This is a genomic window from Rhizobacter sp. SG703 (genome assembly GCF_012275445.1).
GTDB lineage: Bacteria > Pseudomonadota > Gammaproteobacteria > Burkholderiales > Burkholderiaceae_C > Rhizobacter.
The window spans coordinates 56,936-114,194 of record NZ_JAAZQK010000001.1 but is presented as its reverse complement, the minus strand read 5'-3'; the positions used below and the strand labels follow the sequence as shown (position 1 = coordinate 114,194).

At 70.2% G+C, this 57,259-nt stretch carries 48 protein-coding genes and 2 tRNA genes (2 of these 50 cut by a window edge); 24 read left to right on the top strand and 26 right to left on the bottom strand.

The window, feature by feature from the left end; translation table 11 throughout:
* The 17 genes from FHT26_RS00485 to FHT26_RS00405 form a co-directional block, all read right to left on the bottom strand.
* Window positions 1-683, bottom strand: partial view of a putative baseplate assembly protein gene (locus FHT26_RS00485; protein ID WP_168558251.1) — the 5' portion only. Its footprint begins 1,891 nt before the window's first position; 683 of the gene's 2,574 nt are visible here — the first part of the coding sequence; its start codon is at window positions 681-683; its stop codon lies beyond the left edge, outside the window.
* Entirely contained in the window at window positions 683-1,069 is a 387-nt protein-coding gene (locus FHT26_RS00480; RefSeq protein ID WP_168558250.1) for a GPW/gp25 family protein, read from the bottom strand. Before FHT26_RS00480 ends, FHT26_RS00485 begins: the two co-directional genes overlap by 1 nt.
* Window positions 1,066-1,362, bottom strand: coding sequence for a hypothetical protein (locus FHT26_RS00475; protein ID WP_168558249.1), 297 nt, complete (start codon window positions 1,360-1,362; stop codon window positions 1,066-1,068). The genes FHT26_RS00480 and FHT26_RS00475 overlap by 4 nt, the downstream gene beginning before the upstream one ends.
* Window positions 1,363-1,369: 7 nt before the next feature.
* Window positions 1,370-2,089, bottom strand: a complete 720-nt coding sequence (locus tag FHT26_RS00470) for a phage baseplate assembly protein V (RefSeq protein WP_168558248.1) — start codon at window positions 2,087-2,089, stop codon at window positions 1,370-1,372.
* Complete coding sequence (locus tag FHT26_RS00465; RefSeq protein WP_168558247.1) at window positions 2,089-3,192, bottom strand: hypothetical protein; 1,104 nt, start codon at window positions 3,190-3,192, stop codon at window positions 2,089-2,091. Before FHT26_RS00465 ends, FHT26_RS00470 begins: the two co-directional genes overlap by 1 nt.
* A gap of 5 nt (window positions 3,193-3,197) precedes the next feature.
* Entirely contained in the window at window positions 3,198-3,470 is a 273-nt protein-coding gene (locus FHT26_RS00460; RefSeq protein ID WP_168558246.1) for a LysM domain-containing protein, read from the bottom strand.
* A 10-nt stretch (window positions 3,471-3,480) separates the two neighbouring features.
* Window positions 3,481-4,170 carry a hypothetical protein gene (locus FHT26_RS00455; RefSeq protein WP_168558245.1) on the bottom strand — a complete coding sequence of 230 codons (690 nt, stop codon included), beginning with the start codon at window positions 4,168-4,170 and terminating at the stop codon, window positions 3,481-3,483.
* Window positions 4,171-4,425, bottom strand: coding sequence for a hypothetical protein (locus FHT26_RS00450; protein ID WP_168558244.1), 255 nt, complete (start codon window positions 4,423-4,425; stop codon window positions 4,171-4,173).
* Window positions 4,422-6,539, bottom strand: coding sequence for an AAA family ATPase (locus FHT26_RS00445; protein WP_168558243.1), 2,118 nt, complete (start codon window positions 6,537-6,539; stop codon window positions 4,422-4,424). The genes FHT26_RS00450 and FHT26_RS00445 overlap by 4 nt, the downstream gene beginning before the upstream one ends.
* A 7-nt stretch (window positions 6,540-6,546) precedes the next feature.
* Window positions 6,547-7,710 carry a Pvc16 family protein gene (locus tag FHT26_RS00440; RefSeq protein ID WP_168558242.1) on the bottom strand — a complete coding sequence of 388 codons (1,164 nt, stop codon included), beginning with the start codon at window positions 7,708-7,710 and terminating at the stop codon, window positions 6,547-6,549.
* Between the two features lie 3 nt (window positions 7,711-7,713).
* A complete protein-coding gene (locus tag FHT26_RS00435; RefSeq protein ID WP_168558241.1) occupies window positions 7,714-8,577 on the bottom strand; it encodes a hypothetical protein in 864 nt (287 codons plus the stop codon).
* Entirely contained in the window at window positions 8,574-9,350 is a 777-nt protein-coding gene (locus FHT26_RS00430; RefSeq protein WP_168558240.1) for a hypothetical protein, read from the bottom strand. The genes FHT26_RS00435 and FHT26_RS00430 overlap by 4 nt, the downstream gene beginning before the upstream one ends.
* A 6-nt stretch (window positions 9,351-9,356) precedes the next feature.
* Window positions 9,357-9,866 (bottom strand): phage tail protein, encoded by a 510-nt coding sequence (locus FHT26_RS00425; protein ID WP_168558239.1) that lies wholly within the window; start codon window positions 9,864-9,866, stop codon window positions 9,357-9,359.
* Window positions 9,867-9,887: 21 nt separating this feature from the next.
* Window positions 9,888-11,846, bottom strand: coding sequence for a phage tail sheath C-terminal domain-containing protein (locus FHT26_RS00420; protein ID WP_168558238.1), 1,959 nt, complete (start codon window positions 11,844-11,846; stop codon window positions 9,888-9,890).
* Between the two features lie 8 nt (window positions 11,847-11,854).
* The gene (locus tag FHT26_RS00415) at window positions 11,855-12,220 is read right to left on the bottom strand and encodes a hypothetical protein (RefSeq protein ID WP_168558237.1); all 366 of its coding nucleotides are present in this window, start codon (window positions 12,218-12,220) and stop codon (window positions 11,855-11,857) included.
* Window positions 12,221-12,363: 143 nt separating this feature from the next.
* Window positions 12,364-13,725 carry a sigma-54 interaction domain-containing protein gene (locus FHT26_RS00410; RefSeq protein WP_246867653.1) on the bottom strand — a complete coding sequence of 454 codons (1,362 nt, stop codon included), beginning with the start codon at window positions 13,723-13,725 and terminating at the stop codon, window positions 12,364-12,366.
* Between the two features lie 268 nt (window positions 13,726-13,993).
* Window positions 13,994-15,145, bottom strand: a complete 1,152-nt coding sequence (locus FHT26_RS00405; protein WP_168558236.1) for an NAD(P)H-dependent flavin oxidoreductase — start codon at window positions 15,143-15,145, stop codon at window positions 13,994-13,996.
* 215 nt (window positions 15,146-15,360) lie between these two features.
* Here FHT26_RS00405 and FHT26_RS00400 point away from each other — a divergent pair, with 215 nt between their 5' ends.
* The 8 genes from FHT26_RS00400 (at window position 15,361) to FHT26_RS00365 (ending at window position 23,845) form a co-directional block, all read left to right on the top strand.
* Complete coding sequence (locus FHT26_RS00400; protein ID WP_168558235.1) at window positions 15,361-15,636, top strand: antitoxin; 276 nt, start codon at window positions 15,361-15,363, stop codon at window positions 15,634-15,636.
* Window positions 15,637-15,639: 3 nt separating this feature from the next.
* Window positions 15,640-16,035: a type II toxin-antitoxin system VapC family toxin gene (locus FHT26_RS00395; RefSeq protein ID WP_168558234.1), complete on the top strand. Its 396-nt coding sequence runs from the start codon at window positions 15,640-15,642 to the stop codon at window positions 16,033-16,035.
* Window positions 16,029-16,703, top strand: a complete 675-nt coding sequence (locus tag FHT26_RS00390; RefSeq protein ID WP_168558233.1) for a response regulator — start codon at window positions 16,029-16,031, stop codon at window positions 16,701-16,703. Before FHT26_RS00395 ends, FHT26_RS00390 begins: the two co-directional genes overlap by 7 nt.
* On the top strand, window positions 16,700-18,109 hold the full coding sequence (locus tag FHT26_RS00385) for a sensor histidine kinase N-terminal domain-containing protein (protein ID WP_168558232.1): 1,410 nt from the start codon (window positions 16,700-16,702) through the stop codon (window positions 18,107-18,109). Before FHT26_RS00390 ends, FHT26_RS00385 begins: the two co-directional genes overlap by 4 nt.
* Window positions 18,110-18,174: 65 nt before the next feature.
* Window positions 18,175-18,603, top strand: coding sequence for a tripartite tricarboxylate transporter TctB family protein (locus tag FHT26_RS00380; protein WP_168558231.1), 429 nt, complete (start codon window positions 18,175-18,177; stop codon window positions 18,601-18,603).
* A 12-nt stretch (window positions 18,604-18,615) separates the two neighbouring features.
* The gene (locus FHT26_RS00375; protein WP_168558230.1) at window positions 18,616-20,109 is read left to right on the top strand and encodes a tripartite tricarboxylate transporter permease; all 1,494 of its coding nucleotides are present in this window, start codon (window positions 18,616-18,618) and stop codon (window positions 20,107-20,109) included.
* A gap of 191 nt (window positions 20,110-20,300) precedes the next feature.
* On the top strand, window positions 20,301-23,138 hold the full coding sequence (locus FHT26_RS00370; RefSeq protein WP_168558229.1) for an RICIN domain-containing protein: 2,838 nt from the start codon (window positions 20,301-20,303) through the stop codon (window positions 23,136-23,138).
* 140 nt (window positions 23,139-23,278) lie between these two features.
* Window positions 23,279-23,845 carry a hypothetical protein gene (locus tag FHT26_RS00365; RefSeq protein WP_168558228.1) on the top strand — a complete coding sequence of 189 codons (567 nt, stop codon included), beginning with the start codon at window positions 23,279-23,281 and terminating at the stop codon, window positions 23,843-23,845.
* A 37-nt stretch (window positions 23,846-23,882) separates the two neighbouring features.
* Here the strand turns inward: FHT26_RS00365 and FHT26_RS00360 are convergent, their stop codons facing one another.
* Entirely contained in the window at window positions 23,883-24,269 is a 387-nt protein-coding gene (locus FHT26_RS00360; protein ID WP_168558227.1) for a DUF3597 domain-containing protein, read from the bottom strand.
* Between the two features lie 142 nt (window positions 24,270-24,411).
* Here FHT26_RS00360 and FHT26_RS00355 point away from each other — a divergent pair, with 142 nt between their 5' ends.
* Window positions 24,412-25,566 carry an Ig-like domain-containing protein gene (locus tag FHT26_RS00355; protein ID WP_168558226.1) on the top strand — a complete coding sequence of 385 codons (1,155 nt, stop codon included), beginning with the start codon at window positions 24,412-24,414 and terminating at the stop codon, window positions 25,564-25,566.
* Between the two features lie 12 nt (window positions 25,567-25,578).
* Here FHT26_RS00355 and FHT26_RS00350 read toward each other — a convergent pair whose 3' ends face one another.
* The 4 genes from FHT26_RS00350 to FHT26_RS00335 all read right to left on the bottom strand — a co-directional run bounded on the left by FHT26_RS00350 (window position 25,579) and on the right by FHT26_RS00335 (window position 33,905).
* Window positions 25,579-27,753, bottom strand: a complete 2,175-nt coding sequence (locus tag FHT26_RS00350) for a hypothetical protein (RefSeq protein WP_168558225.1) — start codon at window positions 27,751-27,753, stop codon at window positions 25,579-25,581.
* 165 nt (window positions 27,754-27,918) lie between these two features.
* Window positions 27,919-30,588, bottom strand: coding sequence for a glycoside hydrolase family 9 protein (locus FHT26_RS00345; RefSeq protein WP_168558224.1), 2,670 nt, complete (start codon window positions 30,586-30,588; stop codon window positions 27,919-27,921).
* 20 nt (window positions 30,589-30,608) lie between these two features.
* Window positions 30,609-31,199 carry a LemA family protein gene (locus tag FHT26_RS00340; protein WP_168558223.1) on the bottom strand — a complete coding sequence of 197 codons (591 nt, stop codon included), beginning with the start codon at window positions 31,197-31,199 and terminating at the stop codon, window positions 30,609-30,611.
* A gap of 15 nt (window positions 31,200-31,214) precedes the next feature.
* The gene (locus FHT26_RS00335) at window positions 31,215-33,905 is read right to left on the bottom strand and encodes a glycoside hydrolase family 48 protein (protein ID WP_168558222.1); all 2,691 of its coding nucleotides are present in this window, start codon (window positions 33,903-33,905) and stop codon (window positions 31,215-31,217) included.
* A gap of 473 nt (window positions 33,906-34,378) precedes the next feature.
* Between FHT26_RS00335 and FHT26_RS00330 the strand changes: the two genes are divergently transcribed.
* The 7 genes from FHT26_RS00330 to FHT26_RS00300 all read left to right on the top strand — a co-directional run bounded on the left by FHT26_RS00330 (window position 34,379) and on the right by FHT26_RS00300 (window position 42,568).
* Window positions 34,379-36,523: a phosphocholine-specific phospholipase C gene (locus FHT26_RS00330; RefSeq protein WP_168558221.1), complete on the top strand. Its 2,145-nt coding sequence runs from the start codon at window positions 34,379-34,381 to the stop codon at window positions 36,521-36,523.
* A 128-nt stretch (window positions 36,524-36,651) separates the two neighbouring features.
* Window positions 36,652-37,737, top strand: coding sequence for an ABC transporter substrate-binding protein (locus tag FHT26_RS00325; protein WP_168558220.1), 1,086 nt, complete (start codon window positions 36,652-36,654; stop codon window positions 37,735-37,737).
* A 5-nt stretch (window positions 37,738-37,742) separates the two neighbouring features.
* Entirely contained in the window at window positions 37,743-38,570 is an 828-nt protein-coding gene (locus FHT26_RS00320) for an ABC transporter permease (RefSeq protein WP_490362763.1), read from the top strand.
* Window positions 38,570-39,352 (top strand): ABC transporter permease, encoded by a 783-nt coding sequence (locus FHT26_RS00315; protein WP_168558218.1) that lies wholly within the window; start codon window positions 38,570-38,572, stop codon window positions 39,350-39,352. Before FHT26_RS00320 ends, FHT26_RS00315 begins: the two co-directional genes overlap by 1 nt.
* A gap of 30 nt (window positions 39,353-39,382) precedes the next feature.
* Complete coding sequence (locus FHT26_RS00310; RefSeq protein ID WP_168558217.1) at window positions 39,383-40,219, top strand: ABC transporter ATP-binding protein; 837 nt, start codon at window positions 39,383-39,385, stop codon at window positions 40,217-40,219.
* A gap of 31 nt (window positions 40,220-40,250) precedes the next feature.
* The gene (locus FHT26_RS00305) at window positions 40,251-41,606 is read left to right on the top strand and encodes an LLM class flavin-dependent oxidoreductase (protein WP_168558216.1); all 1,356 of its coding nucleotides are present in this window, start codon (window positions 40,251-40,253) and stop codon (window positions 41,604-41,606) included.
* A gap of 38 nt (window positions 41,607-41,644) precedes the next feature.
* Window positions 41,645-42,568 (top strand): TauD/TfdA dioxygenase family protein, encoded by a 924-nt coding sequence (locus FHT26_RS00300; protein WP_168558215.1) that lies wholly within the window; start codon window positions 41,645-41,647, stop codon window positions 42,566-42,568.
* Between the two features lie 12 nt (window positions 42,569-42,580).
* Here the strand turns inward: FHT26_RS00300 and FHT26_RS00295 are convergent, their stop codons facing one another.
* A complete protein-coding gene (locus tag FHT26_RS00295) occupies window positions 42,581-43,495 on the bottom strand; it encodes an amino acid ABC transporter substrate-binding protein (protein ID WP_246867652.1) in 915 nt (304 codons plus the stop codon).
* Window positions 43,496-43,737: 242 nt separating this feature from the next.
* Between FHT26_RS00295 and FHT26_RS00290 the strand changes: the two genes are divergently transcribed.
* The 4 genes from FHT26_RS00290 to FHT26_RS30225 all read left to right on the top strand — a co-directional run bounded on the left by FHT26_RS00290 (window position 43,738) and on the right by FHT26_RS30225 (window position 48,467).
* Entirely contained in the window at window positions 43,738-45,663 is a 1,926-nt protein-coding gene (locus tag FHT26_RS00290) for a B12-binding domain-containing radical SAM protein (protein WP_168558214.1), read from the top strand.
* A gap of 145 nt (window positions 45,664-45,808) precedes the next feature.
* Window positions 45,809-46,609, top strand: a complete 801-nt coding sequence (locus FHT26_RS00285) for a glycosyltransferase family 2 protein (protein ID WP_168558213.1) — start codon at window positions 45,809-45,811, stop codon at window positions 46,607-46,609.
* Between the two features lie 144 nt (window positions 46,610-46,753).
* A complete protein-coding gene (locus FHT26_RS00280) occupies window positions 46,754-48,157 on the top strand; it encodes a gamma-glutamyl-gamma-aminobutyrate hydrolase family protein (RefSeq protein ID WP_168558212.1) in 1,404 nt (467 codons plus the stop codon).
* 184 nt (window positions 48,158-48,341) lie between these two features.
* Window positions 48,342-48,467, top strand: coding sequence for a hypothetical protein (locus FHT26_RS30225; protein ID WP_282597127.1), 126 nt, complete (start codon window positions 48,342-48,344; stop codon window positions 48,465-48,467).
* Between the two features lie 55 nt (window positions 48,468-48,522).
* Here the strand turns inward: FHT26_RS30225 and FHT26_RS00275 are convergent.
* The 3 genes from FHT26_RS00275 to hrpA form a co-directional block, all read right to left on the bottom strand.
* A tRNA-Arg gene (locus tag FHT26_RS00275) sits at window positions 48,523-48,599 on the bottom strand.
* Between the two features lie 39 nt (window positions 48,600-48,638).
* Window positions 48,639-48,715: transfer RNA gene (locus FHT26_RS00270), tRNA-Pro, on the bottom strand.
* 96 nt (window positions 48,716-48,811) lie between these two features.
* Window positions 48,812-52,768: an ATP-dependent RNA helicase HrpA gene (gene hrpA / locus FHT26_RS00265; RefSeq protein ID WP_168558211.1), complete on the bottom strand. Its 3,957-nt coding sequence runs from the start codon at window positions 52,766-52,768 to the stop codon at window positions 48,812-48,814.
* Here hrpA and argA point away from each other — a divergent pair.
* From argA to FHT26_RS00245, 4 genes are all read left to right on the top strand, one after another.
* Window positions 52,767-54,107 carry an amino-acid N-acetyltransferase gene (gene argA / locus FHT26_RS00260; RefSeq protein ID WP_168558210.1) on the top strand — a complete coding sequence of 447 codons (1,341 nt, stop codon included), beginning with the start codon at window positions 52,767-52,769 and terminating at the stop codon, window positions 54,105-54,107. The two genes, hrpA and argA, sit on opposite strands and share 2 nt — an antisense overlap.
* A 51-nt stretch (window positions 54,108-54,158) precedes the next feature.
* Window positions 54,159-54,431, top strand: coding sequence for an oxidative damage protection protein (locus FHT26_RS00255; protein ID WP_056809621.1), 273 nt, complete (start codon window positions 54,159-54,161; stop codon window positions 54,429-54,431).
* A gap of 120 nt (window positions 54,432-54,551) precedes the next feature.
* Window positions 54,552-54,869 carry an H-NS histone family protein gene (locus FHT26_RS00250; RefSeq protein WP_168558209.1) on the top strand — a complete coding sequence of 106 codons (318 nt, stop codon included), beginning with the start codon at window positions 54,552-54,554 and terminating at the stop codon, window positions 54,867-54,869.
* Between the two features lie 159 nt (window positions 54,870-55,028).
* Window positions 55,029-57,259, top strand: the 5' portion of a protein-coding gene (locus tag FHT26_RS00245; RefSeq protein WP_168558208.1) for an EAL domain-containing protein. The gene runs 799 nt beyond the window's last position; the window shows 2,231 of its 3,030 coding nt (coding positions 1-2,231); the start codon lies at window positions 55,029-55,031; its stop codon lies off the right edge, out of view.

Here is a 57,259-nt window from a genome sequence, read left to right as displayed (position 1 = left end):
CGCTTGCGCGCGGTGCCGATCGCACGCTCGGCCAGCACCCGGTCGTGGTAGTCGGCCTGCTCGTCGGCGTCGGCGGCGACCAGGTCGATCAGCACCTGGTCCAGGTCGGCCTCGCTGGTGACCTGCCAGCCCGGCACGCGCCGCATCATCGCGGCGATCAGCACGTGGCGGAAGGAGTCGTAGTCGCGCGCCAGGTAGTCGATCGCCGGCTCGACCGGCGGCGGCTGGAAGGCGGCGTGCGGCGTGCAGCCGAGGTTGAAACAGCCGGGCCGGAACTTGAACGGCAGCGCGTTCAGCAGCGGGTCCATCGCGAGCGGCAGCGCATTCCCGGGCGCGGCCAGGCCGTCGGCGGTGGTCGACAGCAGGTAGGTCGAGTAGTCGCCGACGGGTGCGATCTTCAGGCGCAGCGCGGTCGCGTCGGGCCCGGCCTGCACCTCGGTGACCTCGACCGGCCGCGCCGGGTTGCCGCCGCGCGCCCGCTCGGCACCCCGCACCCGGAACGCGGCCTTCGGCGGCAGCGGGACCAGCGCGCCGTCATTCCAGAACTCGACATCGAGCCACGCGAAGCCCGGTTTCGCGACCGCCTCCAGCGTCACGTAGGCGAGCCGGAATCCGTTCAGCCCCCGGGTGTCGAGGTCGCGGGCACGGTCCTCGAGGCGTTCGTCGTCGTGCAGCACGGCCATCACATGGCTCCCTGGCGCTGGAAGCGCACCTGCTTGACCTCGCCGGTCGCGATCACCTGGTAGCGCAGGTCGACGTTCAGCGTCGCGTCGATCGCGCTGACGTCCAGCGCCTGCACGCTGATGCGCTGCCCGAGCCAGCGCGACAGGTTGCGGCTCAGCAGCGCCTTCGTGATGCCGGCGGTCGCGTCGTCGTTCTGGTGGAACACCAGCCGGCGCAGCCCCGCGCCGAAGCTCGGCAGGAAGGGTCGCTCGCCGGGCGCGGTCAGCAGCAGCTGGATCAGCTCGCCGCGCACGTGCTCCGTCAGGTCGGCCGGCGTCGCGCTGCGCCCGTCCGGCCCGATGTGGAACGGGAACGCCAGGTGGCGGCCGTGCGGTGCGCGGTTCATGGCAGCGGATCCCGGTAGGTGCCGACCGTGAAGGCCATCGCGTGGTGGTGCGTCGTCAGGCCGGAATCGCCGCTGTCATCGGTGGTGACCAGGTCGACCCGGTGGTCTTCGAGGAACTTCAGCATGCCTTGCGCGATGGCCGCGAACAGGATCTGCCGGTCCTGCGCGCCCTCGCCTTTGGGCAAGTCTTCGCCCTTGGTCTTCTTCCATTCGTTCTTCATCGCGGTGTCGATGTACTCCGCGAGGCTGCCGGCGATGTCGTCGGTCCGGCCGGCTTTCAGTTCGTTGGCCATGGCTGCCTCATCCGGTGGTGACGCGCGTCGACAGCAGCGAAGGCGTCGCGGGCGGAAACTGCATGACCGGCACCATCGGCGTGACCGGGATGCCCAGCACCGTCTCGCCGACGTGCAGGTGGGCGTTGAACACGCCGACCAGCTGGTTCAGGTACTGCAGCAGCGAATCGCCGAAGGCCAGCGGGTGGCTGGCGCCGTCGGTCAGCTCGATCAGCGGCGCCTCGACCACCACCTTGGCGGTCGACTTCACGGTGATCAGCCCGTCGTTGACGCTGACGGTCAGCAGGTTGCTGCCGTGGCCGTCGGACAAGGTCAGCGTGTTCGCGTCGTCGTCGAGCGCGACCAGCAGGCCCTGCTCGCTGCGCAGGATCTTCAGCGTCGGCTTGGCGGCCGTGCCCTTCTCGTCGGCCGGCATGTCGGCGGTGCCCCACCAGCCGCCGGACCAGATCGGCCGCGACGGGTCGCCGGCCTCGAACTCGATCCACACACCGGCGCCGACCGGCGGCACCGCATGCAGCCCGACGCCCGGGCCGGCGTACGGCGTGCACGGCGTGGCCCACGGCGTCACGACGTCGGGACCGAACACCTCGGGCACCTGGGCCTTCAGGCGGCCGATCGAGTCCGGGTCGGCGGTGTCGCTGACGATGCCGCGGTACTTGCCCCAGTGGCGTGCGCGCGATTGCGACGCGAGTTCGACCACCAGGCGTTCGAGGCTGCCGGTGTCCATCAGAAGATCCCTCCGGGCAGGCCGCCCGCGCCGCCGCCGCTGCCGGCCGAGCGCGCATTGCGGTGCAGCGAGAAGCGCTGCCGGTAGGCGCTGTCGCTGAGCACATGGGTGACGCGCCCGACCAGGTAGTCGCCCGACAGGAAGCCGCCGACGCCACGCACCCGGATCACCTCGTAGGGCTGCAGCACGCCGGCGTAGTCGTCGACGTCGAGCTCGCCGCTGGCGGCCCAGGCCCAGGACGACAGGTCGACCGCGGCGGCGGTGGCCGCGTCGAGATCGGCCTGCTCCTCGCGCATGCCGCTGAGCAGCGCGACGCCGGGCGTGGCCAGGTCGTGTGCCGCCAGATCGCCGAGCGGCAGCTGGCTGGAGGCATCGGCCTGGGCGGCGAGCACGCTGCGGTCGGCCAGCGTCACGCTGCCGGCCTGGCCGGCCAGCGGGCGCAGCGCGTCGTACTGCGCCGAGAACTTCGCGACGTTGCGCTTGTCCCCCACCAGCAGCAGCTCGGGCAGCGTGCCGGGCGCGAGCTGCAGGCGCTTGAACGCCCCGATGCTCGCCCCTGGCGCGTCGCCGGGCCTGACGTACGCGAACATGCCGAGCCGCCGCGCCAGGTCGCGCAGCAGCTGCATGCCGGTGCCGCGCTGCACCACCACGCGCTGCAGCGCCGCGCCGGCATCCGGGGTGGCGTCGACATCGGGCGTCAGCCCGGCCTCGGCGTACACGCTGCTGACGATGTCCTGCGCCGCCATGTCCTCGAACAGCTGCACCTTTTCGTCGCGGTTCAGCAGCACGCTGTCGTCCTGCACCACCAGCGTCGCGTGGCTCTGGTCGGGCTGCGCGCTCAGCTCGAAGCGGTTGCCGACCACCGGCCCGTCGATCAGCGGCACGAAATCGGCATCGGCCACCTTGACCTCGACGCGCACCCGCGCCCAGTCTTCCTCGGCGCCCTTCCAGACGCCCTGGTCGCTGGTGCCGACCGGCCAGTCGAGCTCGGCCTCGGCGGCCATGCCGATCGCCTGGTCGATGCGGATCTCGGTGAAGCGCGCCAGCTGCTCCACGCTGGCCGGCGCGTTGTCGAAGAAGACCCGGAACTCGGCGGTGGCCATGCTGCTCAGCCTCGCGGCAGGTTGATCGGCCGGCCGACCGGCTGCAGCAGCCTGCCGGCCTCGAGCTCGGTGTTGGCGTCAGCCACGTGCCAGTAGCGGGTGGCATCCGCATAGCGCTGCTCGCCGATCGCGTCGAGCTGGTCGTGCGCGCGCACGCTGGCCGGGTCGCCCGGCGTGTCCGGCAGCGGCCGCAGCGCGACGGCCGCCACCTCGACGCCGGCGCGGTCGGTCGCGGTCACGGTCGGCAGGCCGTGGTAGCGGGAGTTCGGCAGGAACATCGCGGCTCCTTCAGAAGGGAATGATGTCGAGCGCGAACTCGATCACCTTGGCCAGGGTCAGCGTGGCCTGGGTGTCCTTGACCATCTGCGAGTACTGCCAGGCGCCCTCGCCCACCGCGTCGTCGGCCGGCGCCTGGCTGGAAACCTGCATGCCGATCTTCACGTCGGCCTGGATCGGGTTCAGCAGCACGTCGTACTTCTGCTCGGTGATCGTCATCGACGTGATGCTGACCGGCAGCACCCGCGACGGCCCCCAGATGAACAGGATGCGCGGCAGCGGCACGCGCGGGACCGGCTGCGACGGCGGGTCCTTCTTCGGCCCCGACAGCGCCGAGCCGATCGCGTCGATCGCCGCCCCGAGCAGGCCGCCCGGCGTGGTCGGCGGGTAGACCATCTTCTCGAGCGCCGCGAGCTGCGGGCCGACGCCGAACACCCGCGGGATCGCCGACACCACGCCGCCGGCGCCGAGGTCGTCGGCGGCCGAGAACTGCGCGCTGACCTCGAAGCTTTCCGACGGCGGCGCGGCGGTCGAATGCGATTCGGTGCGCGGCTGCGCAGACGCGGTGGCCGGCGGCGGCGGGATCGCGATGGTGCGCGTCATCGACTCCGGGTTGAACTGGAACACGACGATGTTCGGGATCGGCCCGAGCAGGTTGATGCCGTACTCGACCAGCACGCCGCGCAACGGGAACAGTGCCATTCAGCGGCCCTCCCCGCCGAGCGCGAGCAGCCGCGCGGCGATCAGGTCGGCGATCCGGTGGGCGTCCGTCGCGGCACCGGCCGGCGCCTGCAGCACGCCGAGGTCCAGCTGCACCGCATCGGCCAGCCCGTGCAGGCCGGCGTGCCGCGCGAGTGCCTGCCGCAGCGCGCCTTCGATCGCGTCGGACAGGCCGTCGCCGAGCGTGCCCGAGCCACCGTGCAGCGTGATCGACAGCCGCCCGATCTCGAGGCTCATGGCAGGTTCTCCAGCAGCGCGGCGTAGCGGCCGAACTGCTCGCGCCCGGCGACCCGGTTCATCTTCTCCAGCTCGCGCCGCACCGCGCCCAGCACCTGCACCATCTCGACCCGCGCATCGGCCCGCGGCGCGCGCCCGGCGGCGATCAGGCAGGCGTTGAATGCGGCCGAGCGGATGTGCCCGCCGGCCAGCTCGAACTGCTGGCCGAGCCAGCGGCAGTCGAGCGCGCCGATGTCGACGCGCGCCGGGAAGGCCTGGCGCCACAGCCGCTCGCGTTCCGGCGCGCCGGGCATCGGGAACTCGACGATGTGGCGCAACCGCCGCGTGAAGGCTTCGTCCAGGTCCTTGCGCCGGTTGCTGGCCAGCACCGCGAGGCCCTTGAAGCGCTCCATGCGTTCCAGCAGGTAGCTGATCTCGATGTTGGCAAAGCGGTCGTGGGCGTCGCGCACCTCGGTGCGCTTGCCGAAGAGCGCATCGGCCTCGTCGAAGAACATCAGGCAGTCGCTGGTCTCGGCGGCGTCGAAGATGCGGCGCAGGTTCTTCTCGGTCTCGCCGATGTACTTGTTGACGACCTGCGACAGGTCGATGCGGACCATCGGCAGCGCAAGCGTCTGCGCCAGCGCCTCGGCCGCCATCGTCTTGCCGGTGCCCGGCGGGCCGCAGAACAGCACCGACAGCCCGCTCTCGTTCCACGCGCGCGCGGTGCCCCAGTCGTGGTGCACCCGGCCGAGCGCGCCCATCGCATCGACGATCTCGCGCAGCTGGCTGGCCTGGTTGGCGGGCAGCACCAGCTCGTCCAGGCCGAAGCGGGTCGCCACCGGGTTGGCCAGGCCGTCGAGCTCGAGCCGTGCCTCGGCCCGGCAGATGGCGAACAGCTCGCGCGCGCCGGCGTCCGGGCCCAGCCCGCAGGCGGCCGCGGCGACGCGCGCCAGCGGTCGCTCGGCGAGGCGGAAGCGGCGCGCGGCTTCGGGCCCGGCGTCGCGCACCGCCGGGGCTGCGCCGGCGAGACCCTGCACGAGCTGCGCAGTTCGCGCCGGCGTGTCGAGCGGCGCGATCGGCCAGGCCGGCAGCAGCAGGCCGGCCGGCACGCCGCGCAGGCCGGCGCTGCCGTCGCCGAGCGGCAGCATCCAGCGCAGCGGCAGTGCGGCGACCGGCACGGTCCAGGCGCCATCGGCCGCGCCGGCGCAGCAGCGCTCCTGCCAGTGCGCGGGCAGCAGCAGGTCGTGACCCTGCAGCCAGGCCAGCGTCGCGAGCCCGGCCAGGCCGCGTTCGAGCGACACGCCGTCGCCGGCCACCGTCAGCCCGCGGCCGCAGGCGCGGGCCAGCGTCTGCGCCCAGGCCGCGAAGTCGGTGCCGTGCGCGCCCTGCAGCGGCAGCACCTGCATCGCGGCCGGCGGGTCGCTGCGCAGCCGCGCGAGCAGCGGCTGCAGCGCCGGCGGGATCTCGCGCCGCGGTAGCGGGTCGTCGTCCGCGGCCAGCGGTTCGAGCAGCGCCTGCGCGACCCGCGACGGCATCTCCAGCGGCTGCTGCCAGTCGAGCGCGTCGCGCCCCGGCGGCAGGCTCAGCAGCCCGTGGCGGAACAGCGCATGGCCGGCATCGGCACAGGCGGCGATGGCCAGCGGTTCGTCCCACAGGCGCTGCGCCAGCGCGAGCGTCGGCCACGGCCGCGACGCATCGTTCAGGCAGGCGGCGCAGACCGGGCCGAGCGCGGCATCGGCCCGGCCGGCCAGTGCACAGGCCAGCACGAACTGCGCGGCCGGCGTCAACGCGCAGGCGCCGGCGATCCACGCCCAGTCGCCGCGCCGCGCGCTGCGCTGCGGCAGCGGTGCCAGCGCCGCGAGGCAGTCGTCGAGGTAGCGCGCGGTCGGGTCGGCATCGAAGAAGCGCTGCTTGTCGTCGCGAAAGCGAAGCAGGTCGAGGCTGTCCTGTGCCGGGTCGCCGGGGGCCGGCAGCGCGCCTGCCGGCGGCAGGCTGACGCCGCGCTGGTGCCAGCACCAGGCCACCTCGCGCCGCAGCCGCAGGCTGACCTGGGCCAGCCACAGCGCGCACAGCGGGTCGGCCGGGCCGAGCTCGGGGTGCAGGGACGGCGGCATCAGCAGCTGCGGCGCGTTCATCGCGGTCTCAGGTCCAGGCGAGCAGCGGCGTGTCCAGCGCCTGCTCGCCGTTGACGCGCAGGATCACGCGGTAGTTCGGGTCGGGCGGCAGCGCCTGCGCGTCGCCGACGGTGAAGCCCAGCGAGGTCGGCGTGCCGCCGGGCTGCGGCTCCAGCAGCAGCCGGGCCTGGCCGTTCAGGTACAGCGCGGCATAGGCGGCCGACAGCGGCCCGCCGAGCTGGCTGCCGCTGACCGTGAAGCTGCCCGACAGCTTGCCCATCTGCGGCACCAGCGGCCCGTCGAGCGCAACGCCGGTGATGCGCGGCAGCAGGTGGCCGGCCAGCGCGTTGCTGCTGAACAGGTGGCCGTCGGGCAAGGTGCGCGCCGCACACACCGGGTAGGTGCCGGCGGCGGCGGTGTCGGCCAGCGGGATCGTCGCGCTGAGCCCGCCGTCGGCGGTCGGCGTCGCCGGGTACGCGGCCGCGCCGACGAACACCTGGTCGCAGCCGGCGAGGTCGGCGCCGCGCAGCACGAACGGCTGCCCGGCGGCGAAACGCTCGGGTTCGATCGCGCCGAGGCGCGGGCCCATGCCGGGCAGCACGCTGACGCCGGTGTACCGCTGCGGCGGCGGCAGCGCCGGGCCGATCGTCAGCACCGGCAGCGCATAGGCCGGCGCGGCGTCGGTCGACGCCAGCATCACAGGGCGCACCTGGAACGCGGCCGACACGCGGTACTTCTCGTCGCTGCCCTGCATCACCTTCGACAGCATCTCGACATCGGCCTCGTCGAAGCTGATGCGCAGCGGATCGGGGTTGCTCGCGAGCACCGCGTTGGTCGCGGCAGGGCGCAGGATGCTCATCGCGTTCAGCGCGACCATGCCGCGGCTGAGCAGCCTGTGCGCCAGCGCCGAATCGCTGTCGGTGCCGTCGAACGCGGTCAGCAGGTAGTGCAGCACCAGCCACACCGGTGGCGACTGGCCGTCGTCGAGCGCGCGGTTGCGCAGGTTGCCGTCGATGCCGACGCGGTACAGGAACAGGTTGAAGCTGCTGCCGCCGGCGCCGGACGACGCCGCCTTGCTGGCCTCCTCGGGCCGGCCGACCGCCACCGCGTTGATGCCGGTGCGCACCGCGAGCTGCACCTTCAGCAGCTCGCTGACGGCACCGATGGCTTCCTGGCTCGCGGCGAGCGACATGGTTCAGCTCCAGCGCAGGTAGTGGCGCTGCGCGGAGAAGCGCGGCGCGGCGGGGGCCGGTGCCGGGGCCGCGGGTGCGAGGCGTGCAGCCGGTGCCGGGAGTGGCGGCAGGCGGACTTCGAGCGAGACGGTGCCGATGCGGACATCGGGCTGCGCGGATCGGTCGCCGCGGGACGGGGCGGAGGACGGGATCAGCGGCATCGCGGCGACGGCGGTGCGGATGGTGGGGGACGCGGCTGCGTCCACCGTGTCGAAGCCCGAACCGGCGATGGTGGCCGGCATCGCGAGTGTCTCGATGGGCGGCGTGGTGTGTGCAGCCGCCCGCATCGGAAGCACTGCCGGCGCGTCGGGCGACGCCATCGATCGCACGGTGGACGGCATCGACGGACCGGCCTGCGGCGCGCCGCGCGTCTCGGCGGGAATCGTCGGCTGTCCGGCGACCACCGGGTCGATGCCGGGCCGCGTCGACGTCAGCGGCTGCGCATGCGACGGCGTCTCGGGCGCGGGCTTCTCGCTGCGCGCCTGGGTCTCGATGCCGCGCATCGGCGTCGGCCCGTGCGCCTGCAGCGCGCCGCGCGCCGGTGTCGACGCCAACGACCGTGCGGACGGCACCGCCGGCACGGCCGCCGCCGGCGAGAGCGCTTCGCGCTGCACCGTCGGCGCCAGCGCGCTCGGCCGCGGCTGTTCCGCGCCACGCGGCGCCTGCGCCTGCGCCTGCGACAGCGCCGCGGCCGCCGGCTGCGCCACGCCGACCGGCACCGACTCGACCTCCACCACCTGCTCCAGCGGCGCCACCGCCGGCGCAGCACGCGGCACGGCACCGACCGGCGCCGCCTTCGCCACCAGCCGCGCGAAATACCCGCTCATGCCCAGCTCCCCGCCCCGTCGATGCGCCGCAGGTACAGCGTGCGCCGCCAATGCGGCAGCGCCAGGATCTCGGCCTCGCTCCAGTGAAAGGCGCCGGCCAGCCGCGCCACGTCGTCAAGCAGCGCGGCCTGGCGGACCGCGAAGCCAGCCAGCAAGGCGGCTTCCAGGTCGCAGGCCACGTCGTTGACCTGGCCGCAGGCCGGGCAACCGGCCTGCAGCCGCAACGCGGTCAGCGGGTCGTGCGCCTCGAAGGCATCGTCGAGCGCCGGCAACGCGTCGGCACTCCATGGCACGCCCTCCTCCACCGAGCGGTCGTCGATCGCTTCGACCAGCGTGCGCGCGAGCGCCATGGCCGACGGCGGAACCTGGTGCTGCCATTGCCGCAGGTCGCGCCCGCAGGGCAGCCGCAACCGGAACGCGACGCCCTGCGCATCGCGCCATGCAAAGCGCGGCGCGGCCGGCTCGCTGCCGAGGCTCGCGACATCGAGCGGCAGCGCCATCGGCTCGCCGCAGGCCCCGCACGGCGCCTGCAGTTCGAGCGGTTCGTCGCCGGCCGCCCGCCGCACCGCGATCAGCCCGTGCAGGCGCCGGTTCAGCGTCCAGTCCCAGGCCTCGTCGGCCGGCAGCGCACGGCCGTCGCGATCGCTCAGGCAGGCCGCGAGCAGCGCGGTGGTCGCGCCGCCCGCCTCGGCCGCGTCGAACGGGACCGCCACGTCGTCGGCGCCGCTGCCGAACGCGCGCGCCTGCCAGCCTGGGAATGCCGCAGCGTGCATGGCCGCTCAGCCCGCCTCGCTCGGCTCGGGCGTGTCGACATCGCGCACCCACCCTTCGAGCTCGATCTTCAGGTGCTCGATCGCGGTCGCGTTGGCGTTCGCGTCGAGGTCGGGCAGCGTCGTGAACTCGCTGACCCAGCAGCGGAACAGGAAGTAGCGGATCGCGACCTGGCTCTTCTCGTTCAGCACCTCCAGCGTCAGGTCCTTCTTGTAGCCGGCCAGGTCCATCGCCGAATCGCCGGCGTAGCTGGACACCGCATTGGCCCACTTCTCGAATTCGAGGTCGTGCGTGATGCCGCGCTCCAGCGTCACCGCGTCGTACGACGAGCGGCCGGGCGACTTGTGGTCGTAGCTGTTCTGGCCGCCGCTGCGGTGCTTGACGACCTCGGTGGTGCGCTTCAGCGAGCCGACCTTGGACACGCCGAGCACGGTCTTGCCGTCCCACAGCACCCGGAACTTGAAGTTCTTGTAAGGGTCGACGCGCGTGGCGTTGACGACGAAGCCTGTGTTTGCCATGGCCGGTTCTCCGCGCAGGGGTTAGAGATCGCCAGCGATCTGCTGGATGCTGATGACGACGAACTCAGCGGGCTTCAGCGGTGCGAAGCCGACCTGGATGTTCACGATGCCCTTGTTGCGGTCGTCCTCGGTGGTGGTCTCGGCGTCGCACTTGACGAAGAAGGCCTCCTTCGGCGTCGCGCCCTGGAAGGCGCCCTGGCGGAACAGCGAGTTCATGTAGGCGCCGACGTTGAGCCGCACCTTGGCCCACAGCGGTTCGTCGTTCGGCTCGAACACCACCCACTTGGTGCCGCGGAACAGCGACTCTTCCAGCATCAGCGCGAGCCGCCGGATCGGCACGTATTTCCATTCCGACGCCAGCTGGTCGGCGCCGACCAGCGTGCGCGCGCCCCAGGCCACGCCGCCATAGACCGGGAAGGTGCGCAGGCAGTTGATGGCCAGCGGGTTCAGCACGCCGTTCTCGGCATCGGTGAGGCGGATGTCGAGCTGCACCACGCCGTTGAGCACCGCCTCGACGCCGGCCGGCGCCTTCCAGACGCCGCGCTGGTTGTCGGTGCGCGCGAAGATGCCGGCCATCGTGCCGCTGGCGGCCACCGAGCGCAGCCGGAAGTCGTTCACCGGGTCGGGAACCTGCGTGCGCGGGAAGTACAGCGCGGCGTTGCGGTGGCGCAGCGTCGCGTGGGCGTCGAGCCAGTCCTTGGCCTCCTGCACGGTGTCGATCGTGGCCGGCACGTCGATCAGCAGGAACGCCCGCTTCAGCTCGCAGAAGGCAAGCGCGTCGCTGTAGACCTTGCTGGTCGCCGTGTCGTCCAGCGCGACCGCGTGCGGGATGCACAGGATGTTGAAGAGGTCGACGCGGTCGAGCGCGTACAGGCCGGTGAACAGCGCCGGGTTGCCGAGGATGTCGTTGCCGCCGATCAAGCCGCCGTCGGTGCCGGGCGGGCCGATGACCAGCGCGCCGGCACTCGCCGACGCGCCGGAGCCCAGCGGGTACTCCTGCACATTGACCGTGGCCGCCGCGTCGAAGCCGAGGGTGGCCGCCGTGGTGTCGCCGCCGCCGAAGTTGCTGAGGGTCACGCGCTCCATCGGCGAGTAGCCAGCCGCGCCGGTCAGCACGCGCAGGCGATTGCTACCGACGACTTCGACCACGGCGCCTTGCAGCGGCAGCGGCACGTCGAGGCCGGCACCGGAGCTTCGGATCGCCTGCTCGATGTAGCCGCGCAGCTTGACCAGCGTGTCGACGGTCTTGGCCGGCACCTCGGCGGCCCAGTCGGCGAGGATCGCGTCACGCGCCGGCAAGGCACCGAGCGCGACCTTGAACTTCTTGCCCGACAGGCCGTTCAGGAGCCCGAGGTTCGCCACGGTGATCGCGCCGCCGGAGGTGCCGTTGGCCGACGGCCGCTCGGTGGCGAGCACGCCGGCGCCCGGCGCGACGATGACCAGCCGGGAGCTGTCGTTGATCACCTTGACCGCATAGCGCGGGTCCGCCAGGTCCATCGTCAGGTTCAGGTAGCGCTCGGTGGCCAGCGGCTTGGCGGTGGCGGTGGTTCCGTCGTAGCGCGTGATCGACAGGTTGAAGCGGGTGTCGGGCGACGTGGTCGCATGGTCGACCTGCACCCGCAGGTTGTTGCCCCAGGCGCCCGCGCTCGCGGCGCGCACGACCAGCGCTTCGTTCGGCGTCGGCATCTGGTGCAGCACCGCGCTCGCGGCGACCGCGCCGCTGGCGACCCGGATCACGTAGGCCGAGCTGCCGCCGTTCAGGAAGTACTGCGCGATCGCGTAGCTCGCGTCGCTGCGGTCGTCCAGCCCACCGAAGATGCGCTGGAAATCGGCCATGCCGAAGATCTCGACCGCCTGGTCGGTCGGCCCCTCGCGGAAGAAGTCGATGAAGGCGGTGATGGAGGTGCCCACGCTGGTGATCGTGTGCACCCCGCTCGACACTTCCTGGATGTAGACGCCTGGATAAGTCACTTGCACCATGGGGCCTCCTAGGGAATACGCGGTCCGGCAATGAATCGGTCAAGCTGCGCGTCGACGCTCGCGTTCAGCGCGGAACGCCGATAGCGCACCTGGCCGTCGGCCGCCGGCACCGCGGCGACGACGCCGGCATCCACCAGCTGCTGCAGCGCCTGCTGCAACCGGGCTTCGGAGAAATCGTCGACGGTGAGCCACCATTGCGCGATGCCTTCCAGCGTGTCGGACGCGAGCGGGTTCAGGCGCAGGTACCGCGACAAGGCTCGGACAATCTCCTCGACCGGATCGTTGGCGTTCATGGCGGCTGCGGCCTGTTGGGGTGCTTCTTCGCAAGAGCGGTGCCATGCCGCATCGAGGCGCTTCTCCCAGGTGAAGCGCATCGATCGGGTCGCTCCACCGGGATGAATTTGTCCTGGCGGATGGCGGCGCGATCCGGGCGATGGCGCCTTCTGCGCTGCCGGGAACGGGGCGGACAAATTTGTCCGCGCCGACGGGCGCGAATGTCCTGCCCCGGCCCGCCCGTTCAGGCCCTGAAGCGCTCGGTGCAGATCTCGTGCTTCCGGATCAGCTCGAAGAACGCGCGCCGGTTCTTGTGCGCCATCTGCGCGGCCTGCGTGATGTTGCCGCCGCTCGCGGCGAGCAGGCGTTCGATGTAGCCGCGCTCGAACGCATCGACCATGCGCGACTTCGCGGCGCGGAAGGATTCCTCGGCGTCCAGCGGCGCGCCGCAGGCCGGCAGTTCGAGGTCGTCTTCCTGCAGCACGGCGCTGTCGGCGAGCAGCACCGCGCGCTCGATCACGTGCCGCAGCTCGCGCACGTTGCCCGGCCAGTCGTGCGCCAGCAGGCAGCGCGCGGCCTGCGGCGACAGGCTCGGCACCGGCCGGTGGTGCTGCGCCGCGCACTGCTGGATGAAGCGCAGCGCGAGCGTCAGGATGTCTTCGGCGCGCTCGCGCAGCGGCGGCAGCGTGACGCTGAGCACATGCAGCCGGAAGTAGAGGTCGCGCCGGAACAGCCCGCGCTCCACCAGGCCGTGCAGGTCCTGGTTGCTGGCCGCGATCACCCGCACGTCGGCGCTCTGCAGCGTGTCGCCGCCGACCGGGCGGAATTCCATCTCCTGCAGGAAGCGCAGCAGCTTCGACTGCGCCGGGGCGGGCAGCGAATCGACCTCGTCGAGGAACAGCGTGCCGCCCTGCGCTTCGCGCACGAGACCGGCACGTGCGCTGTGCGCATGCGTGAAGGCGCCGCGCACATGGCCGAACAGCTCGCTTTCGAGCAGCTCGGCCGGGATCGCGCCGCAGTTCACCGCCACCAGCGGCCGGGTCGCGCGTGCCGAGCTGTAGTGGATGGCGCGCGCGTAGATCTCCTTGCCGCTGCCGGTCTCGCCGAGGATCAGCACGCCCGCATCGCAACCGGCGATGCCGGGCAGCAGTGCGAGCTGCTTGACGAAGGCCGGGCTGCTGCCGACCAGCTCGCGCAACGCGGGCGACGACAGCAGTGGCGGCGGCACCGGCTGCGGCGCCGCGGGCAGCAGGCCGGCCGCGCGCTGCAGCCGCACCAGCAGCGCGGCGTCGTTGCCGGGCAGGCTGGTGAAGTCGAACGCACCGCTGGCCATCAGGCCGAGCAGCTGCGATTGCGACAGGTCGATGACGGCCGGCACCACGCTCGCATGCGGATGATGCCCGCGCCACAGCGCGATGTCGTCGGCCATGCGGACGGCGTTGCCGGCATCGACGATCGGCACCAGCAGGTCGCATTCGGCATCGCACAGCGGCAGCGCGTGCCGGTCGACGCTGAACAGGTCGGCCGCCGCGATCGCGCCGCTCAGCGACTGCGCGAGCGCGTCATGCGCGCAGCCGGCGGCAACGGTGCAACGCAGCGCAGACATGGAGGCACGGCGGCCGCAGCGGCACGCCAGCGTTTGCCAAGACCAGGACAGTCATGTGTCCTCCCTGAAGTCTCGTGGTGGTCGGGAACCGATTCTTCGGAAGATCTTCGCGCACGGACATCCCTAGCTCAAGCCGTCCGGGCGGCTTGTCCTTCATGTTGGGGATGTCTTGATCGACGCAGCAGACCAGCGAGCGCAACCGACGCACAGGCCTCGGCACAGGCGTTGCCGTCGGGCAGGTCGTCGTCCTGCCGGATTGCCGCTGCCGTCAAGACGAGCGGATGAGCGCTCGCGCTTCTTCCATCATTTCCCGCACGATCTCGCCCGCCGGCTGCACCCGCTTGATGAACTTCACGCTCTCCGAGCCGGCCGGCAACCCCATCTCCTCGAAGTCGCCGGTCGTCTCCGGTGTCGGCACGATCGCGCTGAACTTGGGCATGCTGTAGTTCTGCTTCAGCGTCAACGGGAACAGCAGCGTGCTGCCGATGACGGCGGGCGGCGGTGGCGGGTTCGGCACCTGCCCTTCCCTGCCGGCCCATTCGTCGACGACCCGGTTGCGCAGCACGCGGTACGGCCGCCCGGGGTACTCCGGCCCGAACAGCGTGGTCGTGACGGTGGCATGCCCGCGGGCTTCGACGATGCGGCGCTGGTACTCCGGATGCGCATGCGCCTCGCTCGACGCGACCAGGCGCGTGCCCACCCAGACGCCATCGGCGCCATGGGCCAACGCGTCGACCACGCCCTGTCCATCGGCAATGCCGCCCGAGGCCAGCACCATCAACGGCCGCACCGCCCGGACCACCTGCGGCAGCAGCTGGAGCGTGCGCGTGGTGCTCTTGTTGTGTCCGCCGGCCTGCGAGCCCTGGGCGATCACCGCATCCATGCCGGCGGCTGCCGCCTCCAGCGCCTGCGCCACCGAGGCCACCTGCATCCACACCCGCGCACCCGCCGCATGCAGCTGGTCGATCCAGGCCCGCGGCGGCACGTTCATGTGGAACACCACCAGGCGCACCCGCTCGGCGATGCAGACATCGATGTGCGCCTGCGTCACCAGCGGTCCGAACGCCGAGTCGTCGAAGATGAAATCCACGCCGAAGGGCCGCGCCGTCGTGGCCTTGATCGACTGGATCAGCGCCTGCGTGCCGGGCGGCGGCTCGATGCCGTTGCCCAGCACGCCGATGCCGCCGGCGTTCGACACCGCCGCCACCAGCGACGGCAGCGCGACGAAGCCCATGCCGGCGCCGACGAAGGGATGGCGCACGCCGTAGTGGCGCGTGAGCCGGGTCTCCAGGCTCGGCGGATGGCGGTCGCCGAAGGCCGGTGCCGGCTCGGCCCGGGCCGCCCCGGCCGCCAGCGCCGATCCGCCCAGACCGGACAACAGCAGCAGGCGCCTGCTCTGAGACGCGATGTCATGGCTCATGTGGAGGCTCTCCCTGCAAGCGCCCCATTCTGCTCACGCCTCGGGGCGACGCCATCCACACGAATGACGATGCGCGAACCGGCGTCGATCAGATCCGGATCAGCCACCGATCATGCATTTCGAGGCAGGCCCTGGAACGCCCGATCGCGCGCCTTGCCTGGCAGGACGGACGTCGCTAATATCTACATCTGTATATATTTCCGGGGAACGCTCCCATGAAAGGCGATGCAGCGAGAACGGCCAGGATCTTCATGAACGGCGGCAGCCAGGCCGTTCGATTGCCGGCGGAGTTCCGCTTCGACGTCCCGGAGGTCTACGTCCGGCGCGACCCCCGGACCGGTGATGTCGTCTTGTCCAGTCGACCGGCGAAGAGCTGGGCGAATTTCTTCGCACTGCGAGACAAGCAGGAAGGCGTCGTTCCCGACGATTTCCTCGCCGACCGGTCCGCCGCGCCGCAAGAGCGCGATCCGTTCTCTGACTGGAAAGAGTGACGGATGCTCTACATGCTGGACACGAACATCTGCAGCGCGGTGATCAAGAAGCACTCTGGCGCCGACGGCAAGCTGGCCGACCTCGATCCGGCCGATGTCTGCATCTCGGCCGTCACGTATGCCGAATTGCGCTTCGGCGTCGCGCTGGCGGCACCCGCCCGCCGCCTCGAAGCATTGGTCAACGCGTTTCTGGACTGCGTGCGCTGCGAGCCGTGGGATCAGTCGGCGGCAGACCGCCACGGCAAACTGCGGGCTCGATTGCGCCTGAGCGGACGCCCCATCGGCCAGTTCGACGAAATGATCGCGGCGCATGCGCTGGCTCTGCAAGCCGTGGTCGTCACGACCAACGACAAGCACTTCCGGCAGGTGCCGGGGCTGAAGGTGGTCAACTGGTGCTGATCCTGCTGGTCGAAGACGACCAACCCCTCGCCGCGTCGATCGCCGGCGCCCTCGGTGCCCAGGGCTGGCGGGTCGACACCAGCCCGAACGGAGAACCGGTGCCGGCCTCGCTGCTGCGCGACGACTACGACGCGCTGGTCCTCGACATCGGCCTGCCCGGCATCGACGGGCTGGAGACGCTGCGCCGCGTGCGCGCGCAAGGCTCGCGCCTGCCGGTGCTGATGCTGACCGCGCGCGACACCGTCGAGCAGCGGGTGCACGGGCTCGAGGTCGGCGCCGACGACTACCTGGTCAAGCCGTTCGCGCCGGTCGAGCTGGTGGCGCGGCTGCGCGCCCTCACCCGCCGCCACGAGAACCGCGCGGCCGAGGTGCTGTCGGTCGGCACGCTGCGCTTCGACCCGAAAGCGCTGCGCGCCTGGGTCGGCGACGACCCGGTGAAGCTGTCGCGCCGCGAGTGCGACATCCTGCAGTACCTGATGCTGAAGGCCGGCCGCGTGGTGCAGCGCGAGCAACTGGTGGCGCTGGTGCCGGGCTGGAGCGGCGCCACGTCGGACAACGCGCTCGACCTGCTGGTGTCGCGGCTGCGCACGAAGATCGAACCCGCCGGCGTCCGCTTGCGCACCGTGCGCGGGCTCGGCTACCTGCTCGACGCCGGGGACGACGCGTGACCGACGCGCCGCTGCCCGCCAGCAGCCTGCGCCGCACGCTGCTGCGCTGGCTGATCCTGCCGCTGGTCGCGCTGGTGCCCTTGTCGGCCGCGGTGGTGTACGCGCTCGCGGTGCGGCCGGCGCTCGACGGCCTGGACCGCGCGCTGACCGACACCGCGGTCGCGCTGAACGGCATCCTCGAAGTGCACGACGGCCAGGCGACGCTGCCGCTCAGTGCGCAGACCCTGCGCGCGCTGCGCGCCGACCTGGTCGACGAGGTGGCCTTCGTCGTCGGCGATGCCCGGGGCCAGCCGCTGGGTGGCGACACCGCGTTGCTCGCGCTGGCGCCGCCGTTGGCGCCCGGGCAGTGGCGCTTCTTCAATGCCACGCTGCGCGGCCGGCACGTGCGGGCCGCCGCCTTCGGCGCGCGCTGCGGCGAACCGGCGCAGGTCTGCACGATCCTGGTCGCCGAATCGCTCGGCAAGCGCGAGGACGCCGAACGCGCCGTGGCCTGGGCCGCGCTGGCCGCGGCGGTGCTGCTCGCGCTGTCGCTCGGCCTGTTGTCGGTGCTGGCGGTGCGGCGCGGCCTGCGCCCCCTGCAGCGCGCCTCGGTCGAGATCGGCTCGCGCTCGCTGCAACGGCTCGACCCGATAGCGCCCGGTTCCGTCCCTCGCGAAGTGGCGCCTTTCGTCGTGGCGTTGAACGACCTGTTCGCGCGGCTGCGCCTGGCGGCCTCGGCACAGCGTGCGTTCGTCGAAGACGCCGCGCACCAGCTGCGCACGCCGCTGTCGACCTTGCGCGTCGAGTCGGCCCAGGCGCTGGCGCAGCCCTGCCCGCCCGAGCTGCAGCCGACGCTGCAGCGGCTGCATGCGGCCGCCGAGCGCGGCGCGCACCTGGTGCAGCAACTGCTGACGCTGGCGCGCGCCGACGGCGCGGCGCTCGGCGCCGGCACGCCGCTCGCCCGCATCGACCTCGCCGCGCTGGCCGCCGCGTCCGCCGACGACTGGCTGCGCCCCGCGCTCGCCGCCGGACAGGACCTCGGCTTCGACCTCGAACCCGCATGGGTCGACGGCGACGCGCTGCTGCTGCGCGAGCTGCTCGGCAACCTGATCCACAACGCGGTCGAGCATGCCGGCGCCGGGGCGCGCATCACCGTGCGCACGCGCGCCGAAGCGGCGCAGTCGCTGCTGCAGGTCATCGACGACGGCCGCGGCCTGCCGGCCGACGAGCTGCCGCAGGTGTGGGACCGGTTCCGCCGCGGCGCCGCAGCCGGCGGCCTGGGCACCGGCCTCGGCCTCGCGATCGTGCGCGACATCGCCCGCCTGCATGGCGGCGATGCCGTGCTGCAGCCCGGCACCGACGGCCGTGGCGTGGCCGCCACCGTGACGCTGCCCTGCAGCCCCGAACCTGTCGCCAACCTGTCGTAGGTAGAAACCGATGGCGTGCGCAGAGGGCCCGCTGCCTAGAGTGGGCCTCCTCTCACGGAGCCGCCATGATCGACAGAAACCTTGCACGGGGACTCTTCCTGGCCGCCATCGCGCTGGCCTTCGGACTCGGCGCGCTGCGCTACCCCATCGGTGACTTCAGCCGCGCCGGTGCCGGGCTGTTCCCGCTGATGGTGAGCGGCCTGCTGCTGCTGATCGCCGTCGCCACCGTCGTGCGGTCGCGGCTCGTCAGGAACGGGCCGCCCTTCGGGTTCAACCCGGTCAACATCGCGCTGCTGCTGTCCAGCCTGTGCGCGTTCGCGCTGGTGTCGCGGGTGCTGAACATGACGGCCGGCATCGTCGCGCTGGTGTTCATCTCGGGCTTCGCCGGCACGGCGGGGTACTCGATCGTGCGCAACCTGAAGGTGTCGGTCGGCTTGTTCCTGGTGGCGCTCGCCTTCCAGAAACTGCTCGGCCTCAGCCTGAACCTGTACTGAGGGCCGACGATGATGGACCTCCTCCACAACCTCGCGTTCGGTTTCAGCCACGCGCTGACGATGCAGAACCTGCTGTTCTGCGCCATCGGTTGCACGGTCGGCACGCTGGTCGGCCTGCTGCCGGGCCTCGGCCCGCTGGCCACCATCAGCCTGCTGCTGCCGCTGACGTATTCGATCCCCACCAACGGCGCGCTGATCATGCTGGCCGGCATCTACTACGGCGCGCAGTACGGCGACAGCGTCAGCGCGATCACGATGAAGATCCCGCATGCCAGCAGCATCGTGGCCTGCATCGACGGCTACCAGATGACGCTGAAGGGCAAGACCGGCCTCGCGCTGTTCACCGCCGGCGTGTCGAGCTTCATCGGCGGCACGGTGGCCATCGTGGTGCTGACCTTCCTCGCGCCCAGCCTCGGCGAGGTGGCCTTCCTGTTCGGCCCGGCCGACTACTGCGCGCTGATGCTGGTCGGCTTCGTCTGCGTCAGCTTCGTGACCACCGGCAGCCTGCTCAACGGCATGGCGATGTGCCTGATCGGCGTGCTGCTCGGCCAGATCGGCACCGACGTCAACAGCGGCGTGGCGCGCTACACCTGGGACCTGCCGATGCTGGCCGACGGCGTCGGCCTGGTCAGCGTCGCGCTCGGCTGCTTCGGCATCGCCGAGATCACGAAGAACCTCGATTCGCGCGAGGAGCGCTCGCCGTTCAACGGCACCATCCACCTGATGCCGACCTGGGCCGAGTTCAAGCGGATCATCCCGAGCGCGCTGCGCGGCAGCGTGATCGGATCGTTCCTCGGCATCCTGCCGGGCGGCGGGCCGGTGATCGCGCAGTTCGCCGCCTATGCGGTCGACAAGAAGGTCAGCAAGTACCGCGACGAGATCGGCAACGGTGCGATCGAAGGCGTGGCCGGCCAGGCCGCGGCCGACGAAGCCGCCGCCCGCACCAGCTTCATCCCGCTGATGAGCATCGGCATTCCGGAGAACGCGGTGATGGCGCTGATGATGGCGGCCTTCGTGATCAAGGGCATCCAGCCCGGCCCGAACATGATCGCCGGCCACCCCGACCTGTTCTGGGGCCTGGTGGCCAGCATGTGGGTCGGCAACTGTTTCCTGCTGGTGCTGAACGTGCCGCTGGTGCGCTACTGGCTGTCGGTGTTCAAGATCCCGTACAGCGTGCTGTTCCCGTCGATCCTGTTCTTCTGCTGCATCGGCACCTACAGCGTCAACAACAACCTCGACGACATCTTCGTCACGGCCGCGTTCGGGCTCGGCGGCTACCTGTTCTCGCGCCTCGACATGGATGCGGCGCCGTTGATGCTCGGCTTCATCCTCGGGCCGATGCTGGAAGAGAACTTCCGCCGCGCGATGCTGTTGAGCCGCGGCAGCTTCAGTGCGTTCGTGACCCGGCCGATCAGCGCGACGCTGATCGGGCTGATCGCCGTGTTCATCGCCTGGCAGCTGGCGGCCTTCCTGCTGAAGGCGCGCGCCCAGCCGCAGCCGGCATAGAAAAGATTACTAATTCGTCTTGCGTAATCACACAGGTTGTCTGGTACATATTTACGGATTGTTACCTGATTATTAGTACCGCAGCTCGCCCGGTTCGGATGCAATCCGCTCAGGGCGAGGTCTCGTTGTGGGGTTTGTCGTGGCGATGAGCGCTCTGCCCGCGTTCCGACGAACCACCACAGGAGACAGACATGACCCTCGATCGACGTGATTTCCTGCGCGGCAGTGTTGCCATCGCCGGTGAAGCGGCCGCGGCCGCCACCGCGTTGAGCCCGCTGCCCGGCCAGGCCGCGGTGGCCTCCTACCCGCAGAACCGAAGCCCGCTCGCGCCGGCCGCGTTCCTGCGGCTGCCGCCCGGCGCGGTGCAGGCGCGCGACTGGCTGCAGCTGCAGCTCGAGCGCCAGCTCAACGGGCTGTGCGGGCGCTTCCCGGAGGTGTCGCACTTCCTCGGCTACGACAGCACCGGCTGGATCCACCCCGAGCGCGGCGGCTGGGAAGAAGTGCCGTACTGGCTGCGCGGCTTTGTCGACCTCGCCTACGTGACCGGCAACGCGACGGCGCTGGCCACCGCGCGCCGCTGGATGGACGGCGTGCTCGCGACGCAGGCAGCCGACGGCTTCTTCGGCCCGACCGCGCTGCGCAGCGCGTTGAACGGCCATGCCGACGTCTGGCCGCACCTGCCGATGCTGCATGCGCTGCGCTCGCATGCCGAGTACACCGGCGATGCGCGCGTGGCACCGTTCCTGACGCGCTTCTTCCGCTTCCTGACCACGCAGCCGAACGGCGTGTTCAGCGACGGCTGGGGCACCTGGCGCTGGGGCGACGCGATCGATTCGATCTACTGGCTCTACAACCGCAGCGGCGAGGCCTTCCTGCTCGACCTGGTGCGGCGCATCCACGCCAACTCGGCCGACTGGGTCGGCGGGCTGCCGGACCGCCACAACGTCAACATAGCGCAGGGCTTCCGCGAGCCGGCGCAGTTCGGCGTGCTGTCGGGCGATGCAGCGCACCGCAACGCCACTTACGCCCGCTACGACGGCGTGCAGGCCGCGTGGGGCCAGTTCCCCGGCGGCGGTTTCGCGGGCGACGAGAACGCCCGGCCGGGCTTCGGCGACCCGCGCCAGGGCTTCGAGACCTGCGGCATCGTCGAGTACATGATGAGCCACGAGATCCTCGCGCGCATCACCGGCGACGCCACCTGGTGCGACCGCACCGAGGAGCTCGCGTTCAACTCGCTGCCGGCCGCGCTCGACCCGCTGGGCCGCTCGGTGCACTACGTGACCAGCGCGAACAGCATCGACCTCGACAACGCGCCGAAGCGCAGCGGCCAGTTCCAGAACGGCTTCGCGATGCAGTCGTACCGCGCCGGCATCGACCAGTACCGGTGCTGCCCGCACAACTACGGCATGGGCTGGCCGTATTACGTCGAGGAGATGTGGCTCGCGACGCCCGACGGCGGCCTGTGCGCCGCGCTGTACGGGCCTTGCACCGTCAGCGCGTCGGTGGCCGGCGGCACGCGGGTGACGATCACCGAGACCACCTACTACCCGTTCACCGACAGCGTGACGCTGCGGCTGCAACTGCCCGCGGCCGTGACCTTCCCGCTGGTGCTGCGCGTGCCCGGCTGGTGCGCGGCGCCGGAAGTGCGGGTCAATGGCGCGCCGGTCGCCGCCGGCGCCGGGCCGCGCTTCATCACGGTGAACCGGCTGTGGGCGAACGGCGACATGGTGGCGCTGCGCTTTCCGGCGCAGCCGGTGGTCAGGCGCTGGCCGGCGCAGCACAACGCGGTGTCGGTGCACCAAGGCGCCCTCGCGTTCTCTCTGCAGATCAGCGAGAACTGGGTGCAGACCGGCGGCAACGCGCAGTGGCCGGAATGGGACGTGCACCCGGGCTCGGCCTGGAACTACGGGCTGGTGCCGAACACCGCCATCACGGTGACGACCGGCGGCAACCTGGCCGATCCATTCATGACCGGCAACGCGCCGCTGCGGCTGCTGGCGTCGGCGCAGAAGATCGGCGGCTGGCAGGCGGATGCGGAACACGTGGTGACGCCGCTGCAGGACGGGCCGGTCGCGTCGAGCGCCGCGGTCGAGCAGGTCACGCTGATCCCGATGGGCGCGGCGCGGCTGCGCGTCACCTCGTTCCCGCAGACCGGCGGCACGCGACCGTGGCTGCCGCCGGGCGCGTCTCTGCGCATCCAGAACAGGAACTCCGGCAAGGTGCTGGGCGTGGACGGCATGTCGCTCGCCAACTCGGCCAACGTGGTGCAGTTCGACGACAGCGGCACGCAGGACCACCTGTGGCGGCTGATCGATGCCGGCAGCGGCCGCGTCAAGATCCAGAACCTGAACTCCGGCCGGCTGCTCGCGGTGGAGGCAGCGTCGACGGCCGATTCGGCGCGTGTGCAGCAGTACGAAGACAGCGGCACGGCCGATCACCTGTGGCAATTGATCGACCTGGGAGACCTTGGCGGAGGGTGGCTGCGCATCCGCAACGTCAACAGCGGCAAGGTGCTGGGCGTGGCGGGCATGTCGCTGAACAACTCGGCGCAGGTGGTGCAGTTCGCCGACAACGGCTCGGCCGACCACGACTGGCGGCTGGTCCCGAACGGCGAACTGCGCATCCAGAACGTGAACAGCGGCAAGGTGCTGGCGGTGGAGAACATGCAGACCACCGATTCGGCGCGCGTGCAGCAGTTTGCCGACAACGGCACGCCGGACCACGCGTGGACCTTCCTGCCGAATGCCGACGGCAGCTTCCGCATCCGCAACGTCCACAGCGGCAAGGTGCTCGCGGTGGCCGGCATGTCGCTCGCCGACTCGGCCCAGGTGCTGCAGTTCACCGACAACGGCACCGCCGACCACAACTGGCGCATCCGCGTGAACGCGGCGAGCCCCGGCACGCTGCGGCTGCAGAACGTCAACAGCGGCAAGGTGCTGGCGGTGCATGCGATGTCGACGGCGGATTCGGCCAACGTCGAGCAGTTCGCCGACAGCGGCACGGCGGACCACGACTGGCGGCTGTTGTAAGCGCATCGGCGTCGCCTGGGTGGCGAGGCGCGATACCGGAGGTGGAGCATGCCGATACCGCGGGCCCGGTCGGCGGGCCATCGGCATGCTCGCCGCTAGAGTGCATGACCCTTCAACCCACTGCCTCCACCGGGAACACCATGCAACGACGAATCCTGCTGGCCACGATCGCCGCGCTGGCCACCTCGCTCTTGCCGGCGCTGGTGTCGGCGAAGGAAGCGGTGGCCCGGGTGCTGGGCCAGACGATCTACAGCGACGACACGACGAAACCCGCGCGCGGGTTGCAAGGCCAGATCCTCGGGCCGCTGCTGCAACGGTTTGCCGAGCAGCAGCGCGTCACCGTCAACGACGCCGAGGTGACCGAACTCGAAACGGCGCTGAAGCTGCCACCGCCCCCGCCCGGGCTGTCGGAGGCCGACAAGGCGATGCTGCGGCAGGTACCGTTCGAGATGGTGCGGCAGTGGAAGGTCAGCAGGGCGCTGTACCAGCGCTATGGCGGCGAGGTGATCTTCCAGCAGGCCAACCCGATGGAACCAGTGGGCGCGATGCGGCGCTTCCTGGAGGAGCAGGAGAAAGCCGGTGCGTTCCAGATCTACGACGCCGACGAACGCACGCGCTTCTACGAGTACTTCGTCCGGTCGCACCCGATGGTGGTGCCGAAGGAGAAGGTGAACTATGACGTGCCGTGGTGGCGGCAGGCGAAATGAGCCTCCGTGGCCGACGGCTGATCCACCGCGACCGCCCTCACCCCAACAAACTCGCCGGCACCTTCCCGCCGTTCTCCGCCAGCTTCTTCATCACCTGCTTGTGCAGCCAGATGTTCATCGTCGCGGTGTCGCCGGTATCGCCGGTGTAGCCGAGTTCGCCGGCCAGCTGCTTGCGTTCGGCCAGGCTCGATTCCATGCCGACCAGCTTCATCAGGTCGACGATCGAGGTGCGCCAGTTCAGTTTCTGCGACGAGGCCGCGGCCAGTTTCGTCAGCACCGCCTCCACATCCACCTCGCTCATCGCGACGGGTGCCGCAGTGGCCGGCACGGCGGCCGGTGCAGCCTGGGTCGGCGCCTGCGCCACCGCGGGCGCCTCGTCCTTCTTGCCGAAGATCGCGTCCTTGATCTTGCTGAAGATGCTCATCACGGGCTCCTGTTCGGTTGAGGGGTTGCCGACCCAGTCTAGGCGCTGCGTCGCGCCGATCAAAGCGTCACGGCCCGTCAGCGTGTCAGACAGCCTGTCGCCAAGGTGACAGAATCGCCCGTCGCAAAACATGCCCCACCCCATGACCCGAACCAGCGCCACCCGCGCCCTGCCCGCCCTGCTGCTCACGCTGTTGCTCGCCGCCTGCGGCGGCGGCGGTGGTGGCGACAGCCCCAACGACACCGCCCAGAAGCCCGCCCCGCCCGACGCGCCGGCCTCGAGCCCGTCGGCCGCCGACACCCTGCCGCCGGTCGTCTCCGCCTCGGTCACCGTGTCGACCACGGCCGTGACCTTCAACGCGCTCGCCACCGACAACGTCGGCGTCGTCTCGGTCAGCTTCATCGTCGATGGCGGCACCATCGAGGCCAGCGTGCAGGAGTCGCCGAGCGACGGTTCGTACACCTCGTCGCTGCCGATCGGCCTCGTCACCAACGGCACGCACAGCTTCGTCGCGGTCGCGGTCGATGCCGCCGGCAACAGCACCACCTCGGCCTCGGCCGGCTTCACGGTCGGCACGCCGGCCGGTGCGCCGGGCAGCAGCGACACCCTCCCGCCGACGATCACCGCCGCGGTGCAAGGCCACTTCGGCCTGGTCAAGCTGACGGCCATCGCGAAGGACGAGACCCGGCTGTTCGGCGTCGACTTCCTGGTCGACGGCCAGCTCACCGGCACCTGGGCCTCGCTGCACTACAGCAGCAACGATCCGGCCGACCAGTACTACGTGCTGTTCGACACGACGACGCTGTTGCCGGGCGCGCACACCGTCGTCGCCCGCGCGCGCGATCTCGCCAACCACACGACGCTGTCGGACGAGATCGTGCTGAACGTCGACCCGGCCGCCGGCCTCGCCGAGACGGAGCCGAACAACACGCTGGCCACGGCCAACGCGGTGGCCTCGGCGCAGCTGCCGATCTACGGCACGCTGAAGAACGAGACCGAGCTCATCGGCTCCACGAAGATCGTGCACACCGACAGCGACTACTACAAGCTGACCGTGCCCGCCGGCCAGACGCTGACGGTGCGCATGCTGACCCCGCAGCACCAGGGCTTCTTCGTCTCCATCGTCGACGCGAACGGCGACAAGCTCTCCGGCGATGCCGAATTTCCCAGCTCGGGCGAGGTCAGCGTGGCCTACACCAACGGCGCGACGGCGCGCGAGGTGTGGATCCGGCTGTCGAGCAGCCCGTACGACTTCGAGGACCGCAACCAGTACACGCTGTCGCTGAGCCTGCAGTAACGCGGGCGAAACTCAGTCGTCGCCGGCGAGCGCCGCGTCGGCCGCCAGCGCCGAGCGCAGTGCCGTCGTGTTGCGCCAGTCGGACTGCAGCACCTCGTTGCCGGCCGCCTTGGCCGACGCGCCGGCGCTGTTCGCCCGGCGCTGCCACAGCGGGCTGATCCAGCCTTTGCCCATCTGGTCGCCCAGGCCCGGGTCGTTGTCCTTGCCTCCCTGGATGTCGCGGCGCGCGTTCTTCACGTTCACCGCGCTGTACTGCGTCATCGCCGAATAGAGCGCGATGCCGCCGGCGCCGGCCGCGAGCATCACCTGGCCCCACGCCGGCAGGCTGCTGGTGCCGCTGATCGGCTTGTGCGCCTGCGCGGGGTCGTGAGATTGCGCGGCCAGGTGCTTGTTGACCTCGTACACCGCCATGTTCACGCCGCGCCCGAGCAGCAAGGCGCCGGCGCCGCCCAGCACGCCGAAGGTGAACTGCTGCGACAGGCGCTGCCCGACCTGCGCCGAATACTCCAGCGGCGAGCGCAGCTTGGCCCAGCCCTCCGACCACGCAAAAGCCACCGCGGTGTTCTGCATCGCCTTGCCGAACAGCTGGCGTGCGAAGCCGTTCTCCTCCAGCCCGCTCAGGTTGCCGTCGGCGATCTTCTGGAGATCGGCGTCGCAGTCGGCGATCTCCGCGGCGAGGTCGGTGGCCACGCGGTCGCCGGCCTCCGGATCGATGCCCGGTGCCGGCGGCTGCGCCTGGCGCGCCTCCAGCCGCGCCTGCAATTCCTTGCGGTGGCTGTCGACCATCGCGCTCACGCGGCCGGCGATCAGCATCTCGGGCTCGACGACCAGGCCCTGCAGCTTCTTCGGATCGATGCCGGTCGGCCGGATCGGCCGGCCGGCGTTCCAGTCGGCCTGCCCTTCGGCATTGAAGAGGTCGCCATACAGGATGCTCAGCCGCATTTCGTCGGCCTGCGCGGTGCGCTCGTCCTGGCCGGCCCCGACGTGCTGGCCGAGCAGCGCGCCGAGCGCGATCGCGACCGACACGCCGGTGATGGCCGCCGCCGGCACGTGCTTCGCCTGCATCGCCGGCGCCAGGATGCCGCTCAGGCCGCGCAAGGTGCGCCAGAACACCTGTGCGTTCGTCGAGTTCTTCTGGCGCTTCTGCATGCCTTCGAGGCGCAGGCCGTCGAGCACGAGCCCGGCCGCCTGCACGGCGCGAGCGGTCTGGTCGTCCTGGATCTTCTCCAGGCCCCGGTGTTCGTCGGGGGTCAGCGCGCGCAGGAAGTTCCGCAGCTGTTCTTCGGTGGGTGCCGCATCGGTCGGCAGCGCGTGCTCCGGATGCCGGGCCGCCAGGTCGCGCAGCATGTCGCCCATTGCGGCGGCATCCTTCTGCGCCAGGTCTTTCAGCGCCACGAGATCGGCCTCGATCTGCTGCAGGGTCGTGCTGGCCTTGATGTTGCCGGGCATCTTGCCCATCGGCCCGCCCTTCTGCCGCATCACGGTGATGGCCGAGACGATCGGGGTCTGCAGGCCCGCCGTCACGAAGGGCTGCGCCGCCAGCGCCGCGACGCTGCCGCCCAGCACCTTGGTCGGCGTGCTCTCCAGCGCCGCGAACGGGATCGCACCGTACAGCACCGCCTGGAACAGCGAGCCGCTGCTGGGGATGTAGCGCCCGCCCTTCGTCGCCATGTCGTCCATGGCCTGGATCTTCGCGTCGGAGAGTTGCAACGCCTCTTTCTGGAACCGGCGGATCAGCGCGGGCGACAGCAGCCGGGCCAGCTGGTCGTGCGAAGGCGTCGTGCCGTCGCCGGTGCCGGACGCGAGCGGGTTGTGGCGCACCTGGTTGACCAGGGTCGCGGCGGCGCTCAACTGCGCGTCGCCCGGCGTGATCGCGCGCTGCGCGGCGAGCTTGCGTTCGAAATCGGGCAGGTTGCGCGCGAGGCTCACGTCCGCCGGCGGCGGCTGGTCGACGGACGAGGCCGTCGATGTCGACGACCCCGTCGTGCCCAACGCGGCCAGGCTGCCGGCCTGGCGCGGGCGGGTGCCTGCATGGGCGCGCGGTGGACGCGTGACCGGAGGACGGTCGCCGTCGAGCGACCGAGCGGACGACCGTGAGCCGGTGTCGGGTTGACGGGATGGATCGGACTGGGTCCTGACCGAGGGCGCGCGGCTGGGCGTGGCGGTCAGCTTCGGAAGCGTCGGCATCGACATGGTGTGGAACGCGAGAGTGATCGAATGGACGCACTGTCTTCGGGCGTCGCCGTCACATTTCCGGGCGCGCCGAAGCCCCTGTCGCGAATGCGAAGCCCGGTCGGCCGCCGACGGACCGATCCGGGCGTTTGTCATCCAACCGTCACGCCGGGCATCGCTTCAATGCGCCGCCACCACGGCGATGCTGCAGTCGCGTCCCTGGACCTGCACGTTCGATGGCATCGGCCGTGCGCCGCTGTACGCGAGCTGCATCCCGAAGTCGACCGAGCTGCCTGCCGCCACCGTCGAGTTCCAGTCCGCCGGCCGGACGGTGATGGTGCGCGCACTGGACGTCACCGCACTGCTCCAGAAGTTGGTCACCGTGAAGTCGTTCGATTCGGTCCACGACAGCTGCCAGTTGCTCAAGGCCTGCGTGCCGGTGTTGCCCAGGCGGATCGCCACCACCTGCCCCGCGCCCCAGTCGTTGCCGATGTCCAGCGTGACCGCGCACGAGCCGACCGGCGGCGTCGTCCCCTGCTGCGTGGTGGCCGACACGGTGGCGCTGGCGGCGCCCTCCCCGCCGGCATTCGCGGCCGTCACCTGGTACCAGTACGTGGTGTTCGCCGCGAGGCCGGTGTCGGTGTAGGCCGCCGTGGTGGGCGACCCGACGGCACTGAAGCTGCCCGCCGCGCCGGTGACCGAGCGCTTCACCGAGTAGCTCGTCGCATTCGCCACCGCGGTCCACGCGAGCGTCACCGACCCAGCCCCGCCGGTGGCCGCGAGCCCCTGCGGCGCGGCCGGCGGGATGACCGGGCTGCCGCCGCAGGCCTGCGGCTCATTGCCGAACACCTTCACACCATTCGAGTACACCGGGATCGCCAGCGACTTGACCGTGCTGCCGGCCGACAGCCCGGCATACGATGGATCGTTCGCCGGGTTCCAGTACGCCGTGCCCGAGGGCGCCGAAAAGCGGAACTGGATCTCCTTGCGGTGCGCCGACTGGCCGCCCGGGTAGATGTCGGTGCCGCTGAAGTCCGCGACGGCGTAGTAGATGCTGCTCGTGCCGCAGCGGAACAGCCCGCTCGCCGTGCCGCCCTGCGAGTAGTTCGTGCTCAGCGCGATCGCCGAGGCCGGCACGCCGGCGGCGATCACCTCGCCCAGGTCGACGTAGTAGCGCAGCGACAGCTTGTCGCCGTGGCGGGCCGGCCAGCCCGAGCGGTTGTTCAACAGCGCCTTGATCTCGGTGTAGGTGCCGCCCGAGCTGTTGATGCCGGCCTCGACGAAGAACTCGTCCTCGGTGGCCACCTCGCGCGGCGGGAAGTCCGCGAGCGGCGCACCGCCGGGCGCGAGCTCGTTCATCTTCGCGAGCACGCCGGTGAACGCGGCGTTGTAGTCGGTCGCGACCTCGTTCGACACGTAGTTGCCGATGTCGTCGCTGTACGAATCGTCGGCCCCCGGCCCGCCCACCAGCGCGCCGTACAGCAGGTGGCGGTGCTGTGCCGGCGTCGCCTGGCTGTCCAGCCACGAACCGTGCGCCGTGCGGTGGTGCGGGTGCTGCGGCGGGTTGGCGCCGAAGCCGATCAGGTAGCTGCCCTGGCGCGGGTTGTCGCCCAGCGCGTAGTTGACCTGGCGCGTCGCGAAGTCGCGGTAGCGCTGCTGCTTCGCCGCGTCGCCCACCACGTCGGCATAGGCGAGCGCGATGAAGGCCTCGTTCATCGCGTAGCGCAGCGAGCCCCATTGCTCCAGCCACGCCAGGCCGCCCGGCGTGTAGGTCACGCGCTGGCCGTCCGAGGTGCCGGTGGTCCAGTAGTCGAGGTTGCGCTCCAGCGCGTCCTTGTAGAGGGCCTTGCCGGTGCTCTCGGCCAGCATCAGGTAGACGCCGACGTGCTTGCTGTCCCAGCCTTGCGTCCACTTGTACGGCAGGTACGCGGTCTGCCCCTCGGTGCCGAAGCTGCCGACCGCTGCCTCGGCCTTCTGCAGGTAGGCCGCCTCGCCGGTGGCGCGGTACAACCAGGCCGCGCCCCAGGCCAGTTCGTCGGCATAGCCCGACCAGGACTTGTAGTAGTTGGCCGCATCGGTCACGCAATCGGAGTACTTCGCGCGCACGGTGTCGGCGAAGGTGTACAGCTGCCGCGCATGCGTCAGCAGCTGCGCGGCATAGGCCGGGTCGCTGGGCGAGAACAGCATCGAGGCCGCCGCCATCGCCGCGGCCGTTTCGGCGGCCACGTCGGAGCCGCCGCAGCTCGCGGTGATCCGGTAGCTCGGCGCCGCGAGCGGGTAGACCTCGACCGGGCCCCACCAGCTGTGGTCGGCGCCGCCGTTGCCCACCTGCACCACCAGTTCGTTCGGCGCGGTGTGCGCGCGCATGAAGTAGTCGTTGACGAAACGCAGGTTGGCGAGCAGCGCCTCGTACTGGCCGGCAGCCTGGTAGCCGGCCTTGAAGCGCAGCCCGCCCCAGGCAAGCTGGGTCGCGCTGTACGCCATCGGGAAGCCGAACTTCACATGGTCGCCGGCGTCGTACCAGCCGCCGGTCAGGTCGCGGCCGATGTCGCTTCCGTCGGACAGGCGCGAATCGCCGCGCCAGCTGGTGACGCGGTTCCAGGCGGGCAGCTTGCCGGACTGCTGCGCCTCGTAGAACAGCACCGATTTCTGCAGCGCCTCGGCATAGTTGAAGTGCGGCACGGCCGACGGCGCGGCCATCGCGCGGGCATGCAAGCTGTCCCGCGTGGCCGTGTCGTCGGGCGCGGGGGCGTCGCCGCCGCCGCAGGCACTCAAGGCCAGCGCGATCGCGGCCGCGGCGCCGCGGCTCAGGGCCGCGCGCCGCAGGCGCCGGAGGAGGTTCTGGTTCATGGTCGTCTCCCTGGATCAGGTCAGAGGTGGGTGGGCACGCTGGCGTACCCGGCCAGGCGGGCGGCAATGGCATCCGGCATCGACCGGGTCAGCGCGTTGTAGTGGTCGGCGAAGCGGCTGTAGCGCTCGCGCGCCTCGGCCAGCCGGGGTTCCGACTGCAGCAGTTGCCGGTGCAGGCCCTGCACCGCGGCGTCATCGCGCAGCGCCGGCTGCCGCTGCGCCGCGAGCACGAGCCGGAACAGCAGGCCGGTCAGCTCGCCCTGGTTGCGCTTGAAGGCGTCGAGCGCGCGCGGGTCGTCGAGCAGCCCCGGACCGCCGGGCAGTGCCGCGGCACGCGCCAGCGCGCCGCGAGCCGCCTCGACCAGTTGCGGGTCGACGCCGGTCGCGTGGCCGGCCGCCTGCAGCGCCGGCATGGCGAGCCGGTGGCGTTCGGCGTAGATCAGGCCGATCTCGTCCCACGCGGCCGTGCTGGCCGTGCGGGCCTCGCCAAGGCGGATCACCAGGCGCGAGCCCCAGGCCGTGGCGCCGGCCACCAGCGCCAGCCCGAGGGCCAGCGCGGCGAACCGACCCCGGGACAGGCCCGGGGGCGATGCGGTGTGAAGGTGGTTCATCGCATCCCCCTGTCGTCACTTGACGGTGACCGTGCAGCTGTGGCCGGCCAGCGCCAGCCCGGTGGGCAGCGGCTTGGCGCCGCTGTAGCCGATCTGCATGCCGAACTCGACGCTGCCGTTCGGCGACACCGTGCCGTTCCAGCCGACCGGCGTGGCCACCACGCCGCGGCCGTTCTTCGTCACCGTGGCGCTCCAGGAATTCGACAGCGTGAAGTCGTTCGACTCGGTCCAGCTCAGCGACCAGCCGGTGATCGGCGCCGTGCCGGTGTTGCCCAGCTTCACCGTCGGCACCTGGCCCGCGCCCCAGTCGTTGCTGGTGTCGAAGCTGATCGTGCAGTCGGCCACCACCACGTCGTTGTCGACCTCGGTGGCGGCGACGACGGCGCCGGTGTGGCCGGTCGCCGCCAGGTTGAAGCTCGCACTGCCGTTGGCCTGGTCGGCATCCTCGGCGGCGGCGATCACCAGGTTCTGCGGCACGTTGTAGTTGGCCGGCGTGAAGGTCAGCGTGGTGCTCGCGGTGCTCAGGTCGACGTCGCCGCCGGCCGCCTTGCTCACCGTCACCGTGACCGTTCCTGACGGCGCCTGCGACAGGCTGACGCCGACGCTCGCGCTGGCGCCTTCGGCCACGCTCAGCGTGCTGCCGCTCAGCACGATGGCCGGCGTGCCGCCACTGCCGTCGCCGTCGATGTTCGCGTAGTCGTTGAAGGCCATCGCGATGTCGGCCTGCGCCCAGAAGCGGTGGTAGACCCAGTCGGGCGACGCGCCGCCGGCCAGGTAGGCCTGCAGCTTCGGCCACTGCGGGTCCTGCCGGTACTTCGGCCGCAGGCTCAGGAAGGTCGCGTTCGCATCGATGGTCGCCCCCTGCGCGTTGGTGCCGGTCCAGCCGGAGGGCACGTAGACGCCCGAGCCGGTGGCCGCGTCGTAGGTGTCGTCGAAGCGCAGGTAGTCGGTGCGCTTCTCGGCGATGGCGATGCCCTTGCTGTCCTGGTAGCGCGTCCAGGCGCGGTCCAGCAGCTCCTTCGCCAGGGCCCTGGCGGCGGCGTTGCCCGACTTCGCGGCGTAGTGGATCAGCGTGCGCGCGAAGGCCGCGGTGGTGCCGATGTCGGTCGTGCGATCGGCCACCGTGACGCGCAGGTTCGCGTTCGCTCCCGGCGCCGCCGGATTCCAGGTGTCGGGCTGGCCGCTCCACTTCAGCGTGCTCGGGATGGCATAGCTGCCGTCGGCATTCAGCAGCGTCTGCGCCGAGGCCCAGGCCACCCATTTGTCGAGCAGCGACTTCGCCTTCGCATCGCCGCTCGCGCGGTAGTACTCGGCCACCCGCTGCATCGACCACACCTGCATGCCGAACCATTCGTTCGAACCCGGGTCGTGGTAGACCGGGTTCTCGTCGTAGGCCATGCCGTAGAACGTGGCCGTGCCGGCGGGCGGCGCGCCGTAGTTGCCGCCCCAGCTGTTGGTGGCACCGCCGGCGATCGCGCCGTCGGCCGACTGCAGCCAGCGGTAGAACTCGAGCTGGCGTGCGAGGCTCTTGCCCCAGTCGCCGGCCGCCGTCGGCGAGCCCGGCTTGAAGTCGGCCTGCGTCGACAGCGCCCAGGCTGCGAGCGGGTTCTGGTAGCCGAAGTGGTTGTGGCTGGAGCCGATGCGCCAGGCCCAGCCGGCGCTCGTGTCGGTTGCGCCGCCCCAGGCGTAGTACCAGCTCATCAGGTAGGTCTGGTTGTCGCGAAAGCCGTTCGCGTCCGGCTGGCCGGTGCCGGCCGCGCAGGTCTGCGCGCCGACGCAGTTGCCGATCTTCTTGAAGTACTTGTCGAACATCGAATAGCGCAGGTAGTCGCCCATGCGGGCCGCCTTCTTGACGAGGTCGGCCACGTCCGCGCCCCTGCCCTGCGCCTTCGCCCACACCGAGGCCCAGTAGACGGCCTGGATCGCGCGCGCATCCGCATCCGGCGCATTGGTGTAGCGCCACTGCTTCGCATAGCTCTGGTCGCCGATGAACAGGCTCAGGAAGCCCTGCGTGCCGCCGCTGCGGCCCCAGCGGAAGGTCTCGCACGAGGGATGGGGAATCGTCTCCCACACCGATTCCTGCGGCCCGCGCTGGAAGGTGTTGATGTAGGCCGGCTTGGTGCTGCCGTCGCCGCAGCGGCCGTAGCCGTACCAGTTGTCGACGTCGGTCAGCCAATGCATGCCGTAGATGTCGCGCGTGCCGTAGGCCGTCGCGAGCTCGGTGGCGATCGGGTCCTGCCCCGGCGTCGCCGCGTTGTCCAGCGGCGCCGGGTAGTCCTTGGGCAGCGGGAACTCGCCGGCATAGGTGGCCGGCTTGGCGGGGTTGTAGAAGCTGTTGGTGGGCTGGTCGGCCGTGGGCGGGATGATGGTCTGTTCCATCTTCGCCCAGGCGGCCTTCAGCGGTGCCCAGTCGCCGGTGACGCGGCCGTACTGCGCCTCCAGCCAGAGCCAGAAGCTGTAGGCCTCGGAGGTCGTTTCATGGCCGTAGTCCGGCGCCTCGACCATCAGCGTCTCGATCGAGTGGTACGGCACGCCGTCGCTGCTGAAGTAGCCGTTCGCCGGGTCCTTGATCTTGTTGTATTGCGTCAGGAAGCGCTGCGTGTACTCGGCGTCGGCGGCCCGCGCCGGTGCGGCGAGCGACAACGCCAGCACGGCCGCGGCAACGGCCGAGGCAACAGTCGAGAGAGCGTGGGATCGGATCTTCATCGAAAGGTCTCCTGTATTGAAAACGTTTTCATATCAATGAAACTGCGGTCGAGCGCACAGCACCGCCGCGGCGCCAGGGCGCCTGCGGCGGGTACAACGATTCGCGGGTCGTTCGAGCGCGTCAGGACGGGCTTGGGATGCCCGGGCGCTCTGGGATGGCCGATGGCCGGCGGGGGAACTGCAACTGCATCATTCCGTGTCTCCTTTCCCTCGGCGCGGCGGTCTCGCGACGGCGCGCCGTGATGTTCTGGACGGTCTGTCTACAACTGCTGTTGAAATCGATTTCAACGCGACCAGTGTGCGGCGCGTCGCGCAAGCGCGGCAGTCGGGAAAGCCCCGTCAGATGCAAGCTGCCTTTGCGTTTCAGGACGATGACGGCCCCATTGATCGACTGATCCGGTCAGCGCCACGGCGCGACACCGTGCTGTCATGCGGGCCCCCTACGGTGGGCATCCCTTCCAGGAGACCCCCGCATGACCCACATCGATCGACGCCAGGCCCTCAAGCTCATCGGCGCCAGCGGCCTCGGCGGCGCACTGCCCGGCAGCATCGCGAATGCTCTGGCGGTGCCGGCCCATCACCGCACCGGCACCATCGAGGACGTCGAACACATCGTGATCCTGATGCAGGAGAACCGCTCGTTCGACCACCTGTTCGGCACGCTGCGCGGCGTGCGCGGCTTCGCCGATCCGCGGGCGGTGACGCTGCCGTCGGGCAAGCCGGTGTGGTACCAGCCGACCGCGACCGGCACGCTGCTGCCGTTCCGGCCGCCGGTGCCCGATGTCGGGCTGACCTTCCTGCCCGACCCGCCGCACGGCTGGAACGACACGCATGCGGCGTGGAACGGCGGCCGCTTCGACCAGTGGGTGCCGAACAAGGGCTCGGTGACGATGACGTACCACACGCGCCGCGACATCCCGTTCCACTACGCGCTGGCCGATGCATTCACCATCTGCGACGCCTACCACTGCTCGGTGATGGGGCCGACCGATCCGAACCGCTACCACCTGTGGACCGGATGGGTCGGCAACGACGGCCGGCAAGGCGGGCCGGTCATCACCAATGCCGAAGCCGGCTACGACTGGACCACCTTCCCCGAGCGGCTGACGCAGGCCGGCATCGGCTGGAAGGTCTACCAGGACGTCGGCGTCGGGCTGAACGCCGCCGGCTTCTGGGGCTGGACCTCGGACGCCTATATCGGCAACTATGGCGACAACTCGCTGCTGTACTTCCACCAGTACCAGAACGCGCCGGAGGGCTCGCCGCTGGCGCTCGGGGCGCGCACCGGTACGCAGGTCAATGCGCTGAACCGCGACCCGGCGCGCCTGTTCGACGCGCTGCGCGAGGACGTGCGCACCGGCCGCCTGCCGGCGGTGTCGTGGATCGTCGCGCCGGAGGCCTTCAGCGAGCATCCGAACCATGCGGCCGACTTCGGCGCGTGGTACACGTCGCAGGTGATCGACATCCTGGCGTCGAACCCGGACGTCTTCGGCAAGACGGTGCTGTTCGTCAACTACGACGAGGAAGGCGGCTTCTTCGATCACGCGGTGCCGCCGACGCCGCCGTTCGCCGGGCAAGGCGCATCGACGGTCGACACCGTCAACGAGATCTACCCGGCCGGCGACGCGACGCACCCGAGCGCGCCGTACGGGCTGGGCATGCGGGTGCCGATGATCGTGGTGTCGCCGTGGAGCAAGGGCGGCTGGGTCAATTCGCAGGTGTTCGACCACACGTCGGTGATCCGCTTCATCGAGGCTCGCCATGCGAAGGCGCATCCGCAACTCGTCGAGACCAACATCACGCCGTGGCGGCGCGCGGTGGCCGGCGACCTGACGTCGACGCTCGATTTCTCGCGCGCCGACCACGACCGCGTGCGGCTGCCGAGCACCGCCGGGTTGATGCCGGCCGACCTGGTGCGGCACCCGGACTACACGATCGTGCCGCCGGCCTCGCCGGTGCTGCCGGTGCAGGAGCCCGGCGTGCGGCCGGCGCGCGCGCTGCCGTATGTGCTGCATGCCGATGGCGCGGCGAACACCGCGGCGGCGTCGTTCCAGCTGAACTTCGGCAACACCGGCAAGGCGGCCGCGGTGTTCCACGTGCGATCGGGGCTGGCCTCTCAGGCGCCGCGGAACTTCACGGTCGAACCGCAGCGCCTGTTGTCGGCCAGCTGGGCGGCGGCGGCCGATGACGGCTCCTACGACCTCTCGGTCACCGGGCCGAACGGTTTCCTGCGCGCGTTCAAGGGCAAGGTGCGGGCCGACGCCAGCAAGCTGCTGGTCCGCGCGAGCTACGACGAAGGACGGCTCGGCATCACGCTGACGATCACGAACGTCGGTCCGCAGCCGGTGAGCCTGCGGGTGCGCGACGGGTATGCCGGCAGCGACCACCGCGAGCATCGCGACGGCGCCGGCGACGACCGCTGGGGCGACAGGCTCAGGGTCAACCAGTCGACCTCGAAGTACTGGCCGCTGGAGCGCAGCCGCGGCTGGTACGAACTGGAGATCACCGTCGACGGCGACGCGGCATTCGTCGCGCGCTTCGCCGGGCACGTCGAGAACGGCGACGACAGCATCAGCGATCCGCTGATGGGGCGGATCCGGTGGGGTTCACGCCCCTGACGCGGACACCGGGCGGCACCGCGCCCGAACGGCTTGTCTGCATATGCAAACGCGAAATGCTCAGTTCACAGCGTCCATGGGGACTTCGATGATCTCGCATCGATCCCCGCTTCTTCTCCGGACGCTCCATGAACCTGAGACTTGTTCGCCGCTTCGCCACGCTGCTCGCGCTGCTCGCGACCACCGCGACCGCGCTGGCCCAGCCGCCCGCGGTGATCCGCATCGGCATCGCCACCGGCGGTGTCGGCACGCCGCCGCGCACCGGCGGCTCGACCGTCGGCCTCGTCAATTCGCAAGGGCTGCTCGAGCAGGAGTTCGTGAAGGACGGCATCCAGGTCGAGTGGATCTTCTTCAAGGGCGCCGGCCCGGCCGTCAATGAGGCGCTGGTCAACAAGCAGCTCGACTTCGCGTGGCAAGGCGACCTGCCGTCGATCGTTCACCGCGCCGGCGGCGTCAAGACCCGCATCATCGTCGGCAGCGGCGTGCGCAACGGGCTGTACCTCGGCGTGCCGCCCGATTCCACGATCGCGAAGCTCGAAGACCTGAAGGGCAAGCGCGTCGCCGTCTTCAAGGGCACCAACCTGCACCTGGCCGCGGTGCGCGCGCTGGCCGCGAAGGGCCTCAAGGAGAGCGACCTCAGGCTGATCAACCTCGACACCGCCGCCGCGCAGGCCGCGCTGACCACCAAGGACATCGATGCGGCGTTCGGCCATGTCGAGCTCTTCGCGCTGCGCGACAAAGGCGCCGCGAAGGTGGTGTGGTCGGCTGCGCAGGACTCGTTCCGCTACACGCGGCAGACGGTGCTGCTGGTCAGCGACGAGTTCGCGACCCGGCAGCCGCAGATCGTGCAGCGCGTGGTCGACACCGTCGTGAAGACCGCGCGCCGCTACGCCGACGAAGCGCAGCGCCGCGAGCTGTTCGCGCAATGGGGCAAGGCCGAACTGCCCGAGAAGTACTGGCGCGAGGACTTCACCGGCCAGCCGCTGCGGGTGCGCCTGTCGCCGCTGCTCGACCCCTTCCTCGTCGCCCGCTACAAGGATGCGGCCGGTGAAGCGTTCGCGCTGAAGCTGATCCGCAGCCAGCCCGAGATCGACAGCTGGTTCGACCGGCGCTTCCTGGACGCCGCGCTGAAATCGCAGCAGCTCGAAGGCTTCTGGCCCGAGTACGCCGCCGACGGTCGCCTGGTCGGCAGCAGCCTGGCGGCCACGCGATGAGGCCCGTGAGCCTGGCCGATCTGCCGATGCCGCTGGCTGCGCCCGTCGCGCCGCCGACCTCATGGCCGACGTGGCCGGCGCTGCGCGACAGGCTGCTCGCATGGCCGCTGCCGCTGACGGTGCTCGCGCTGTGGACCGTCGCCGCGCATTTCGAATGGATCGCACCGCAGGTGCTGCCGGCCCCCGAGGCGGTCGCCCTCACCTTCAAGGATTCGCTGCTCAGCGGCGAGCTGTGGGCCCACCTGCAGGTCAGCCTGCTGCGCGTGTTGGCGGGCTTCGCGGTCGGCCTGGTCGGCGGGCTGTCGCTCGGCGTCGCGATGGGCCTGTCGCCGACCGTCAAGGACTACGTCTACCCGAGCTTCAAGGTGTTCGCGCAGGTGCCGGTGCTCGGCTGGTTGCCACTGCTGATGCTGCTGGTCGGCATCGACGAGGCGCTGAAGGTCATCCTGGTCAGCAAGGCGGCGCTGGTGCCGATCGCGCTGAACACCTGCAAGGGCATCGAAGGCGTGCCGACCCGCCACATCGAGGTGGCACGGGTGCTGAAGTTCACGCGCTGGCAATTGCTGTCGCGGGTGGTGTTCCCGGCCGCGCTCGCGCCGATCTGGAACGGCGTGCGCTACGGCCTGACGCATGCATGGCTGGCGCTGGTGGTGGTGGAGCTGCTGGCGTCGAGCGAAGGCCTGGGCTTCATGATCGTCTACGGCCGCCAGCTGTTCCAGCTCGACGTGGTGCTGGCCGCGGTGGCGGTGGTCGGCGCCGTCGGCTTCGCGCTCGACACGCTGCTGGCGCTGGTCGAGCACCGGCTGCTGCGCTGGCGCCGGGAGGCCTTCTGATGCTCGTTGCCAGGCTCGTCCCGAAACCGCTGCGCGGCTTCGTGCTGCCGGCGCTGCTGCTGCTCGCGTGGTGGGCCGCGGTGCGCTTCGGCGTGTCGAGTTCGCCGCTGCTGGTGTCGCCGGCGAAGGTGTGGCAGACGGCGGTCGAGCAGGTCGCGTCGGGCCAGGTGTTCGCGGCGCTCGCGGCAAGCCTGCGGCGCGACCTGGTCGGCTTCGCGATCGGCGCGTTCGCCGGCCTCGCGTTCGGCGCGGCGCTCGGCGCGTCGCGGCTGTTCGAGAGGCTGGCGGGCCCAAGCTTCCACACGCTGAAGCAGATCTCGCTGTTCGCGTGGATCCCGCTGCTGTCGGTGTGGTTCGGGCTCGGCGACGCCGCGAAGGTGGCCTTCCTGTCGCTGGCTGCATTTTTCCCGGTGGTGCTGAACACCTTCGAAGGCATCCGCAGCGTGCCCGCCGACCTGCTCGAAGTGGCCCGCGTGCTGCGCTTCGGCCGGTGGCAGACCTGGACCCGCGTGATCCTGCCGTCGGCATCGCCATCGATCTTCGCCGGCATCCACCTGGGGCTGATCTACGCCTGGCTCGCGACGCTCGGCGCCGAGTACCTGCTCGTCTCCGGCCAGGGCATCGGCAACACGATGATCGACGGCCGCGAGCACTTCCGGATGGACCAGGTGCTGTTCGGCGTGATCGTGGTCGGCGCGGTCGGCTTCGCGCTGAACTGGATCGCCGGCCGCATCGAGGCCCGGGCCCTTGCGTGGCGCGGCCGCTCGGTCGCGCAGTTCTGACCCCTTCCGGACATCAACGAGGACCCCACCATGGCGAACGCCGGCACCCTGCAGATCCAGCACCTGAGCAAGCAGTACGACGTGCGCGGCGACCCGCTGCGCGTGCTGGAAGACATCACGCTGACCGTCGACCCGGGCGAGTTCGTCAGCATCGTTGGCAGCAGCGGCTGCGGCAAGTCGACGCTGCTGCGGCTGATCGTCGGGCTGGAAGACGACTACCAGGGCGAGGTGCTGCTGGACGGCGAGCGCATCGTCGGCACCAGCCTCGACCGCGGCATCGTGTTCCAGGAGCACCGGCTGTTCCCGTGGCTGACCGTCGAGCAGAACATCGGGCTCGGGCTGCTGAACGGCGGGCTGGGCGAGGCGCAGAAGGCCGACACCGTGCGCGAGCACATCGCGCTGGTCGGGCTCGAAGGCTTCGAGACGGCCTGGCCGCACCAGCTGTCGGGTGGGATGTCGCAGCGCGTGGCGATTGCGCGCGCGCTCGTCAACCGGCCCGAGGTGCTGCTGCTCGACGAACCGTTCGGCGCGCTCGATGCGCTGACGCGCGCCCACCTGCAGCAGGAGCTGCACCGCATCTGGCAGGCCGAGGGCATCACGATGATCCTGGTGACGCACGACGTCGAAGAGGCGATCTACCTCGGCGACAAGGTGGTGGTGATGGAGCCGCGGCCGGGCCGCATCCGCCGCATCGTGCCGGTAGCACTCGATCACCCGCGCGACCGCGTCGGGCTGGCCTTCTCGCGCGTCAAGGAAGACGTGCTCGCCGAGTTCGCCGGCGAGGCCGAGCAGGCGACGCAGGCCCGCCATGCCGGCCGGCTCGACCCGCGCATCGCGCTGCCGACCGGGCTGCGGTTTGCGCTCTGAACCCGACGACAACCATTCTCGAGGAACGCCCATGTCCGACCGGAAGATGCGCCTCGGCGCCTTCATCATGGCCACCGGCCACCACGTGGCCGCGTGGCGCCACCCGGGTTCGCAGATCGACTCCGGCGTCAACATCGACCACTACATCCAGGTCGCGCAGACCGCCGAGCGCGGCCTGTTCGACCAGGTCTTCGTCGCCGACAGCCCCGGGCTGCAGCACCGCGGCGACGACGAGTCGCTGAGCCGCCAGGGCCGCGTGTCGTACTTCGAGCCGGTGACGCTGTGGGCCGCGTTGTCGGCGGTGACGAAGCACATCGGCTTCGTCGCGACGGCGTCGACCACCTACGAAGACCCGTTCCTGCTGGCGCGCAAGTTCGCATCGCTCGACCACCTGAGCAAGGGCCGCGCGGCCTGGAACGTGGTGACGACCAGCGCCGAGAACGTGTTCGGCAACTTCGGGCTCGAGGCCCACCCCGACCCTGCGTTGCGCTACGAGCGGGCGCACGAGTTCGTCGAGGTCGTCAAGGGGCTGTGGGACAGCTACGACGACGATGCCTTCGTGCGCGATGCGGCGTCGGGCGTGTACTTCGACCCGAAGAAGCTGCATGCGCTGAACCACGTCGGCAAGCATTTCAAGGTGAAGGGGCCGCTGAACATCGAGCGCTCGCCGCAGGGCCACCCGGTGATCGTGCAGGCCGGTTCGTCGGAAGACGGCAAGGAGCTCGCGGCCGCGACCGCCGAGGCGATCTTCACCGCGTGGACCAGCGAGGCCGAGGCGCGTGCGTTCTACCAGGACGTGAAGGGCCGCATGGCGAAGCACGGCCGCCACCCGGGGCAGCTGCTGGTGCTGCCGGGCATCTCGCCGGTGATCGGCCGCACCGAGGCGGAGGCGCAGGCCCGGTGGGCCGAGCTGCAGCGGCTGATCCACCCGGCGGTCGGGCTCGACACGCTCGCGCCGTTCTGGCCGAACGACGACCTGCGCCGCTGGAACCTGGACGCCCCGCCGCCGCACTACCCCGAGCCGCCGAAGGGCATCAACAGCCGCGCCCATGTGGTGATCGAACTCGCGCGCCGCGAGAAGTTCACCGTGCGGCAGCTGTACGAGTACCTGGCCGGCGCGCGCGGCCACTGGGTGGTGGTCGGCACGCCCAAGACCATCGCCGACCGGATGCAGTCGTGGTTCGAGAACGGCGCGGCCGATGGCTTCAACGTGATGCCGCCGGTGCTGCCGCAGTCGCTCGACGAGTTCGTCGAGCTGGTGGTGCCGGAGCTGCAACGCCGCGGGCTGTTCCGCACCGCCTACGAAGGCCGCACGCTGCGCGAGAACCTCGGGCTGGAGCGCCCGGCCAGCCGTTATGCGCAGGCGCCTGCGGCGCGTGCCGCCTGAGTCGCGAATTTGTCCCCCGATCCACCAGGAGAACTCCGATGAGTGCTGTGTTGAACCCGCCCACCGTTGCGGCCGCCCCGGCCGAACTCGACATCGCGCCGGTGTCCGGCCGCATCGGCGCCGAAGTGCGCGGGCTGCGCCTGTCGGGCACGCTGCCGGCCGCGACCTTCGCCGCGATCAGGCAGGCGCTGTACCGCCACAAGGTGCTGTTCTTCCGCGGCCAGCAGCAGCTGGACGATGCCGCGCAGCAGGCCTTCGGGCGGCTGTTCGGCGAGCTGGTCGACCACCCGACAGTGCCGTCGAAGGACGGCACGCAGATCCTCGAGCTCGACTCGCACCATGGCGGCCGAGCGAATTCGTGGCACACCGACGTGACCTTCGAGGTCGACTACCCGCAGGTGTCGATCCTGCGCGCGGTGACGCTGCCGCCGTACGGTGGCGATACCGTCTGGGCCAACACCGCGGCCGCGTACGACGAGCTGACGCCCGCGTTGAAGGCGCTGGCCGAGACCCTGTGGGCGCTGCACGGCAACGACTACGACTATGCCGCCACCCGCGTGGCGCCCGATGCGCACGGCGCGAAGCGCTACCACGAGGTCTTCACGTCGCGCCTGATCCAGGCCGAGCACCCGCTGGTGCGCCTGCACCCGGAGACCGGCGAGCGCACGCTGGTCTCGGGCCATTTCATCAAGAACTTCATCGGCTGCAACACGCAGGACAGCGACCACCTGTTCGCGGTCTTCCAGAACCACATCACGCGGCTGGAGAACACGGTGCGCTGGCGCTGGGCCGAGGGCGATGTCGCGGTCTGGGACAACCGCGCGACGCAGCACTACGCGATCAACGACTATGGCGATGCGCACCGCGTGATGCGCCGCATCACGGTGCGCGGCGACGTGCCGGTGGCGGTCGACGGCCAGCGCAGCCGCGTGCGGCCGACCACGGCGCGCAGCGCGGGCTGAGCGGTCAGGCGATCAGATCGAGAAGCCGAGCAGCATCGCGACGCCGGCTTCCTTGTTCGGCCGCACGAAGCTGTCGCGCGTCAGGCGGCTCATCTTGATCGTCAGCGCATCGGTCAGGAACCACTTGGTGTACAGCGCGTTGATCTCGCCGCTGGCGTAGAGCTGCGACAAGCTGCGATCGACCGAGGCGAGCAGCGCGGTGTCGCCCTTGCGCAGCATCACTGCATAGGGCTCGACCGACAGCGCCAGGTTGCTGACCTGGAAGGTGTCGAGCGCCTTGTCGTTGGAGGCCAGGCCGAGCAGCAGCGAATCGTCCTGCGGGAAGGCGCGCACGCGGCCTTCCTTCAGCGCCTTGTAGGCTTCGCCGTTGCTCGCGAAGGTCTCCAGCTTGGCATGCAGTTCGCCGTTGGCCAGCTGGTTGAAGAGCTTCTCGGAGGTGGTGCCCTTGCTGAGCGCGACCTGCATGCCGTTCAGGTCCTTGACCGACTCGACCTGCACGTTCTTCGGCGTCAGCAGGCGCATCGACGCGACGAAGAAGGTGTAGCTGAAGTCGACCTTCTCCTGGCGCGCGCGGGTGTTGGTGGTCGATCCGCATTCGAGGTCGATCTCGCCGCTCAGCAGTTTCGGGATCCGCTCCGGGCCGCTCACGACCTTGTATTGCACCTTCAGGTCGGGCAGCTTCAGCTCGCGCTTGATGCCTTCGACGGCATTCAGGCACAGGTCGACCGAGTAGCCGACCGGTTGCTTCTGGTCGTTGAGGAACGAGAACGGCCGCGCGGCCTCGCGAACGCCAAGCACGATGACTTTGCTGTCGCGGATCTTGGCCATCGTGTCGGTGTGCGCCTGGGCCCATGCCCCGCCGCTGGCGGCTGCCAGCAGCAGCAGGCCCGTCATGCGGCGCATCGCGCGCTGAGAGAGGGAGAACATCTTGAAGCTCCGACCAAAAGGGCGGAATTATAGGGATTACCCTATACGTAAATCCGTGACACAGGTCGCGATGAACCGGTTCCTGCGTGTTCTTGAGGCCTGTCTCTGCTTCTGATCTCGTTCCTGATCGGCGGTGCTCGACGGCCCCGGACCTGGGTCGCGGCGCAACAGCGTGGCCACCAAGCGCGGCGCCGCGAGGCATCGCCGACAATGCGACCTGCCCGCCCCCGCCCGCCCCTCCGATGTCCACCGAAGATTTCCGCGTCCTGGCCGTGATCCCGCCGATGACGCAGCTCAACACGCCGTACCCGTCGACGGCCTACCTCACGGGCTTCCTGCGCTCGCGTGGCATCCCGGCGGTGCAGGAGGACCTGGCGCTCGCGCTGGTGCTGGACCTGCTGTCGCCGACCGGCCTCGACCAGGTCCGCGAGCGCGCCGAGGTGATCCCCGCAGCGGCGCGCACCGAACCGGTGGCGCACTTCCTCGCCGTGTTCGACCGCTACCGCGCGACCATCGCGCCGACCGTCCGCTTCCTGCAAGGCCGCGACGCCACGCTCGCGCACCGCATCGTCGGCCGCGACTGGCTGCCCGAGGGCACGCGCTTCCGCTCCCTCGACGTCTATGTCGACGACGAGGGCGGCGACCCGCTGGCCTGGGCCTTCGGCGCGCTGGGACTGCAAGACCGCGCCCGCCACCTTGCCACGCTGTACCTGAACGACCTCGCCGACGTGCTGCGCGACGCGATCGACGGCCGCTTCGAGTTCGTGCGCTATGCCGAGCAACTGGCCGCGAGCCAACCCGATTTCGATCCGCTGGCGGCGGCGCTCTCGGCCACCCCCAACCTCGTCGACGAACGCTTGGCCGCGTTGGCGTTGGCCGCGGTCGAACGGCATCGCCCAAACCTGCTGCTGCTGTCGGTGCCCTTCCCCGGTTCGATGTATGCGGCGCTGCGCATTGCGCAGGCGGTGAAAGCGCAGCATCCGCAGATCACCATCGCGCTCGGCGGCGGCTTCGTCAACACCGAGCTGCGCGAGTTGTCGGAGCCGCGGGTGTTCGACTTCGTCGACGTGGTGACGCTCGATGCCGGCGAACGCCCGCTGCTCGCGTTGATCGACCACCTGCAGGGCAGACGCTCTCAGCAGCGGCTGGTGCGCAGCTTCGTGCGCGACGCCGAATCGGGCGCGGTGCGCTACGTCAACGGCTTCGCCGAGCCCGACGTCCCGTTCGACCAGACCGGCACGCCCACCTGGGATGGCCTGCCGCTCGACCGCTACCTGTCGCTGCTCGACATGCTGAACCCGATGAACCGGCTGTGGAGCGACGGCCGCTGGAACAAGCTGACGGTGGCCCATGGCTGCTACTGGAAGAAGTGCAGCTTCTGCGACGTGAGCCTCGATTACATCGCGCGCTTCGAGCAGGCCTCGTCGGCGACGCTGGTCGATCGCATCGAGGCCATCGTGCAGGAGACCGGGCAGACCGGCTTCCATTTCGTCGACGAAGCCGCGCCGCCGAAGGCCCTGCGCGCGCTGGCCGCCGAGCTGCAGCGCCGCAAGGTCGAGATCTCGTGGTGGGGCAACGTGCGCTTCGAGAAGACCTTCGACCGCGAGCTGTGCCTGGAGCTGGCCGCGAGCGGGTGCATCGCGATCTCCGGCGGGCTCGAGGTCGCGTCTGACCGTTTGCTGAAACTGATGAAGAAAGGCGTGTCGGTCGAGCAGGTGGCACGCGTGACGCAGGCCTTCTCCGAGGCCGGCATCCTGGTGCACGCCTACCTGATGTACGGCTTCCCGACGCAGAACGAGCAGGACACGGTGGATGCGCTGGAGTACGTGCGCCAGCTGTTCGAGGAAGGCTGCATCGCGAGCGGCTTCTTCCACCGCTTCGCGTGCACCGTGCATTCGCCGGTCGGCCAGCAGCCGGCGGACTACGGCATCACGCTGCTGCCGCTGCCGCCGGGCCGCTTCGCGAAGAACGACGTCGGCTTCGTCGACCCGACCGGCGCCGACCACGAGGCGATGGGCCGCGCGCTGAAGAAGGCCATCTACAACTACATGCACGGCATCGGGCTGGACGCCGACGTGCGCAGCTGGTTCGACATCCGCATGCCCAAGCCGACCGTCGGGCGGCACCGCATTGCGCGGGCGCTGCAGGAGGTCCGAGGGTCGGGTTGACGAGCAGGGTCGCACGTCCCGGTACATAGCTACCATAGGTCCCAGATCCACCGGCTTTGGCCCGCTATTCGGATCGGTCGGCACCCGACCCGCTCCTAGGATGCGCCTCACTCAGGGCAGCAACACACGCCCGATGGAGCATCCGATGTCCCGACCGCCGTTCTTCAGCATCATCACCGCGACCCACCTGCGACCGGCGCTGCTTGCGCGCAACCTGCGCTCGCTGCGTGCGCAGACGTTCCAGGATTTCGAAGTCATCATCGTCGCCGACGCACTCGACGGCGGCACCGCCGCCATCTGCGCCGAGCTGCTGCGCGAGCAGGACGTGTTCATCAAGCGTGGCGGCCGCCCCGGTCCGGCCGAGAGCCGGAACCTGGGCATGGGTCACGCGCGCGGCGAATGGGTGGTGTTCCTCGACGACGACGATGCCTTCGCGCCCGAGCACCTGCAGCGGGCCCATGCGCACATCGTCTCCCACCCCGACGCCCGGCTGCTGTATTCCGACTACGACGTGCTGACCGAAGACCGCTCGAACGACCTGCCCCCGACGCTCTCGCGCAACCGCGTGAACCTTGGCGGCCAGCGGGTCGAGTCGCTGCACGTGAAGAACTTCATCCCCAACAACGCGTTGCTGTTCCACCGCCTGGTGCTCGAAGGCTGCAGCGTCGACCCGCACCTCGAATCGCTGGAGGACTGGGATTTCCTGCTGTCGGTGTGCCAGAAGGCGATGCCGCAGCACTACGACGGCGGAGGCGCGATCGTGCACAAGGACTTCGTGAACCCGGGCACGCGCCGCGGCAGCTCGACGGCGGCCAACGACAACACCGTCATCGTCGACTTCCTGCACACCTACCGCCGCTGGCGCGCACCGACGCCCGAACTGCAGGCGCAGCGCCAGCAGCTGATGCAATCGGTCGGGCTGGATCTGCCGGTGGCGTGGTTCTGACCGCACGGCAGCATCCGCAGGCCTGCCTGCCTCGCCGGATCGGATTTCGCATTCCAATCGACGCATTCGCATGGCTTCGGACCATCGGACATCACCGCGTCCACCATTGAATTCCTCCCTCATGTCAGTCGAAAGGAATTCGCCATGCCAGACCATCGCGTCGGGTCGCACCACAGCAACCGCTCGGGAGGCGTCAAGCGCCACGCACAGGAACGCCGCGACAGCAGCGACAGCGAAGGCGGGTCGCCGCCACCCACCTCGCGCGCGCGCGTCGCCACCGAACTGAGCGCTCTCGGGCGCCCGCCGCGCATGCCGGTGACCATCGCGTACCGCGACTCGGGCCATGGCACCGGCGCGTTCTGGGACCACTACACGATGCAGCAGACCACCGGACGCGAGAGCATCGCCTCGCATCCGGGCGGTATGGAGCCGACCATCAGCTCCACCGATCCGACGAAGCCGGGCAAGAAAAACTACAGCGGGGACCTGCCGAGGTCGCACACCACCACCACCGGCGGAGGCAGGGGCCTGCTGGTGGTCGCCGGCGGCAACTACGGCCTGGAAAGCGAGAGTCCGCGCCACGCGGCACATACGCCGAAGGGCAGCGCTGCAGAGCGCCACCAGCAACGCCGCGAGCATGAGGAGGCGCTGCTCAAGCAGGCGCAACTGACCGGACGACCGGTGGCCGGCCTGTGCGGCGGCTCCTGGAGCGTGCTCGAAAGCTACGGCGGCACCACGCAGCAGTTGAACTCCGGCACGCACCAGGCGCGCTCCATGCCGTTCATCAAGAAGGACGGCAACATCAGCAACAACTTCGAACCCCACGGCATCGACCTGGAACCCAAGACGATGCTGCACAGCCAATCGGCCTGGCAACGCCAGGATCCGATGGACGTCGACGGCGGCCCGGCGCCCGGACCGCGCTGGGCAAACAACCAGGAGACGACCCGAATCCCCTACGACGTGAACAGCGTGCACTGGGCTGCTGCGCGCGAGGACGCAGGAGGCCTGGTGCCCCGTGATCCGCAGGACGAGGCTCTCGTCGCGAAGCTGGCGAACTTGCAGGTCTCGGCGCGCGACACGACGCACGCGAACCCGTTCATGCAGGCGCCGCCGGGTGCGCCGCAGTACGCGGCCGAAGCCTTCGAATCGCGCTCCGGCGCGCCGGTCATGGGCATGCAGTGGCATCCCGAGGCCTACTCGAGCGGCCACGCCGACAAGCCCGCCGCGGCGATGAGCCAGAACGCACTCAACTACCTGGCGCAGGCCGGCGATGCCTACGAGGCGCGCCGCACCAACACCGGCCAGTTCGAACGCGACATGCAGTCCAGCCGGGCGCACCAGCCCTCCGGCATCGGCGCAGGACCGGCGCCGACGGATTTCTCGATCCCGCCGCAAGGACGCCGCCGGCGCGCCGCGATGGGCGAGAGCGTGCCACCGTACGCGCGCGCGCCGCAGGCGGACGGTTGGGGAGGCGTGCCGAGCGGGTCGAGGCCCACCGTGCCGGACGAGAGGCACCAACCCTACCCGTCCGACGAACGCTGGTGACGCACAGGTCCATCAAAGAATCCGAACACGAATGTCGCGATCCTGCGAGAAAGAGGTCGGATTCGTGGCTTCGGAATCATGAGGTGGGCCTGGCCCGCATTCGAGGTCCCGGGCGCAACCGCCGGCGGACCGCCGAAGCGCACCTCGCCTGCCGACCCGATGGCTGACTCGGCCGGCGGTTTTCGTGGCGATCGCCAACGCCGCAATGAAAACCGACTTCATGGTGGACCCGACTGTCCCGATGAACGGCTACTCCTGGCCGCACATACCTTCGGTGGGTCCGTTGCGCAACTATTGGCTCAAGACCTGACAAACGCCGAAAGACCAGACCGCTTCGGGTTCTGGCAGCGTCAAGTCGTTGGTTTTGGCCTGCCCGGAGGGACTCGAACCCCCGACCTGCTGCTTAGAAGGCAGCTGCTCTATCCAGTTGAGCTACGGGCAGCGAGGGAGCAGGCAGAGTTGCTTGCACGAGAGAAGATGATGGTCGGGGTGAGATGATTCGAACATCCGACCCACTGGTCCCAAACCAGTTGCGCTACCAGGCTGCGCTACACCCCGAACCGGCGCATTGTAACCAGCGCACGCGTCGATTCGGGCCCTTGCCCACCGGAACAGATCGCCCTCGCGCCGAATCGGTCCGCACATGGCCGCCCCTCACACCGTCAGCGCCCCCAGCGCCTTCTCCAGCCGCTTCACGCTGACCGGCTGCGGCGTGCGCAACTCCTGCGCAAACAGGCTGACGCGCAACTCCTCCAGCAGCCAGCGGAATTCCTCCAGCCGCGCGTCGTGCACGCCCTTGCGGTCGGCCAGCAGCCTCAGCCAGCGCTGCTCCAGCGGGCGCAGTTCGGCCAGGCGCTGGGCGTCGCGGACCGGGTCGGCGCGCAGCTTGTCGAGCCGCATCGTCACGCCCTTCAGGTAGCGCGGCAGGTGGGCCAGCTGCGCCCACGGCGTCGCCAGCACGAAGCGCTTGGGCACCAGGCGCGCCAGCTGGGCCTGCACGTCGTCGCCGACCTCCTTCGGTGCCCGCACATCCTTCAACTTGCGCTGCGCCGCGGCGAACTCGGTCAGCACCACCATCACGCTGCGCGCGATCTCGTTGGCGATCAGCGTCAGGCGCCCTCGCCCCTCGTCGATGCGGCGCTTGAAGGCCTGGGCATCGGCCGGCAACGGGTCGGCCAGGAAGGCGCGGTCGAGCGCCAGGTCGATGACCTGCTCGCGCAGCTCTTCGCCGGTGCCCAGCGGCATGTACAGCACCGCCATCTTCTGCAGGTCCGGGATGTTCTTCTCGAGGTATTTCAGCGCATCGCGGATCTGCAGCGCCACCAGCCGGCGCAAGCCCGCCCGGTGCTTGTGCGCCGCCACGTCGGGCTCGTCGAACACCTCGATCTGCACATGGCTGCCGCGGTCGATCAGCGCCGGGAAGCCCACCAGCACCTGGTTGCCGCGCTTCACCTCCATCAATTCGGGCAGCTCGCCGAAGGTCCAGTCGGTGTAGGTCGGATCGGGCACCTCCGCCGCCGGTGCGCTCGCGCGGCCCGGCGCCGTCTTGACGACGATCGTGTTCGCTGCGGCCGCGCCACCCGCCGCCGCAGCTGCAGCCGGTGCCGCCGGCGCCACCGCCAGCGTCGGCCGCAACACCGCCAGCGCCTGGAACGCCGAGCGCGCCTGCACGCCCAGCTCGGCCTTCAGGCTCGCGAGGTTGCGGCCCTGCCCCAGCTGCCGGCCGTTCTCGTCGACGATGCGGAAGTTCATGAACAGGTGCGGCGACAGCTGCTCCAGCTTGAAGTCCGCCCGCTTCACGTCCAGCTGCGTCTTGTCGCGCACCGCCTTCAGCAACGCGTCGACCAGGCTGCCCGCGCCGAAGCCGTGCGCCTCGTGCACCTGGTCGACGAAGCCCTGCGCATAGTCGGGCAAGGGCACCAGCCGCGAGCGCGGGCGCTGGTGCAAGGTCTTCACCAGCGCCAGCACCTTGTCCTTCAACATGCCGGGCACCAGCCATTCGCAGCGCTCGTCGTTGACCTGATTGAGCGCATAGATCGGCACCGTGACGGTCACGCCGTCCTTCGGGTCGCCGGGGTCGTGCAGGTAGCTCGCGCTGCAGTCGACGCCGCCCAGGCGCAGCGTCTTCGGGAACGACGCCGTCGTGATGCCGGCCGCCTCGTGGCGCATCAGCTCCTCGCGCGTCAGGAACAGCAGCTTCGGCTGGCGCTGGCTCTCTTCGCGGTACCAGCGCTCCAGGCTGTGGCCGCTGCACACGTCGGCCGGCAGCTGCTGGTCGTAGAAGGCGTGGATCAGCTCGTCGTCGACCAGCACGTCCTGCCGGCGCGACTTGTGCTCCAGCTCCTCGACCTGCGCGATCAGCTTGCGGTTGGCCGCGAGGAACGGCAGGCGCGTCTCCCACTCGCCGTTCACCAGCGCCTCGCGGATGAAGATCTCGCGCGCTGCCGGCGCATCCACGCGCCCGAAGTTGACGCGCCGGTTGCTGTAGATCACCAGCCCGTACAGCGTCGCCCGTTCGAGCGCGACCACCTCGGCCGCCTTCTTCTCCCAGTGCGGCTCCAGCAGCTGCGTCTTGATCAGGTGGCCGGCGATGCCCGGCAGCCACTGCGGCTCGATGTTGGCGATGCCGCGGCCGAACAGCCGCGTCGTCTCGACCAGTTCGGCCGCGACGATCCAGCGCCCCGGCTTCTTGCCGAGGTGCGATCCCGGGTGCTTGTAGAACTTGATGCCGCGGGCGCCGAGGTACCAGTCGTCCTCGTCGCTCTTCTGGCCGATGTTGCCGAGCAGCCCGGCGAGCATCGCCAGGTGCAGCTGGTCGTAGGTGGCCGGCAGCGTGTTCAGCCGCCAGCCGTGCTCGGCCACCACGGTGTGCAGCTGCGAATGGATGTCGCGCCATTCGCGCACCCGGCGCGGCGAGACGAAGTTGTCGCGCAGCAGCTGCTCCTGCTTGCGGTGCGAAAGCTTGTGCTCCTTGCTGCCGCCGCGCGCGTCTTCGAGCCATTTCCAGAGCTTCAGCGTGCCGACGAATTCCGAGCGGTCGTCGTCGAACTTCTTGTGCGCCGCATCGGCTGCCTGTTGGTGCTCCATCGGCCGGTCGCGCGCGTCCTGCACGCTCAGCGACGACGCGATCACCAGCACCTCGGCCAGCGATTCGCGGTTGCGCGCCTCCAGGATCATGCGGCCGACGCGCGGGTCCAGCGGCAGCCTGGCCAGCTCGCGGCCGGTCGGCGTCAGCTCGTTCTGCTCGTCGACCGCGCCCAGCTCGTGCAGCAGTTGATAGCCGTCGGCGATCGCGCGGCGCGGCGGCGGTTCGAGGAACGGGAAATCCTCCACCAGCCCGAGCCCGAGCGATTTCATGCGCAGGATCACGCCGGCCAGCGACGAACGCAGGATCTCCGGGTCGGTGAAGCGCGGCCGCTCGCTGTAGTCCTTCTCGTCGTAGAGCCGGATGCAGATGCCGTTGCTGACGCGCCCGCAGCGGCCGGCCCGCTGGTTGGCCGCCGCCTGGCTGACCGGCTCGATCTGCAGCTGCTCGACCTTGTTGCGGTAGCTGTAGCGCTTGACCCGCGCCGTGCCGGCATCGATCACGTACTGGATGCCCGGCACAGTCAGCGAGGTCTCGGCCACGTTGGTGGCCAGCACGATGCGGCGCGCGCTGTGCGGCTCGAACACCGCGTCCTGTTCCTGCTGGCTCAGCCGCGCGAACAGCGGCACCACCTCGACGCCCGGCGGGTGGTGCTTGCGCAGGTGCTCGGCGGCCTCGCGGATCTCGCGCTCGCCGGGCAGGAAGACCAGCACGTCGCCGGCACCCTCGCGCCAGAGTTCGTCGACGCCATCGCCGATCGCGTCGTTCAGGCCGTACTCGCGCGATTCTTCGAATGGCCGCCAGCGCTGCTCGACCGGAAACAGCCGCCCCGACACCTGGATCACCGGCGCCGGCCCGTGCCGCGACGCGAAGTGCTGCGCGAAGCGGTCGGCATCGATGGTGGCCGAGGTGACGATGATCTTCAGGTCGGGCCGGCGCGGCAGGATCTGCCGCAGGTAGCCGAGCAGGAAGTCGATGTTCAGGCTGCGCTCGTGGGCCTCGTCGATGATCAGCGTGTCGTAGGCCTTCAGCAGCGGGTCGGTCTGCGTCTCGGCCAGCAGGATGCCGTCCGTCATCAACTTGACGCTGGCACCGGCCGACAGCCGGTCCTGGAAACGCACCTTGAAGCCGACGTGCTCGCCCAGCGGCGTGTTCAGTTCCTGCGCGATGCGCTTGGCCACGCTGGAGGCGGCGATCCGCCGCGGCTGCGTGTGCCCGATCAGCCCCTTGCCGCCGGCGCCCTTGCCGCGGCCGAGCGCGAGCGCGATCTTCGGCAGCTGCGTGGTCTTGCCGGAGCCGGTCTCGCCGCAGACGATGACGACCTGGTTCGCCGCGATCGCCTGCGCGATCTCGTCGCGCCGGGACGACACCGGCAGCGATTCGGGAAAGGTGATCGGCGGAATCGGATTGGCAACAACCGGATTGGCCACCGGCGGTGGGCCGCGGCGCGGGACAGGGGTCACTCGAAGCCTTCGTGCAAAATCGTCGATTATTTCAAACTGCGGCCGGTCGTGCGGCCACGCCATGAACCTCGTCTTTCCTCACACCTTCGTGCCGTGGTTCCGTTCGGTGGCGCCGCACATCCATGCGCACCGCGGCAAGACCTTCGTGGTAGCGATCGCCGGCGAGCTGATCGCCGCCGGCAAGCTGTCGGCCTTCGCGCAAGACCTCGCGATCCTGCATGCGATGGGCATCAAGCTGGTGCTGGTACACGGGTTCCGTCCGCAGGTCGAGGAGCAGCTGCGCGCCAAGGGCCACACCTCGCGCTTCAGCCACGGCATGCGCGTCACCGACCCGCTGGCGCTCGACTGCGCCCAGGAGGCGGCCGGCCAGCTGCGCTACGAGATCGAGGCCGCGTTCTCGCAGGGCCTGCCGAACACGCCGATGGCGCACAGCCAGATCCGCGTCGTCTCCGGCAACTTCATCACCGCGCGCCCGGTCGGCATCGTCGACGGCGTCGACTTCCAGCACACCGGCCTCGTGCGCAAGATCGATGCGGTCGGCATCCGCCGGGTGGTCGAGATCGGCGCGCTCGCGATGCTGTCGCCGTTCGGCTTCTCGCCCACCGGCGAAGCCTTCAACCTCAGCATGGAAGACGTCGCCGCCAGCACCGCCAGCGAGCTGCAGGCCGACAAGCTGATCTACGTCACCGAGGTGCGCGGCATCCCGCTCGACCCGCTCGACCCGGACAGCGAGATCGACCAGGAACTCGGGCTGGCCGACGCCCGCAAGCTGCTGGCCGCCCTGCCCAACCCGATGCAGCCAACCGACACAGCGTTCTACCTGCAGCATGCGGTGAAGGCCTGCGAAGACGGCGTCGAGCGGGTGCACATCGTGCCGTTCTCGGTCGACGGCTCGGTGCTGATGGAATTGTTCACCCACGATGGCGTGGGCACGATGATCGTCGACGAGAAACTCGAAAGCCTGCGCGAAGCCGGTGCCGACGACATCGGCGGCATCCTGCAGCTGATCGAGCCGTTCGAGAAGGACGGCACCCTGGTCAAACGCGACCGGACCGAAATCGAACGCGATATCGACCATTACACCGTCATCGAACACGACGGCGTTATCTTCGGCTGCGCCGCGCTGTATCCGTACCCCGAATCGCATACCGCCGAAATGGCCGCGCTGACGGTGTCCCCGAATGTGCAAGGGCAAGGCGATGGCGAGAAAATACTGAAGCGCATCGAACAGCGCGCGCGTGGTGCCGGGTTCGACAGTATTTTCGTGCTGACCACCCGCACGATGCATTGGTTCATCAAGCGCGGCTTCAAGCAGGTCGATCCCGACTGGCTGCCCGAGGCCCGCAAGCGCAAATACAACTGGGATCGCCGGTCCCAGGTCCTCGTCAAGAAGCTGGCGTGATTCGCCGGTTTCATCTCACAACATCACAAACAGTTCGATTGGAGTTACCTCATGGCCCGAATGGTGCAATGCGTCTACCTGAAGAAAGAGGCTGAAGGCCTGGATTTCGCGCCTTACCCCGGTGAACTCGGCAAGCGCATTTACAACGAGGTCAGCAAGGAAGCCTGGGCCGCCTGGATGAAGCACCAGACCATGCTGGTCAACGAGAACCGGCTGAACCTGGCCGACCAGCGCGCCCGCCAGTACCTGGCCCGGCAAATGGAGCGATTCTTCTTTGGCGAAGGCGCCGAACAACCCGCGGGATACGTGCCCCCGACGCCTTGAACCCGTCGGCCCTGAAACCGACAGTTTCGAGACCGTGAGTTTCGCGCTTGGCTTTCCGCAGTTTCCTGAATTAGAATCCCGGCGCCGGCAGATATAGCCGGGTTCAACAGGAAACCACCGATGACCACGTTGCAGGATTTGCTCGCCAAGAAGGCTGCCCTCGAGCAGGAAATCGAAGCCACGCAAAAGCGTGAACGCCAGGACGCGATTGCCAAAGTCAAGTCGCTGATGAACGAATACGGTCTGTCGCCTTCCGACCTGACCGGCAAGAGCAGCGCAAAGACCGGCGGCAAAGCCGGCGCCAGCAAAGGCGGGAAAGTCGCGGCCAAGTTCCGCAACAATGCCACCGGTGAAACCTGGAGCGGGCGCGGCCTGCAACCCAAATGGCTGAAGGCAGCCGTTGCCGCGGGCAAGAAACTCGAAGACTTCGCGCTCTGATTCTCGAGCAAGCGAGCCGTCGCGCCGCTTTCGCGGCGCGTTTCCCGGAGATCCGTATCGATTCCATCGGCTGACCGATACCCTGCAGATGCGGGGTATCGCGCAGCGTCTGGCGGAGGCGCCGCGGGGTACATTCAAAAGCTTCCTCGCGACGCCCACGTGCCCGTCATCCGCCTGCCCACCCTCCCCGTCATCCTGCTGCCGTCCACGCGCCTGAGCGTCAGGGCCCTGCAGGCGGTGCTGGCGTCGCTGGCGTGCGTGGCCCTCGCTCGCTGGGGCTTGTCGACGCCGCTGCTGAACCTCGCGCCGCTCGCGATCCCGTTGCCCTGGTTGCCAGGCGGCCTGATGCTGGCCGCGCTGCTGCGCTGGGGCAGCGGCATGCTCCCCGGCCTGTGGCTGGCCGGCTGCATCGCGCTGCTGGGTGCCGACCTGATGCCCTGGCAAGCCGCGGCGCTCTCGGCCGGAACGGTCGGCGGCGCCTGGTTGTCGGCCTTGCTGCTGCGCCGCCTCGGCTTCGTCGGCCGCATCGACGGCTGGAGCGATGCCGCGCTGATGCTGGGTGTCGGCGTGTTGCTGCCCACCTCGATCTCGGTGGCCAACGCCCTCGTCTGTTTCACCGTCGACGGCCCGCTCGATCGGCAGGCGTGGCTGCAACCCGGCGCCATCGCCGCAGCGCGCGACGCGCTGGCATCGACGCTGCTCGCACTGCCGCTGCTGGCCCTGTCGCGCCAGGCGCTGCAACAGGCGTTCGCGCAGTGGCGCTGGCTGGCCAGCGTCGCGCTGGGGGCCGGCGCGGTGGCCGCAGCCTGGGCCGTCGCCCGCCACGGCAACACCCAGTCGATGCTCGCGCTGGCCCCCATCCCGCACCTGCTGCTGGGGGGCATGGCCGCGCGCCGCGGGCTGCTGCCGGCCTCGGCCACGGTCCTGCTGATCGCTGCAGGCCTCGCGGCCTGGGCCGCCGCCGGGCTGGTCGCCACGGGCACGGGGCCGCTGGCCGACGTGGCCACGCTGTCCGGCTGGCTGGCCACCTTGTGCGCCACGCCGCTGCTCGCCAGCGCCGTGGTCGGCCGCACCGCGACCAACGAAACGCGCTGGCAACTGGCGCTCGACGCGGCCGGCGTCGGCACGCTTCAATGGGACCTGCGCAGCGGCCGCATCGGCTATTCGCGCCGCTGGCTGCGCATGCTCGGCTACGGCAGCGTCGAGTTCGGCCACCGCATCGACGGGCTGCTGGCCCGCGCCCATCCGTCCGACAGTGCCCGCCTGCTGAGCGCGCTGCAGCCGCGCGGCCGTGGCACGGTGCCGGCCGGCGAGGCCGACGCGTTCGAATTCCGGCTGCAGGCCAAGGACGGTCGCTGGGTGTGGCTCGAAGGCCATGCCCGCGCCGTCGAGCGCACATCCGACGGCGAGCCGCTGCGCGTGATCGCCACCGCGATCGACATCACCGACCGCCACGCCACCGCGGAGCGCCAGAACGTGACGACGCGGCTCTTCGAGTACCTGCACGAAGGCCTGATCATCACCGACGCGGCCTGCCGCGTGCTCGACGTGAACCCGGCCTTCACGAAGATCACCGGCTTTTCGCGCGAAGAAATGCTCGGCGCGGTGCCGGCCCTGCTGCGCCCGGCCGCCGACGGCGAGCCCGGCGCCGCGCAACGCGCCAGCATGGCGGCGGCGCTCGAATCGACCGGCTCATGGCGCGGCGAGATCATCGACCGGCGGCGCGACGGCGAGCTGTGCGCGCTGCAGGTGACGATCTCCGCGATCCCGGGGCCCGACGCCGAACTGCGCCACCACGTGCTGGTGCTGTCGGACACCACGCAGGCCCGGCTGCACCGCGAACAGCTCGAGCGCCAGGCGCATTTCGACGAGCTGACCCGGCTGCCGAACCGGGCCCGCCTCGCGCAGATGCTGCGCGAGGCCATCCGCGCGAGCGAGCGCGACGGCTACCTGCTGGTGGTCTGCTACCTCGACCTGGACAATTTCAAGCCGGTCAACGACACGCACGGCCACGAGGCCGGCGACCGGCTGCTGGTCGAGCTGGCGCAGCGGCTGCGCAATTCGCTCGGGCGCTGGGACCACTGGACCGACGAGGTCGCGCGCCTCGGCGGCGACGAATTCGTGCTGTTGCTGCGCGCCGCCACGATCGAGGACGCGCAGGCGACCGTCGAGCGCGTGCTGCGCCAGGTCTCGCTGCCGTACAACCTCGGCATGGGGATCGGGCCGGTGATCGTCACTGCCAGCCTGGGCGCCACCGTCTACCCGGTCGACCGCGCCGATGCCGAAACGCTGCTGCGCCACGCCGACCATGCGATGTATGGCGCGAAGCAGGCTGGTCGCAACGGATCGCTGTTCTTCGACACCGAGCTCAACCGCCGCACCGAAGAACG

Coding starts and splice junctions, on each gene's coding strand:
- FHT26_RS00460 (WP_168558246.1), bottom strand. CDS start 3,470: ATGTTCCTGCCGAACTCCCGCTACCACGGCCTGCCGACCGTGACCGCG.
- FHT26_RS00400 (WP_168558235.1), top strand. CDS start 15,361: ATGAAAGGCGATGCAGCGAGAACGGCCAGGATCTTCATGAACGGCGGC.
- FHT26_RS00360 (WP_168558227.1), bottom strand. CDS start 24,269: ATGAGCATCTTCAGCAAGATCAAGGACGCGATCTTCGGCAAGAAGGAC.
- FHT26_RS00430 (WP_168558240.1), bottom strand. CDS start 9,350: ATGCACGCTGCGGCATTCCCAGGCTGGCAGGCGCGCGCGTTCGGCAGC.
- FHT26_RS00345 (WP_168558224.1), bottom strand. CDS start 30,588: ATGAACCAGAACCTCCTCCGGCGCCTGCGGCGCGCGGCCCTGAGCCGC.
- FHT26_RS00350 (WP_168558225.1), bottom strand. CDS start 27,753: ATGCCGACGCTTCCGAAGCTGACCGCCACGCCCAGCCGCGCGCCCTCG.
- FHT26_RS00325 (WP_168558220.1), top strand. CDS start 36,652: ATGAACCTGAGACTTGTTCGCCGCTTCGCCACGCTGCTCGCGCTGCTC.
- FHT26_RS00380 (WP_168558231.1), top strand. CDS start 18,175: ATGATCGACAGAAACCTTGCACGGGGACTCTTCCTGGCCGCCATCGCG.
- FHT26_RS00335 (WP_168558222.1), bottom strand. CDS start 33,905: ATGAAGATCCGATCCCACGCTCTCTCGACTGTTGCCTCGGCCGTTGCC.
- FHT26_RS00440 (WP_168558242.1), bottom strand. CDS start 7,710: ATGTCGCTCGCCGCGAGCCAGGAAGCCATCGGTGCCGTCAGCGAGCTG.
- FHT26_RS00295 (WP_246867652.1), bottom strand. CDS start 43,495: ATGTTCTCCCTCTCTCAGCGCGCGATGCGCCGCATGACGGGCCTGCTG.
- FHT26_RS00375 (WP_168558230.1), top strand. CDS start 18,616: ATGGACCTCCTCCACAACCTCGCGTTCGGTTTCAGCCACGCGCTGACG.
- FHT26_RS00300 (WP_168558215.1), top strand. CDS start 41,645: ATGAGTGCTGTGTTGAACCCGCCCACCGTTGCGGCCGCCCCGGCCGAA.
- FHT26_RS00315 (WP_168558218.1), top strand. CDS start 38,570: ATGCTCGTTGCCAGGCTCGTCCCGAAACCGCTGCGCGGCTTCGTGCTG.
- FHT26_RS00255 (WP_056809621.1), top strand. CDS start 54,159: ATGGCCCGAATGGTGCAATGCGTCTACCTGAAGAAAGAGGCTGAAGGC.
- argA (WP_168558210.1), top strand. CDS start 52,767: ATGAACCTCGTCTTTCCTCACACCTTCGTGCCGTGGTTCCGTTCGGTG.
- FHT26_RS00410 (WP_246867653.1), bottom strand. CDS start 13,725: ATGTCTGCGCTGCGTTGCACCGTTGCCGCCGGCTGCGCGCATGACGCG.
- FHT26_RS00365 (WP_168558228.1), top strand. CDS start 23,279: ATGCAACGACGAATCCTGCTGGCCACGATCGCCGCGCTGGCCACCTCG.
- FHT26_RS00445 (WP_168558243.1), bottom strand. CDS start 6,539: ATGAACGCGCCGCAGCTGCTGATGCCGCCGTCCCTGCACCCCGAGCTC.
- FHT26_RS00290 (WP_168558214.1), top strand. CDS start 43,738: ATGTCCACCGAAGATTTCCGCGTCCTGGCCGTGATCCCGCCGATGACG.
- FHT26_RS00370 (WP_168558229.1), top strand. CDS start 20,301: ATGACCCTCGATCGACGTGATTTCCTGCGCGGCAGTGTTGCCATCGCC.
- FHT26_RS00455 (WP_168558245.1), bottom strand. CDS start 4,170: ATGGCACTGTTCCCGTTGCGCGGCGTGCTGGTCGAGTACGGCATCAAC.
- FHT26_RS00425 (WP_168558239.1), bottom strand. CDS start 9,866: ATGGCAAACACAGGCTTCGTCGTCAACGCCACGCGCGTCGACCCTTAC.
- FHT26_RS00480 (WP_168558250.1), bottom strand. CDS start 1,069: ATGAACCGCGCACCGCACGGCCGCCACCTGGCGTTCCCGTTCCACATC.
- FHT26_RS00435 (WP_168558241.1), bottom strand. CDS start 8,577: ATGAGCGGGTATTTCGCGCGGCTGGTGGCGAAGGCGGCGCCGGTCGGT.
- FHT26_RS00340 (WP_168558223.1), bottom strand. CDS start 31,199: ATGAACCACCTTCACACCGCATCGCCCCCGGGCCTGTCCCGGGGTCGG.
- FHT26_RS00395 (WP_168558234.1), top strand. CDS start 15,640: ATGCTCTACATGCTGGACACGAACATCTGCAGCGCGGTGATCAAGAAG.
- FHT26_RS00355 (WP_168558226.1), top strand. CDS start 24,412: ATGACCCGAACCAGCGCCACCCGCGCCCTGCCCGCCCTGCTGCTCACG.
- FHT26_RS00475 (WP_168558249.1), bottom strand. CDS start 1,362: ATGGCCAACGAACTGAAAGCCGGCCGGACCGACGACATCGCCGGCAGC.
- FHT26_RS00465 (WP_168558247.1), bottom strand. CDS start 3,192: ATGGCCACCGCCGAGTTCCGGGTCTTCTTCGACAACGCGCCGGCCAGC.
- FHT26_RS00405 (WP_168558236.1), bottom strand. CDS start 15,145: ATGAGCCATGACATCGCGTCTCAGAGCAGGCGCCTGCTGCTGTTGTCC.
- FHT26_RS00285 (WP_168558213.1), top strand. CDS start 45,809: ATGTCCCGACCGCCGTTCTTCAGCATCATCACCGCGACCCACCTGCGA.
- FHT26_RS00420 (WP_168558238.1), bottom strand. CDS start 11,846: ATGGTGCAAGTGACTTATCCAGGCGTCTACATCCAGGAAGTGTCGAGC.
- FHT26_RS00305 (WP_168558216.1), top strand. CDS start 40,251: ATGTCCGACCGGAAGATGCGCCTCGGCGCCTTCATCATGGCCACCGGC.
- FHT26_RS00330 (WP_168558221.1), top strand. CDS start 34,379: ATGACCCACATCGATCGACGCCAGGCCCTCAAGCTCATCGGCGCCAGC.
- FHT26_RS00415 (WP_168558237.1), bottom strand. CDS start 12,220: ATGCGCTTCACCTGGGAGAAGCGCCTCGATGCGGCATGGCACCGCTCT.
- FHT26_RS00250 (WP_168558209.1), top strand. CDS start 54,552: ATGACCACGTTGCAGGATTTGCTCGCCAAGAAGGCTGCCCTCGAGCAG.
- FHT26_RS00280 (WP_168558212.1), top strand. CDS start 46,754: ATGCCAGACCATCGCGTCGGGTCGCACCACAGCAACCGCTCGGGAGGC.
- FHT26_RS00450 (WP_168558244.1), bottom strand. CDS start 4,425: ATGAGCCTCGAGATCGGGCGGCTGTCGATCACGCTGCACGGTGGCTCG.
- hrpA (WP_168558211.1), bottom strand. CDS start 52,768: ATGGCGTGGCCGCACGACCGGCCGCAGTTTGAAATAATCGACGATTTT.
- FHT26_RS00310 (WP_168558217.1), top strand. CDS start 39,383: ATGGCGAACGCCGGCACCCTGCAGATCCAGCACCTGAGCAAGCAGTAC.
- FHT26_RS00470 (WP_168558248.1), bottom strand. CDS start 2,089: ATGGACACCGGCAGCCTCGAACGCCTGGTGGTCGAACTCGCGTCGCAA.